We start from the raw sequence: 41148 nt of genomic DNA, 5'->3' as shown, positions 1-41148 counted from the left end.
CCAGAATCTGTGACTTCGACACTCCCAGATTCTCTCGGCTGGGAGCGCTTTGGCGTCGTTATGCAGGTGCAACTCCTGAGTTAAAGGGAGCCAGTATCAAACGAATGCGCTGAGTCCGGTGATGGCGCGGCCCACCACCAGGGTATTGATCTCGTTGGTGCCCTCGTAGGAGTAGATGGCCTCGGTGTCGGCAAAGTGCTTGGCCACGCCGTTCTCCAGCAGAATGCCGTTGCCGCCGAAGGTCTCGCGGGCCAGCGCCACCGTCTCGCGGCAACGGGCGGCCGTGAACACCTTGGCCAGCGCCGCGTGCTCGTCGTTCATGTCCCCGCCGTCGGCCATGTGGCTCAGGCGCAGGCACAGGGCGAACATGCTCGTCACGTTGCCCAGCATGTGCACGAGATGGTTCTGGATCAGCTGGAACTCGCCGATGCGTTTGCCAAACTGCTCGCGCTGCTGGCTGTAGGTCACGGCCAGTTCATAGGCTCCCATCGCGCAGCCCACACCCTGCCACGCCACGCCCGCCCGCGTGATCTTGAGCACCTCGGCGGTGGTGCGCCAGCCCTGGACGTTCTGCAGGCGGTCGCTGTCGGGCACGCGGCAGTCCTCCAGGGTGATCAGGCCGTTCTCCACGATGCGCAGCGCCGTCTTGCCCTCGATCTTCTCGACGCGGTAGCCCGGCGTTCCGGCGCGCACGATGAAGCCGCGCACCTCCTGGGTGTCCACATCCCGCGCCCAGATGACGGTGAAATCAGAGAAGGTGGAGTTGCCGATCCACTTTTTCTGGCCGCGCAGGGTCCAGCCGTCGCCGTCGCGCTTGCAGGTGGTGCGCATGCCCTGGCTAACCTGCGACCCGCCCTCGGGTTCGGTCAGGCCAAAAGCGCCGATGGCCTCCAGATCGAGCATCTTCGGCAGCCACTCGGCCTTCTGGGCGTCGTCACCTCCGAGCGCGATGCTGGCGAAGGCCAGACCCGCATGCACCCCGAAAAACACGGCGGTGCTCACGTCCACCTTGCAGGCCTCCAGCGTGACCAGTCCTTCCATGATGGTGGCATTGGGCTTGCGGCTGCCGTCCTCATTCCAGATGCGCCGCAGCAGGTCAAGCTTGCGCAGCTCGGGAATGATCTGCTTCGGGAACTCGTCTCGGTTCCAGTACTCGTTCATGATCGGGGCGACATGTTCGTGCATGAACTGACGGGTCAGCCCGGCGACCTCACGCTCCTCGCCGGTCAGGGTGTCCATCTGGCCATAGAAGTCGCCGTTGGCCGCCGGAAGCTGTTTTTCCTGACCCTCCTCATCCTGGGTGAGCAGGCGCGAGAGCTGCTTGATCTGGCCGTCGCTCATGCGTGAGGCGGCGTTCAGCAGCGCGGGCAGGTCCACCTTCTGACTCAGGCGGCCCAGGGCGTCCATATCGATCTGCGCGAGCAGGGCCATCGGATTGGGGGCAGATTTGGTCATGCCCCGTTGTACCGTGCACCCGGGCCCACACACAGGGGCGCAGCGCCCAGGACCGCATTTACCGATCCTTTAAGGCGTTAGCATACCCGCATGACCGCCTCCGCCCTGCGCCCCACCCGTCCGCTGGCCAGCAAGCCCGCCGGGTACGCGGAGCTGGCGCGCTATTCCAGCCTGGCGCGGCTGTGGAGCCTGCTGGGGGGCGCGGCGCGCTCGGGCCGCAGCGTCAGCACGGTGCGCGGCGATTCTCCGGAAGTCTGCCGCCGCCGGATCAGCGGCTACACCCTGCCGCAGGCCGCCATCTTCCTGGACAGCGCGCGGCTGCTTAGGCACCTGGAGGAAGGCTTCGAGGCGCATCCCGCGTTGCTGGCCCTGCTGGGCGGGGACTCCATGCCGCTGCGCACCGAACTCAACGCCCACTTCGAGCTGCGCGCCGACTTCGTGGTTGCCCTGACCGCCCGCCGCGACCTGATCGCCCGCCCCGAGTTCCGCTTCATGCCCATCGTGCAGGGATTGAGCAGCCTGCCCGACGGCCTGCCGCTGGACGCCCGTCGGTTGGGCCGCGACGAGTTGCATCTGCTGCTGCAGCGGGCCTGCGGCCTCGCCTGAGGGACAGCCCGGCAGCACCGCCGCCTCTCAGGAGGCCCTCAGCCGTCGCTGGGGGTACGCTTCTTGGGCTTGCTCGCGGCGAACTTGGCAAGGCGGGCAAGCAGCACCGGCGGAGTGCCGGTAAGCAGATCGCGTGAGACGGGGCGGCGGCGGGCAAAGTCGTCCACACGGTCAAAAATCGTATCGAACACGTCCATGGGCATGTCCAGGGCCGGAGTCAGGCGCACGGTGCGCTTGCTGCTCAGACTGAGGTTGGCGATCACGCCCGAGGCGTGCAATTCGCGCAGGGCGAGCAGCGCGGTGGCTTCAAAAACCAGTTCCTTGAGCACGCCGGGCAGCGGCACCCCCAGCATGGGCTGGAACTGCATCGCCAGCAGCAGGCCCTGACCGCGCACGCCTTCCAGCAGGCGCGGAAAGCGGCGCTGGGTCTCGCGCAGCCGGTGCAGGCCGCGTTCCCCGAGTTCCAGGCTGCGGGCCGGAAAGTCGTTCTCGATCAGATACTCCAGGGACTTCAGGCCCACCGCCATCGCCAGCGCGCCGCCGCCGAAGGTGTTGCTGTGCCGTTTGCTGCTCAGGCCACCCAGCATCTTCTTGTAGATGTCGTGGCGGGCAATCGTTGCGCCCACCGCCGTCATGCCGCCGCCCAGCGGCTTGGCGAGGGTGATGATGTCGGGGTCCAGGCCCTGCGCCGCCGATTCGAACCAGTGCCCGGTGCGCCCCAGCCCGGTCTGGATCTCGTCGGCAATGACCACGATGCCGTGCTGGCGGCAGTACTCGCCCAGGCCGCTGAGAAAGCCCGGCGGGGGAATGTTCACGCCACCCTCGCCCTGGATGGGCTCGACGATCACGCAGGTGATCTTGTCGGGACCGACCCGCCGCACCAGCGCCCGGAAGGCGTCGAGATCGCCGTAGGGAACAGTCAGTGCGCCGGGAACCAGCGGACGGAAGATGTCCTGGTATTCGGGATTGGGCGTGAGACTCAGGCTGCCCAGCGTCTTGCCGTGGTACCCGCTGCCAAAGGAGATCTGAAATTTGGACCCCGGCCGGAACGCCTTGGCAAACTTCAGCGCTCCCTCGACCGCCTCGGTGCCGCTGGAGCAGAAGAAGACCTGCGAGTCGGCGTGGCTGGGCAGCTCGCGTGCCAGCAGGCGCACCAGATTGGCCTCCAGCGCTGCACGCCACGGGCTGCTGGACTGCTGGGGCAGGGCCATGGCGCGGTTCTTCTCCAGGAATTCGCGCAGAAACCCGGTCAGGGCCGGCGGCATCTCACCGAAGGGAGTCGCGGCGTAGCCGCTGGCATTGATGCGCCGCACGCCGGCCTCGTCTTCCAGTTCCCACGGCGTGACCCGCGAGAACGGCCCGGCCACCCCCAGCAGATCCAGGCCATACAGCAGTTCCGCGTTGCCATGCTCCAGTTCCAGCCGGCGCACCTCGGAGGCGCTCAGGCGGTCGTGCAACACATCGTCGGTGGAAATAAAGCCGGGTGGGAGAACAGACATGCCCGTCAGTCTAGGGGGTCGCCGGGAAAGGACGCATGGTCCGCGTCCTCATGTCTGGCCGTTCTGGGTTCCTTCCGCGAGCAGCGCGGGCACTCCCCCCGGATACGCGGAGGCCTCCAGTCCGTCCGCCTGCAGATACCGCGCGGCCAGCCTCGAGCGCACGCCGCGCTCGCACACCACGACCAGCGGCCCCAGATCCGGCGTCAGGCCATGTTCGCCGTTCTCGATCTGGTCCAGAGTCACGGCGCGGACCGGCAGTGGAGTCATGGCCGCGAGGGGCAGGGCCGAGCGCAGGTCGGCGGGACGCAGGTCAATCACGGTGACACCGTCGGGCAGAGACATGGGCGCAGCATAGTGGTCGCCGCACTCCGGGAGGTCCCCGGAAGGTCATCTGCGGGGCACAATTGCCGCAGAAGACTCGGGTATGCTGCGGCCTATGGAAGAAGTCACCCCGCAGGAAGGTCAGCGCCGCGTGCAGCAGGGCGCGCTGCTCGTGGATGTCCGCGAGCAGAACGAATACGACGAGGTGCACGCTCAGGATGCGCAGCTGCTGCCCCTCAGCGAACTCGAAGCCCGTTACACCGAACTGCCCCAGGACCGCGATCTGGTGCTGATCTGCCGCAGCGGCGCCCGCAGCGCCCGCGCCGCCGAGTACCTGATGAACAACGGGTATGGCCGCGTCGCCAACCTCACGGGCGGCACGCTGGCCTGGGTCGAAAATGGCCTGCCCACCGAGGGAGGAAACCAGTAATGGACACCGAAACGACCAACGCCAGCGCTGTACCGGCCGCCGCGGGGCTGCCCGACGAGGCGCAGGTGCTCGAGGCCCTGAAGATCGTCAAGGACCCCGAGATTCCGGTCAACGTCGTGGACCTGGGCCTGATCTACGGAGTGGACGTGCAGGAAGGCGGGCTGGTGGACATCACCATGACCCTGACCAGCGTGGGCTGCCCGGTGCAGGACCTGATCCGCGCCGACGCCGAGATGGCCGTGGGCCGGCTGGACGGTGTGACCGACGTGAACGTGGAGTTCGTGTGGACGCCGCCGTGGGGACCGGACAAGATGACCGAGGACGGCAAGCGCCAGATGCGGATGTTCGGCTTTAACGTCTGAGCTGAGCCAGGAGATGCATCCACAACAGCGGCGACCCGTGTAAGGTCGCCGCTGTTCCATGAAGACTCTGCCGGAACTCAGTCGCTGCTGCGGGCAATGCTCAGGATGTTCAGGAACTGTGCCAGCGCCATCGCAAACCCGGCCACGTAGGTCAGGGCGGCGGCGGTCAGCACATTCTTTGCGCCGCTGTGGCCCTCGGCCGTGCCGTTCAGGCCGCGCGTGTCCAGGTAAGCCAGGGCCCGGCGGCTCGCGTCGAACTCCACCGGCAGGGTCACCAGATGGAAGATCAGGGCGCCGCCGAACAGGATCACGCCCAGCCACAGCAGGCCCGAGAGCTTCAGGAGGAAACCGGCCAGCAGCAGCCACGGAGCCAGGTTCATGCCCAGGCTCAGTGGCACGGCCATCTTGCTGCGCAGCACCAGCGCCGGCATATGCGCCTTGTCCTGCAGGGCGTGGCCGACCTCGTGGGCCGCGACCGCCATGGCGCCGACGCTGGGCACGCCGAACACGCTCTCGGACAGGTTCACGGTCTTCTTGAGAGGGTCGTAGTGGTCGGTGAGGTTGCCCGGCACGGCCTGGACCGGCACGTCGCGCAGGCCGTTCTCGTCGAGCATCATGCGTGCGACGTCCGCACCGGTCAGGCCGCGGGCATTGCGCACCCGGCCCCACTTCTTGTAGGTGCTACTCAGGTACGCCTGAATAATCATCGAGGCGACGAAGACCAGCAGAATCAGGAGGGTATAAGGGCCAAGAAACATAGGTGTCGCTCCTCCGGGGAGTGGCACGGCCCGCTGTGGGAATCACGGAGAAGGCGGGGCCGGGAAAAAGGCGGCGTCTTCCAGGGTCAGGGGGGTCTGCGCCCGATGGCCCATGCCATCAGGCCGGAAGTTACCTGTCCATATCTTAGCGCACCACACTCAGATTTTATGAGAGACAGGGACGGCAGACTTCAGGTGGGACGCCGGAAAGCCTCAGTGCTTACGGTAAAGCCCCAATGCTTACGGTGCCGTCCGCCGGGCCGCCGTTACCCGGAAGGTCAGGGCGGTGCGCTCCTCCCCCTGGCCCTCAAGCTTCACGAACTCAGGCTGCGCGAACAGGTCCAGGGCGTCGTCCTGCAGATAACCGCGGGCGATGGCCAGCGCCTTGACCGTCTGGTTGACGGCGGCGGGACCGATGGCCTGAATGTTGACCTGCCCCTGAGAGCGCAGCAGCGCCGCGATGGCTCCGGCGATGGCGTTGGGACGGGACGTGGCAGAGACGCGCAGGGTTTCCAAGACTCGACTTTCCTCCAGCAAGAACGCTTGCCCGGCCAGTGTAGGGTGCCGCCGCGGCGCGCACAATTCCCTGATGGGGGCAGGCCGGGCCGGAGGATCAGCGGAGCCTCCGCCTTTGGGAGGACGCCCGGGCCCCGCCTGCGCCGCTAGGGTCGGGCCACCCGACTGGAGGTTGCAACTGTGGAAGACATGCTTGTCCCCCTCTTTTTCCTTGGCAGCGTGGTGGCCTTTCCGCTGCTGCGGCGGCAGATGATCCACCGGCACCGGATGGAACTCCTGCGGGAGCAGGCGGCCCGCGACCCGGTGGACCGCGCTGCCCTCTCCGGCCCGCTTCCCGAACCCGCCGCCGAACTGGCCCTGCGTCTGCCCGAACCGCACCGGCTGTACGCCCTGGCGCTGCTGTGCCGCCTTCAGGATGCGCTGGCGGGGGAACACGCCGCCCCCCTGGATGTCCGCAACCGGTTTCTGGTCACCCAGGCCCGCCACGACTACCTGCCTGCCACGCTGCGCGCCTACCTGGACCTCACGCCCGCGGCCCGCGCCCGTATAGCAGCGCGGGGCCAGTCCGCCGAGGCCCTGCTGCGCGAACAGCTTGAACAGATCAGCGCCGGAGTGAGCGACGCGCTGCGGCTGGACCACACCGCTGCCGACCGGCTGCTGACGCAGGGGCACTTTCTTCAGGACCGTTTTTTTCAGGAACGCTTCGAGCAGCAGAGCGCCGTCTCCGGGCAGACCCCGGGCGGGTAACGGAACCCCGCAGATCAGGGCAGAGATCAACTGGGAAGACTGAATTTCAGAGTATTTCCCTACTCCGCTTCAGCGTCCAGGGCCTCGACATGTACGCCCAGCAGATGCGCCAGTTCGGGCAGCTGAACCGGCTCGACGGTCACGCCGGTCAGCTCGCGCACCCCCACCCGCACGCCCTGCAGACGCGAGCCACGCCAGTCGGCACCCTCCAGACCCGCACCGCGGAAATCGGTCCGGCCCAGGGCACACCGCCGGAACACCGCGCCGGGCAATCGTGCGTCCGTGAACAGCGCCTCGGTCAGGTCGCTGTCCTCCAGCCACAGGTGCGCGGCGTCCACCTCCGGCCACAGCGACAGCGGAGCCAGCGCCCGCGTCAGGCGAACGTGCCGCAGCACCGCGCCGGGCAGATGCAGGCCCAGCAGACGGCAATCCGTGACCTGAACGCGCTCCAGCGCCCCTTCGGTCCACTGCGCGCCGCTGAGATCACAGCGCTCGAAGCGCACGTCCTTTAACCGGAAAAGCTGCCAGTCCACTCCGCTCAGGTCAACCTCCCGGAACACCGCGCCCTCAAAGGACACGGTCCGCAGCTGGCCCGCACCCAGCGACCCACCTTCGATCACCACCCCCCGGTACACCGACTCGTCTTCCAGCTCGGCAGGCAGGACCGGCCGCAGGCCACCCCGCGGAAATCTGGGCGGGCGGGGCGGCCTGGGAAGCTGAACCTGCGGCGTCACAGCGTCAGGATTTCATGTCCTTTGGGCGTCACGACCAGCGTGTGTTCGAACTGGGCGCTGGGCGTCCTGTCGGCGGTGATAACGGTCCAGCCGTCGGCGAGCAGCCGGGTCTCGGGGCGGCCCAGGTTGATCATCGGCTCGATGGTAAACACCATACCCGGCTGCAACTTCAAGCCGGTGTAGCGCACGCCGTGGTGGTAGATGGTGGGTTCCTCGTGCAGCCGCTTGCCGATGCCGTGGCCGGTGTACTCACGCACCACGCCGTAGCCCCGGCCCTCGGCGAGCGTCTGGATGGCGTGGCCGATGTCCCCGGTCCGCGCTCCGGGCCGCACCACGTCCAGCCCGGCCTGCAGCGCCTCGCGGGTGGTGTCCACCAGCCCCTGCACCTCGGGGCTGACCGTGCCCACGGTGTAGGTGTAGCACGCGTCTCCGTACACGCCGTTCATCAGCACGCCGATGTCCACACCGATGATGTCCCCGTCCTCCAGCGCCCGCTCGCCGGGAATTCCGTGGCAGATCACCTCATTCACGCTCGCACAGATGGTGGCCGGAAAGGGGTTGTTCTTGGGACCATAGCCCAGGTACGCGGGGGTGGCTCCGGCCTTGCGGATGTGCTCCTCGGCGATGCGGTCAAGTTCGGCCAGGGTCACGCCGGGCTTGACGTAGGGGTCCAGCACACGGAACGTTTCGGCGACCAGCGCCCCCGCGCGGCGCATGGCCTCGATCTCGCGGGCAGATTTCAGGGCAACGCGGCTCATAACATATGAGGCTAGCACGCCTCCACCGCCCCCCGGACTGCTCGTTCCCGTGCTCCACCGCCTCTGCAACGTGGTCCCCGTTGGCCGTCCAGACGCTACGCTGACCCGCATGAGGAAACAGCCGTGAAGGTGGTCATCAGCGTGGACATGGAGGGCGTGTGCGGGGTGGCGTCGTGGGTGCAGGTCAGCCCGCCGGAATTCGGAGGACTGGTGAACGGCACCGAGTACCAGACGGCCCGCGAGCGCATGACGCTGGAGGCCGCCGCCGCCGCCGAGGGCGCGCTGATGGGCGGCGCCACAGATGTGCTCATCAACGACAGCCACGACACCATGCGCAACCTGATTCCCGAACTGCTGCCGCAGGCGGTGCGCTTTACCAGCGGCAACGACAAGCCGCTGAGCATGGTGCAGGGCGTGCAGGAGGACGGCGTGGGCGCGCTGCTGTTCGTGGGCTACCACGCCCGTGCCGGCAGCCCCCGCGGACCGCTGGCCCACACCTGGAACGGCTTTATCCGCAACGTGCGCGTGGGGGGCATCGATACCGGCGAGTACGGCCTGAATGCGCTGCTCGCCGGACACTACGGCGTGCCGGTGGTGTTTGCCAGCGGGGACGACGTGGCCATGGCCGAGATCCGCGCCGAACTGGGCGACGGCGTAACCACGGTGGCCGTCAAGGAAGGCCTGAGCACCTACGCCGCCGTTCACCTGCACCCCGCCGAGGCGCAGCGACGCATCCGCGATGGAGCCGAACAGGCCGTGCGCGCCGCCCGGAACGCCCAGCCGTACACCACCCGCTGGCCCGCGCCGTGTCAGCTGTCCTTTGACCATCAGGCGCGTGCCGACGCCTGCGCGCGCATCCCGGACATCACGCGGGTGGACGCGGTCACGGTGGGCTGGAGCAGCGACACCGCCTACCACCTGTTCCAGACCTTCCGCATGCTCGCAACGGTGGCCGGGGTCCGGCTCAATGGCTGAGGCTTCTCATCCATCCGGACGCTGGACAGGTAGCCTGAAGGACATGACCCCACGCGCCCTGCTGATCGCCGCCGCCATCGCCCTGCCCTGCACCGCCTCGGCCGCGACCACCTGGGCCGGAGTGGACGCCACGACTCGGGGCTACGGCCTGCACGCGGGCCTCTCGGTGTTTCAGGTGCCGGTGCTGGGGACGCTGGGGGTTGAGGCGACCGCAGAGCGGGCATGGCGCAAGGACAACCCCAGCCGCTTTGCGGCGGGCGTGACCCTGCGCGACCTGAACCTGCCCCTGACCCGCATCGATGCCTTTGCCAGCGCGGGCGCAGAGTACGCGGGCCGCTTTGGCGTCTATACCGAGGGCGGACTGCGGGGACCGCTGCTGGGACCGTCCGGGTGGCGGGCCTTCGTGCGCGGCAGCACCGCCTCGGGCTTTGGAGCGGGCGTGGGCCTGGAACTGCGCTTCTGAAGCGGAGCTAAGCCGCGCTCAGGACAGGGAGGCGCGAAGCTGCTGCACCGTGGCGCGCCATCCCGCCGCGTCCTCTCCGTCTTCCCACAACTCGGGCAGTTCGCTGTCGGGGCCCAGGACGCGGGCGAGCGCTTCCTGCGCTCCCTCCCGCAGCGGAGCCAGAATGGACGGCTCCGCCGCCTCCACCCAGGCCCGCAGCGCGGCGTCGGTGAGGGCGGCTGTGGCTCCATTCAGCGCGGCGTCCAGCACGCCGGCAGCGGCCACCGCCCGCCAGCCCTCCTCGGCGGCCAGAAAATCGGTGTCGGGATCCAGGGCCACATCGAAGGCCTCGGCCAGCGCCACCTCGCCGTCCTGCACGACCTCCTGCGCGAAGGCCGCGCCCACCTCATTCTCAAACGGACCGGTTCCCCAGATCTTCATGACGGCAGGCTAGCGTGTCCGCCTGCTGAGGGGGACTATCAAACGTTCCCCCGTTCCCCACCCGCCTGAATGCTCAGGTGCCCCGCCGCTTGACACCCTTGACCGGGGCGTGGGTCCACGGGTCATCCGGCCACGGGTGCCGGGGATAGCGGCCCCGCAGGTCCTTGCGCACCTCGAAATACGAGGAGTTCCAGAACGAGCGCAGGTCCTGGGTAATCTGCACGGGCCGGCCGGCCGGCGACAGCAGGTGCAGCAGCACGGGCGTGCGCCCCCCGTTCACCGCCGGCGTGTCGGCCAGCCCGAAGAGCTCCTGCAGCTTTACGGCCAGGATCGGCGGCGAACCGTCGGCGCGGTATTCCAGCCGGATGCGGCTGCCGGTAGGAACGGTCAGGTGGGTGGGGGCCAGATCATCGAGGTGCTGCGGCAGCGGCCAAGGCAACTGAGCCTGCAGGGCGGGCAGCAGGTCAAGCCGTCCCAGGTCCTCGCGCGTGCGGGCCGTGCCCAGGCGGGGCCCGAGCCACTCCTCCAGCGTGTCCAGCAGCGCGGCGTCCGAGAGGTCCGGCCAGCCGTCCCCAGTCCGCCAGTGACGCAAAGCCTCCACCCGCGCCCGCAGGGCCGCTGCCGCCGGCGAGAAGGTCAGCAGGTGCAGGCCCTCGCCGCGGATGGCTCCGGCCAGGGCCTGTGCCCGCGCCCCGGCGGAACTGTCACGCAGGGGCCGCGTCTCCAGCACCAGGGCCCCCACCCGCCGCTCCCTCTGGGCCAGCAGGGTCCCGCTGCGGGTCTCCCAGCGCACGCTCTCGAGCCACACCGCACGGTCCTCCAGCACGGCAGGGTCCAGTGGCGCAGCCAGGTAGATGCGGCCCTCGGCTCCCTGACCGGTGGGCCGGGCGTCCAGGTGCGCCACCGCCAGCGTCCGCAGGCCTGCCAGCGCGTCGCCTTCCGGCAGGATCACCCCCTGCCCCCCCGCCAGCAGAAAGCGCCCCCGGACGCCCCCGGCTTGCAGTTCACGCGCCAGCGCCACCCGCTCGGGATAGGCCCGGGCGATCAAGGCGCCCACGCCGAAGGGGTCGGGGGGCTCGTTCTCGGGGCGCACTTTCAGCAGGCTGCGCCACTGCCGCGACAGGCGCTCCACCCGCTCCAGCACGGCCACGTCTCCCCGGGCACGCTCGCCGCGCCGCCACGCCCGCAAAGCCTCCACCCGTTCACTCAGGTCCGCGCCGGAACCGGGCGGCAACGGATCGCGTTCCTCCAGCAGCGCGGCCAGGTCGGCGGCCAGTGGCCCCAGTCCGCGCGCATCCCCGCCCGTCAGCAGGTGAGCCAGCCGGGGATGCGTGGGAAATTCAAGCAGACGCTGGCCCTCCGGCGTGACGCGGCCGGCCTCATCCACCGCCTCCAGTTCCCGCAGCACCCGGCGCGCGGTTTCCACGCGCGGCGCGGGCGGCGCGTCCAGCCACGCCAGCGCCGCCGGGTCGGGCGCTCCCCAGGCGGCGAGTTCCAGCGTCAGGGGGGCCAGATCGGCCTCCAGCACTTCCGGCGCGCGGGCGGGCGGCAGCAGTGGGTGGGTGCGCTCGGACCACAGGCGGTAGGCGACCCCGGGCGCGGTGCGGCCCGCCCGTCCGGCCCGCTGCGCGGCGCTGTCCCGCGTGACCCGGCCCGTCACCATCCGGCTCAGTCCGGTGGCCGGGTCAAAGGCCTGGGTGCGGCTCTGCCCGCTGTCCACGACCACCCGCACCCCGTCAATGGTGAGGGAGGTCTCGGCGATGCTGGTGGCCAGGACCACCTTGCGCCGTCCACCCGGATCGGGAAGAAGGGCGCGGCGTTGCTCCCCGACCCCCAGGTCGCCGTACAGGGGCAGCACCGCAGCCTCCACGTCTGCCAGAGCTGCCGCCGCCGCGCGAATCTCGCGCACCCCGGGCAAGAAGGCCAGGACATCGCCCTCGTCGTCGGCCAGGGCCTGCCGGACTTTGCGGGCCACCAGATCCTCCACGCGGCCCACCGGATCCGTGGGCAGGTAGCGCACCTCGACCGGATAGGCCCGGCCCATGCTCTCCACCAGCGGCGCTCCCAGCCGGGCGGGCAGGTCCGGGTCCAGGGTCGCGCTCATGATCAGCACCCGCAGGTCGCCGCGCAGTGCTCCCTGCACCTCGCGCAGCAGGGCCAGCGCGAGGTCCGCGTTCAGGGAACGCTCGTGGAACTCGTCCAGAATGACCAGCCCCACACCCGCCAGTTCGGGGTCACGCTGCAGGCGGCGGGTCAGGATGCCCTCGGTGACCACCTCCAGCCGGGTGCGCGCCGAGACCCGCGACTCGAAGCGCACGCGGTAGCCCACCGTCTCCCCCACCGCCTGTCCCAGCCCCTCGGCCAGCCGCGCCGCCACCGCGCGCGCCGCCACCCGCCGGGGCTGCAGCATGACCACGCTCTGCCCCGCCAGCCAGCCCTCGTTCAGCAGGGCCAGGGGCAGGGCCGTACTCTTGCCCGCGCCTGGAGGAGCCTGGACCACCACGAGTGGGTGGGCCGCCAGCGCCGCCTTCACCTCCGGAAGGACGGCGGCGATGGGAAGGTCAGGAAGAACCGAAGACACGGAGGAATGGTAGCAACCGAAACGGGACTCCCACCGGGGGCCGGGCGGTCACGTCAGGTTCAGCACTCCGCGCAGATCCTCCAGCAGCGCGTCCGGCGTCTCGCCGGTCAGTGAATGTCCGGTGGGCAGGTACGCGGCCCGCAGCCCCACAGCCTGTGCTCCCCACACGTCGTTGCGGGGCGAGTCCCCCACGAACCACGCTTCGTCGGCCGTCACTCCGAGGCGGGCCAGGGCAAGGTGGTAGATGGCCGGGTCCGGCTTGCTCAGACCCACACCGCGGCTGATCACCACATCCTCCACCAGAGGGGTCAGCCCACAGCCTTCCAGGCACGCGGTCTGCGCCGCCACCCAGCCGTTCGTGACGACCCCGGTCCGCACTCCCCGGGACCTCAGCTCCCGCAGGACATCATGGGCGTGGGGCATGACGACCGGAGCGCCCAGAAAGGTGGCCGAGAAGTCGTCCAGCAGAGCCTCTGCCCGGTGCGGCAACTTGAACTCCTGCACCAGCCGGGGCAGCACCTCCCGCTTGGGCCGGTACCCGAAGTCATCCAGTTCCAGAAAGCGGGCGGCGTAACCGGCGGGCAGATCGAAACGGGCCGTATGCTCCCGCAGCCACTGCTGGGCAGTGGCGTTGCGGTCGTGCAGGGTGCCGTCCAGATCGAAGAGGACCGCTTTCAGCTGCCTCCCGCCTGTGGGGCCTCATCGGGCGATTTGTGGAAGGCCGCGCCGCGCGCCCGCACGTCCTCGTGGATCAGGGTGGTGTTCAGGCTCACGGCGGCGGTCATGCCGCTGGCGGCGGCGCTCGTCACGTACTGCGGCGCGCCGGTCATGTCCCCGGCGGCCCAGATCCCGGCCACCGAGGTCATGCCGTGTTCGTTGACCACCACGCGCCCCCCCGCGTTCAGCTCACAGCTCAGAGCGGCGGGCAGCCCGCTGTTCTGAACCTGGCCAGGATTCAGGAACACGGCGTCCAGATCCAATGTGCGGCCACCCCGGAAATGAACCGTCACGCCTTCCTCGCCGCTGACGCGCGCGATGGACCCGGTATGCAGCGGCACGCCAACCCGCACGAGATCGCGGCGCTGTTCGTCGGTCAGTTCATCGGGGCCGTTCGTGAGCAGGGCCACGTCCTCAGCCCAGGCCCGCACGTTCAGGGCCAGGTGATGCCCCCCCTGATGGCGACCAAGCACGCCCAGACGAGCGTCCCGGTTGGGCCAGCCGTCGCAGTACGGACAGTGGTGAACGCTCACGCCCCAGCGTTCGCGCAGGCCCGGAATATGCGGCAACACGTCGCGCACACCGCTGGCAAACAGCAGCCGCCGCGCCCGCACCCAGCCGCCCGCCCCGTCATACCGCAGGGCGAAGGCGTGTGCGCCCCCGTCCTCCCCCAGCACGCGGGCCTCACGGGCCGGGGAGTGCACCACCGTCACGTCGTAGGGACGCAGGTCGCGCAGGCCCAGGGTCTTGAGGTCCGTGGGCGCGCAGCCGTCGCGGGTAAAGACGTTGTGGGCCGCCGCCGCACGGGCATTGCGCGGCGGGCCGCCGTCGAGCAGCAGCACGCGCCGCTCTGCGCCGCCCAGCGTCAGGGCTGCCGTGAGTCCAGCCGGACCCGCCCCCACGACGACGGCGTCGTACGCGCGGGGGTCGCCGCGCCCGCTCATGCCGGGGGACCCGGACGAACGCTGACATCGGTCAGCGTGGCGTCGCGCGGAGCATTCAACACGAAGGCGATGGTGGCGGCCACGGTCTGCGGGTCAATAAACGCTCCGGGCGTGTACTCGGCTCCCTCCTGACCGCGCACCTTGCGCTGCATCTCGGTTGCGGTGCGGCCCGGATACACCGAGGTCACGCGCACGCCATTCCCGGCCTCCTCCTCGCGCAGAACATCGGCCAGCGCCCGCAGCGCAAACTTGCTCGCGGCGTAACTGCCCCAGCCGGCATTTGCCCGCAGGCCCGCGCCGCTGTTCACGAAGACCAGCGTGCCGCGTTCCTGCCGCAGCGTGGGCAGCAGCAGCCGGGTCAGCTCGGCGGGCGCGACCGTGTTGACGGCCAGGGTGTGGGTCCAGACCGCATGGGCCTGCTCCCCCACCGCGCCCAGGTCCACCACCCCGGCGTTGTGGACGACGTTGGTCACGCGGTCCAGCCCCGCCAGCGCGTCCGCGAAGGTCTCGGGGCGGGTCAGGTCCAGCGTCAGCGGGCGGCCTCCGACCTCGGCGCACAGGGCATCGAGCTTCTCCCCGCCGCGTCCGCTCAGGATCAGGTCATGGGTCGCGGCCAGCGTGCGGGCCAGGGCGCTGCCAATCCCCCCCGCCGCTCCGGTGATCAGGGTGACGGGACGGGAGGCGGCGGGGTCAGAAGAAACGGGGCGGTCTGGACTCATGCAGGCGAGGCTAGCGCGTCAGCGTGGTCCGGAAATATCGCTCCCCAACCGCTGTGGCATTGATGATCTCTTCATCTGTTCGGCCCGTGCCATGCCGCACCATCACCAAGTTGTCCTCTTGGTCGTCATGGCGGGCAATCACGGCGGTTGCGGTTCCCCACGCCTCCTTGAACGGTCTGTCCCAGCCCAGCAGAGAGGCATGGGTGGGGTAACACCACGAATCTGCCGACCCCGGAAGGCGAGGAGATCACGCTTTATACTTATGCCGGCAGCGTGGACAGCATAGAAAACCGCCGGAATCCTCTCCTCCGGCGGTGGCAAAAGCGTCGTTACTTAACTGTGATCCGCACCGGTGTGGCGGGCACCTTGACGAGCAGATCATTGGCAAAGCCGGTCAACCAGCTCTCCACCATGTAGTCGCCCGCTGGCAGGTCCAGCGTGCGGGTAAAGGTGACGTTGCCCCGGGCAGGCGCGGTCTTGGTCTCCAGATCCTGCGCACACAGCTTCGGCGCGGCGCCCGACACCGGATAGATCACCTCCCGGGTCCCCACCTGCAGCACGCGCACCTGCGGGGCGGTCACGCAGTTCTGATCGTTGTCGCGCCGCACTCTGAAGGTGATCGCCGATGCGCTGCTGTTGCGGACCGTGAAGGTCAGGCCCACCGGTCCGGTCACGGTGCGCGGCACGAACAGGTTGGCGCTGACCTCGGGCAGGGCGACGGCGGCGGGCGTGGGCACGGAGGGCGCAGTGGTGGACACCGGCGGCTCCGAGGCGGGTGGGGACGGCAGCGGCGCCGTCATGAGCGGAATCTCGGGCAGCGAGGTGTCCTGCGCGGTGGCCAGGACGGGCAGGGTCATCAGGACAGACACGAGCAGAACACGTGGATTCATGTTCCGTAGCTTAACGACCCTGCTTGACGCGTGTCTGAAGCGCTAAGGCTCCCGCAATGCCGCTCCCACCTGACCCGCCGCCTGCGCCGCATAGAAGTCCGCGATCCCGGCCGCGATGGCCGCCGCAAAACGCTCACGGCCTGCCGCGCTGTGCAGGGTCCGCAGGTTGCCCGCGTCGGTCAGGTAGGCCGTTTCTACAAGCACGCTGATCTGGCCGCTCGGGCGGGTCAGGGCCAGGTCAGCGCCGGCCTTGAGGCCCGCTCCCGGTCCCAGCTCGGGCAGGCGGGCGCGCAGCTGGCCCAGGATGGTTCCGGCCAGCGCCGCCGCCTGCGGGTGAGTGAAGTACACCTCCGGCCCCCGGATTCCGCGTGGGTCCCGGCCGTCGGGCAGGGCGTTGGCGTGAATGGACACCAGCAGGTCCGACCGGCTGTTCTCGGCGCTCTGGCCGCGCTCGTACAGGCCCAGGGTCACGTCCCCGGTGCGGGTCAGGTTCACCGTGGCTCCCTGCGCCCGCAGCAGCTCGGCGGTCCGCAGCGCGATGGGCAGGACCAGATTCTTCTCGGGCACGCGCAGGCTGCCGGCCCCGCCGTTCTGGGTACCCCCATGTCCAGGGTCCAGGGTTATGGTGCGGCCCTCCAGCGGGCGGGCCGGATTCAGGGCGGGTGGACGGCGCACCGTCAGCAGCAGGTCGGGGCCGTCATAGCCCGCACGGAAACCCCAGGCCTGCGCTGCCGTCAGGTTCAGCACCACGCGCGTGATTCCCAGGCCCACGGGCCGCACCTCCACACTTTCCAGCAACGGATCGCTGCTTGCCGGCACGTCCAGCGGCTGGGCCAGCGGGCCGTACAACGTGAGGGTCAGCCGCCTTCCCTCCTGTTCCTGCACCAGCCCGAAGGGCAGCCGTGCTCCGTCCAGGGGCAGGCGCACGCGCAGTTCACCCTGGGGAGCGGACCCGGCGGGCGATGAAGCGGGCGGCTCGGCCGGGAGGGTTGCCACCGCGCCCGGATCGGCAGGCACTGACGCAGAGCCACCAGAGCCCGTCGGGGCCACGCCGTTCAGCGTGATCACCCCGCCCGCCACCGGCGCCACGCTTCCAGGTGTCACGCTTCCCGGCAACATGGTCAGCTGCTCCGCCGTGATCAGGGCGCCCACGCCGGGGGCCAGCCGAGCGCGCACGTCCTCACCGACACGGCCCACCAGCGTGAAGGCCATGCCGTCGCGCGGGTAGAGCAGTGGAGCGCCGTCCAGGGTCGTGACCCGCACGCTGGACGGGTTCAGGGCCTGACCCGGCACGCTGCCCATCTTCTGCGTGGCCACGCGCGGGCCGCCGCCCACGCTCAGGCGTCCGGGGGCCACGGCGCCCACGGTCTTGCCGTCGCGCCCGGTCAGGCTGAAGGTCACCGCCGCGTTCTGCAGCGCATCGGCAGGAGAAACCACCGCCACAGCGCGGTAGGTTCCGGCCGGTCCCTCACGCATGGTCAGGGGGGAACCGGCGCCGATGCGGTAGGTGGCGCGGCCCCCCGGAGATCCCTGAAAGCCCAGATCCACGCGGCGCTCGGCGGGCGAGTCCCCGGCAGGGTCCCACCATTCGCGCCCCTCACCGGGCAACAGGCCCTCGCGCTGGATGGCGGTGGGAAGGGCCGGTAAAGCCCGCGTCACCGTGCGGACCACCCGCACAGTGGCCGCCCCCGACTTCCCGGCGGCGCGGGCAATAAGCCGCAGGTCATTGGCACCGGGATTCAGCGGCCACCACTCCATGAACAGACCGTCCGGGCCCACCTTCACGCCGCGCCCGTTTACCGTCAGGGACGCGCCGGGAGTCACGCTGCCTTCCAGGATCACATGGTCATGGGCAACCTGCTGGCCGGGTGCGGGGTAGGCGACGAACACGTCCGGCGTGGCGGGCGGGGCGGCGCGGACCAGACCAGCGGCACACAGCACGGCGAGGGCGAGGCGGACACGGCCAGAACGCATACCGCAAGATGTAGCACGCCTGCACGCCGCCGGGCGTATGCTGCCTCCATCCATGACTGATCCCCTCGTTTCCGCTTACGAGGCGCGCGAGCCGGAGTACGCGGCCCTGCGTGACGCTGCCCTGGCCCACACCACCCGGCTGACCGCCGAGGCCGGCCTCAAGATCCACCACATCACGGGCCGCCTGAAAAAACCCGCCAGTCTGGCCGACAAGCTGCGGCGCAAACCCGGCCGCTACCGTACGCTGCAGGACGTGACCGATCTGGTTGCCGTGCGCGTGATCACGTACTTTGAATCGGACGTGGCGGCCGTGTCACGGCTGCTGGAAGAACACCACGAGATCAACTGGGACCACTCGGTCGACAAGAGCATGATGCACGACCCCGACCGCTTCGGGTACATGGGCGTGCACTACGTGGTGAAGGTGCCCCCGGAGGTCCCCAGCTTCGCCGGGCACGTCCACGATCCGCCCCAGCACTACGAAATCCAGATTCGCTCGATTCTGCAGCATGCCTGGGCCGAGATCGAGCATGACCTGGGCTACAAGAGCCGTGAGGCGGTCCCCCGGGAAGTGCAGCGCCGTTTTTACCGGCTGGCCGGCCTGCTGGAAATTGCCGACGAGGAATTCATGAGCCTGCACCGCCTGTCTCGCGACTACGCCGCGACCCTGCCCGAGCGCGTGCGCAGTGAGCCCGACAGCGTGTTTATCGATGCCCAGAGCATCCACCATCTGCTGGGGGTCTCGCCGGTACGCGACCTGGACGAGGCGGTGGCGGCCGCGCTGGGCGTTCCGCTGCTCACCCGCTGGCCGGACCCCGAACGGCCCCAGCGCATCGCCACGCTGCTGCACTATGTGGGCGTGCATTCGGTGGGTGGCCTGCTGGGCGAACTGCGGCGCAACCGTGCCGACATCCTGAACTTTGCCGCCCGCCTGATGCCGCGCCTGCCCGAGGCATGGCTGCCTGCCGGCGGCGCCCGTCCCGGCACCGTGCTGGTCAACCACGCCCTGTACCGTGCCTGTGCCAACCCCAGCCTGGACCCACGGGAGATCATCACGGCGCTGGACATGTCGGGCGTCCTGAGCACGGCGCGGCTCGTGGACTCGGTGCTGGAAACCTATGCCGAGGTTACGGGAGCAGTGACCGCCGACCCGCGCCATTCCTGAGCTGCAGGTGCGCGGCAGACAGGGTGGCAGGGAGGAGAAAGGCCGCCGGTCATCCCCCTCTTGCGCCGAGTGCAAACATGGTGTACTCTTTTCATTCGTGCGCCGTCCGGGAAGTGCCCGGCGGTCGGAAGGTGCCCCCACTTTCAATAACCACTACGTGCTGCGTGAGATCGAAAGCATTTGCTGGTCACTGGGGTCTTGTACTTTCCCGAAAGGACTACAAATGAATTTTGATCAACTGATTGCGCCCGAACTCGCGGCGCGTCTCGCCGAACGCGGTATCACCGAAGCCAGCCCCATTCAGGAAGCCAGCCTGCCCCAGACCCTGGAGGGCCGCGACCTGATTGGCCGCGCCCGCACCGGGACCGGCAAGACCCTGGCCTTCGCGCTGCCCATCATCAGCAAGCTGGAAGGCAGCCGCGAGCGTGGCCGCCTGCCGCGCGCCATCGTGATTACCCCCACCCGCGAACTCGCCAAGCAGGTGGCCGACGAGTTCTCCAAGAGCGGCGTCAACCTCACCACCGTGACCGTGTACGGCGGCTCGGCCTACGCTCCGCAGGAAAATGCGCTGCGCCGCGGCGTGGACGTGATCGTGGGAACGCCCGGCCGTCTGATCGACCACCTGGAGCGCGGCAACATCGACCTGAGCGCCGTGGAATTCGCGGTGCTTGACGAAGCCGACGAGATGCTCAGCGTGGGCTTTGCCGAGGCCATCGAGACCATTCTGGAGCACGCTCCCCCCACCCGCCAGACCCTGCTGTTCAGCGCGACCATCAGCGCGGAAGTCCGGCGCCTGAGCCAGAAGTACATGACCGACCCCGTTCTCGTGGACATGGTCGGTGCGGGCAAGAGCCAGGCCGCCCAGACCGTCGAGCACCTCAAGGTGCGCGTGGGCCGCAGCCGCACCCGCGTGCTCGCCGACCTGCTCACCGTGTACAACCCCGAGAAGGCCATCGTCTTTACCCGCACCAAGCGCGAGGCCGATGAACTGGCCAACGAACTGATTCACCGCGGCCTGGAAGCCGAGGCGCTGCACGGCGACCTGGCCCAGAGCCAGCGTGAACGTGCGCTGGGCTCGTTCCGCAGCGGACGCGCCGGCGTGCTTGTCGCCACCGACGTGGCGGCCCGTGGCCTGGACATTCCCGAGGTGGACCTCGTGGTGCAGTACCACCTGCCCCAGGACCCCGACAGCTACATTCACCGTTCGGGCCGCACCGGCCGCGCCGGCCGGACCGGTACCGCCATCATCATGTACGGCGACCGCGAGAACCGCGAGATGTCGGGCCTGGAGCGCATCACCGGCGTCCGCTTTATCGAGCGCACCATTCCCACGCCCGCCGAGGTGGCCGCCGCGAGCGCCCGCGCCGGAGCCGACATGATCCGCAAGGTCGACCCCACGGTGGCCGCCAGCTTCCAGGATCAGGCCGAGAAGCTGTTCAGCGAACTGGGCCTGGAAGCCCTGGCCCGTGCGCTGGCCAAGATCAGCGGCGTGACCGAGCCGGCCAAGGCCGCCAGCCTGCTCAGCGGTGAGGAAGGTCTGACCACCATCATCCTGCACGGCGAGCGCATGAGCGTGCCGCGTACCGTGGCCGTTCTGGCCCGCAACGGCGATGTGGACACCCGCCGCCTGGGCAAGGTACGCCAGTGGCGCGGCGGAACCGTGGCCGACGTGCCCAGCGAGTTCGTGGCCAAGCTGCTGGCCGCCAACCCCCTGGAAGGCGACATCCAGATTGAGGTTGCCCAGGAATTGCCCGAGCTGTTCGAGGCCCCGACCCGCGAGCGCCGGGACGGCGGCTACCAGGGCGGAGGCCGGGGCCGCAGCGGCCGCGATGAGGGCGGGTACCGTGGTCAGGGCGGCGGCTACAACAACCGCGGCGGCAACCAGGGTGGCAACCGCGGCGGACAGGGCGGCGGACAGGGCCGCTGGAGCCGTGACCGCAACGAGGGCGGCAACAGCCAGCCCCGCCGTGAGGACTTCGCCGACCGCGAGTTCGTGGGCAACCGCTAAACGCCACTGAAGTTCAGGAGCCCCCGCCGTGAGGTGGGGGCTTTTTTGTGTGCGGAGACCTTGTGTGCTGTGGCGTCCTCCCTCTTTCCGGGGTCTGTCCGCGGCCGCTCCTATCTAGCCCACCCGGCTCCGGCTCCGCACAAACCCGTATGGTGGAGTCATGCGTGCGAACATCGTGGTCGTACTTCTTGGCACCGGGGGTTACTGGGGCTGAGCAGCAAGGCCACGCCGCACACCCCCCGCCCCAGCAGAGGCGGGGGGTTTTTTTACAGGAACACCGCAGGAACAGGAGGAATCATGGGGCAAACGGACGGGCAGGACCTGAACAGGGGCGAGATGACCGGCGCAAAGGCGCTGTGGGCCACGCTGGCAAACCACGGCATTTCCACCGTGTTCGGCTATCCGGGCGGGGCGATCATGCCGGTGTATGACGCCCTGACCTTCTATCCGGAAGTGCGGCACGTGCTTGCGCGGCACGAGCAGGGCGCGATCCATGCCGCCGAGGGCTGGGCCAAGGCCACCGGAGAGATCGGCGTGTGCATGGCGACCTCCGGCCCCGGCGCGACCAACCTGGTGACCGGACTGGCCGACGCCATGCTCGACAGCGTGCCCCTGCTGGCCATCACCGGCAACGTGGCCCGCCACCTGATGGGCACCGACGCGTTTCAGGAAGCCGACATCACCGGGATCACGCTGCCCGTGACCAAGCACAACTACGTGGTCCGCGAGGTTGAGGACCTGCCGCGCATCATTGCCGAGGCCATCCGCATCGCGCGCTCGGGTCGGCCCGGCCCGGTCCTCGTGGACATTCCCAAAGACATTCAGCTTGCTGCCTATGAGGGCGAGATTCCCGCGCCGCAGGCCCGCCCGGAGATTCCCGCGCCCTCGGACGAGTCCATCGAACGGGCGCTGGAACTGCTGCGGGGCGCAAAGAAACCCGTGATCATGGCGGGAGGCGGCTCACTGGACGCCAGCACCGAGATCACCGCTCTGGCCCGGGCATGGGACATCCCGGTCATCACCACCCTGATGGGACTCGGGACCTTTCCTTCCAGCGACCCCCTGTGGCTGGGCATGCCGGGCATGCACGGCAGCGTGGCGGCCAACCGCGCCATCAGCGAGGCGGACGTGCTGCTGGGCATCGGCCTGCGCTTCGATGACCGCGTGACCGGTCGGGTCAACGGTTTTGCACCCAATGCGGCGATCATTCACGTCGAACTCGACGCGGCCGAGATTGGCAAGATCATCCGGACCCATGTGCCTGTACGCGGCGACGCGAAGGTGGCGGCCGCCAGACTCGCCGAGGGCGCCGTGAAGGGCGTCTGGCCCGAGTGGACCGCCCAGATTACCGAGTGGAAGGCCCGCAACGAGACGCCCGAGCACTGGGGCGCCGGATACGCGGTGGCCGCCGTGGTGGACCGCCTGACTCCCGACGATATTCTCAGCAGCGATGTGGGACAGCACCAGATGCTCGCCGCGCAGCTCGCCCGCTTCGAGCGGCCCCGGCGCTGGCTGAACTCCGGCGGGCTGGGCACCATGGGCTTTGGCTTTCCAGCCGCCATCGGAGCGGGGATGGCCGAGCCGGGCGTGCGCAGCGTGGTTATTGCCGGCGACGGCGGCTTTCAGATGACGGCTCAGGAACTCGCGACCCTCAAGATGTACGACATCCGCAACGTCAAGATCTGCATCATCAACAACTCCTACCTGGGCATGGTTCGCCAGTGGCAGGAGATGTTCCACGAAAAACGGTACTCGGAGGTATGGCTGGGAGACTCCAACCCCGACTTCCTCAAGCTCGCCGACGCCTACGATGTGCCCGGCTACCGGGCCAGCAGCGCCGAGGAACTGCCCGGCGCCATCGATGCGTGGCTGAACGATCCGAAATCCGCCCTGCTGGAAGTGGTGGTGCCCCACGAGCATGGGGTCTTCCCGATGGTTCCGGCAGGCGCGGCCCTGTTCGAGATGATCGAGTCCGATCCCCGCCGGGCCGCCGAGCTGAAGTCCCAGCTGGCCGAGGCTCCGATGAACACCGCCCAGCCCGAGGAAACCGCCGAGGAGGCCCGCAAAGCATGAGCGACCCGATTCCCCACGATCAACTGCTGTCCATCCTGGTCCGCGACGAGCCGCGGGTGCTGACCCGCATCACGGCGCTGTTCGGGCGGCGCGGCTACAACATCAAGAGCCTCAGCGTGGGCAACACCGAACATCCCGGCGTCTCGCGCATGACCATCGTGGTTCATGGCGACCGGGGCGTGGTCGAACAGGCCATCCGTCAGCTGGAAAAGCTACATGATGTGGTCAAGATCATCGACCACAGCCTGGAGAAATATGTGGACCGCGAACTGGTCCTCGTCAAGGTGGCCATCACGCCCGAAAGCCGGGTCGAGGTCCGGCAGATTGCCGAGGACTTCCGCAGCCGGATCGTGGATGTGGGCCGCCACGCCCTGACCTTCGAGGTCACCGGCGATGAGGGCAAGCTCACGGCCTTCATCGAGCAGATGCGCCCTTTTGGCATTCTGGAGACCATGCGCACAGGCCGCATCGCCCTGACGCGCGGCAGCAACGCCGACATCGCCTCGCACGTCTACCATTCGGGCGAAACGCAGACGCTTGAACCGGTGGTCCAGGGGGTGGAGGCCCGGGAGGAACGGGCCCGCCGGGTACCGAACATCTTCTGACTCCGACCGGGATGACTGTGGCCGGGGCTCAGGCCCCCGGGACATGGGACTCCGCCGACCACACCCTTTCCCGGGAAAAGCCTGCAAACCAACCACCCAGATTTCCACCACACAAACACAGCGCCCCGGTGGAGGCGCTGTGTTTGTGCTGCGCGACAGCTCCATCACCGTCCCTCAGCGTGCGCCAGCGTCAAAGGTGGCGCTCAAGGTATGCCGTGTTCGCTGCCACCTCCGCCGGAGCGAACGTGCCAAATCCCGCACGTTCCAGCAGCGCCAGCGAGCGGGCGTTGTCGGCGTCGGGTCTGGCCCACAGGCGCACGAAGCCCGCCTCGCGCGCCGCGTCCAGCATGGCAAGGAGTGCAGACGTCATGATGCCGCGGTGTGCGCCGCCGAGCCAGTAGCCCACCTCACCCGCCTCCCGCTCGGGTGACTTCACGTCCAGCGCGCCCGCCACCCGTTGTTCCGGGTCGAGCAGCAGAAACACGAAATGAGTGCCGTTCCGCCAGCCCGCCGCGGCCCAAGTCAGGAAGTCCTCGCCCTCCCCGACCGCGTAGGGGCGGCCCTGCCGACGCGCGCGGAACAGGCGGTCGTACACGAGCGGTTCATTGCACACGGCGGCCACCTCAACGGCGCGCTGATGCGTGAGGGGCAGTTCATCGGCGCGCAGGAGCGTATAGGACTGTCCGGTCAGCGGGTGGGACAGCTGGACGGAAAGGGTGCAGGAAAAGACGGGCAGGAACGGGGTGGTCATCGGGCGCTTTCCTGGGGTGGTGACATGTATATCCGAACGGTGACAATGTAGACCTGGGCTGTACAAATCTACTGACTGAGGGTGCCGATGATGCTGAACATGGGCAGAAACATCCCCGCCACGATGGTCCCCACGATTCCCCCCAGGAAAACAATCATCAGCGGTTCAATGGCCGCCGTCATGCTGTCAACAGCTTCGTCGACCTCACGGTCGTAAAAGTCACCGACCTTGCCCAGCATCGAGTCGAGCGAGCCGGTTTCCTCGCCGATGGCGATCATGCTGACCACCATTGCCGGAAACACCTTGCTGGTTGCCAGACTCGAACTCATCTGCTCCCCCACCATCACGACATTCTTGGCATTCTCAATGGTGTCTTCAACGATGGCGTTGTCTGCCGTTCCCTTGGTGATCTCCAGGGCCTCAATGATGTTCACGCCGCTGCTGATGAGCAGGCCAAAGGTCCGGGCGAAGGAGGAGATAGCACTCTTCCTGGCCAGATTACCGAACACGGGCAACTTAAGCTTTATATCGTCGATGATGAGGCGGCCCTTGGGCAACTTGTACAGCCAGCGATATACAAAGCTCAGAACAGCAACAAAAACCACGATAAGCAAGCTGGAATGCTGCAAAAACTCCGAGGTTGCCATCAGAACTTTGGTAATGGTAGGCAACGGGGCATTCAGCTGTGTCAGGATATTCGCAAATTGAGGCACAATGGTTGTCAGCAGGAAATAGGTGATCAGGATGGCAAAGACGAGCACCACCACAGGGTAGGTCAGGGCACTCTTGATCTTGCCACGCAGGGCCAGCTCCTTTTCCTGAAAGCCCGCAATGCGCTCCAGCACCGAGTCCAGCGTGCCGCTGGTTTCCCCGGCGCGCACCAGGTTGATGTACAGCCGGTTGAAGACCTTGGGATACTTGGCGATGGCCTCACTCAGGGGAGTCCCCGCCTCGATGTCGGTCCGCAGCGCCCGCACGATCACCTGAAACCCCTTGTGCTCAATCTGGCCCTGAAGAATCGCCAGCGACTGCACCAGCGGTACCCCGGCATTGATCAGCGTGGCGAGCTGCTTGCTGAACACCGAAACCTGTTTGAGGTTGGGCGGCCGGTCTCCCAGAAAGGGAATCTTGACGTCGGCGTTCAGGCCCGATTTGGGGGCCTTGATCTCGACGATCATCAGGTTCTTGGCGCGCAGCGTGTCGCGGACCTGGGCCGCCGTCTCGGCCTCCATCTGGGATTTCAGCACCTTGCCGGAGCGGTCACGCACGCGGTATTCGAAGACGGGCATATGCGCCGGAGTATAGTGACGGCGCTCTTGCGCTGGCCTTACAGTCCTCCGCCTGCTCTGACCCCGTATCTTTGCATCGCGTATGTCTTTTTCTCCTGTTCCCGAACCCGGATCACCGGCCCTGGACGCGGCGGTGGCCACCCTGCGCGGCGGCGGCGTGGTGGCCTACCCCAGCGAGACGGTGTGGGGACTGGCCGCCCACCCGGAGGTCCCGCAGGCCATCCGGCGGCTGTACACCCTCAAAGGTCGGGCCGCCGACAAGGCGGTGCAGGTGTCGTGCCAGGACGCGGCGGTGGCCCTGACGCTGGCACAACCATCAGCGGCGTTAGAAGCCCTCTCGGCGCTGTGGCCCGGCCCGCTGACGCTGGTCACCCCGGCCCACCCCGGCGTGCCCGACGCACTCGCTCCCGGCGGATTGATCGGTCTGCGGGTGCCCGCCCATCCCCTGGCGCTGGCGCTGCTGCGTGCGGCGGGCGGCGTGCTCGTCACCACCAGCTGCAACCCCAGCGGCCAGCCCCCGGCCCTGAGTGAGGCCCAGGCCACACAGATGAAGCTGGCTGACCTCGTGTTGCCGTCCGGGGAGGAGCACAGTGGCGGGCAGGCCAGCACCGTCGTTCAGCTGCCCGAACTCCACATCCTGCGGACAGGTGGAGTGGGGGAAGCCCTTTTGCGGGCAACGCTGAAAGCGGCCGGCGTGGACACACACCCATGAACGGCCCCGCCGCTCCCGGAACCCCGGCGCTGATTGGCGCCGCGCTGCTCGCCGCCGGACGGCCGGTCATGGCGCGAGAGATCGCCTCCGTCCTGGGGGTGACCGAGCAGACGGCGCAGAAGGAACTCGAACAGTTTGGCCGCCGTCTGGAAGCGGCCGGGCTGGGCTTTGAGATGGAGGCGGTTGCGGGAGGGTACCGCCTGATCGTGCCGCCCACCCTGGCCGCCCGGCTGGCTCCGCTGCTCTCGCCGCCCGCCCTGCCTGCTCTCAGCAGCGCCGCGCTGGAGGTGCTGGCCGTGATCGCCTACCGGCAACCGGTGACCCGCGCCGAGATCGAGGCCATGCGCGGCGGCAGTGCGGGAACCGTGGTCACTCTGCAGGAACGCGAACTGGTCAAGGTGCTGGGCCGCTCGGACAGCGTGGGGGGACCACTGCTGTACGGCACCACCGAACGCTTTCTGCTGGAGTTCGGCCTGGGCAGCCTGGACGACCTGCCCCCCCTGCAGGACGCCGGTTTTTCACACCTGCTGCGCAGCTGAGCCGCCCCCGCAGTGGGGGCGACGGCGCGGCGGGGGGGGATGGGGGGGTCCCCGACAAAACCACAAGGCGGAACAGAAGACCAACCGCTAGACTCTGTCGTCGGCGCATTTGCAGCCCCCCAGACCCCATGACCAAATCCACCGCCAGCCTCGAGCACTTTGATTTCCTGGAACTGCTGTATCTGCTCAGCGGTCAGGGACGCAGCGGCGCGCTGTGGGTCTACCGCCCGGACGGACGCTTTCAGGCCTGGCTGGAAGCGGGAGATGTGGTTCACCTGCAATTCGGCGAGGACGGCGGCGCGGCGGCCCTGACCCGGCTGCTGCTCGACCCGTGCGGCCGTTTTCACTTTGACGAGGGACTGACGCATCCCACCCCTGGACCGCGCCGGAACATTGACGAGCTGGCCCTGGAGGCCCTGGACGCCATGCCCGTTCAGATCCTTCCCTTCAACGGCCCGGCACGCATCACTTCGCCCGAACGCGTGGCGGCGATGCGCTGGAGTCTGAAGGAGCAGGACATCCTGCGCCAGATCGAGGCCCACCGCCCGGTGGAGGAACTGGCGCAGGACCCGGATGCCAGCCGGCTGCTGCTCAAGCTGCACCGGATCAACCTGATTGCTCCCCGGCGCTCCCGGGTGGCCCGCCTGACCGTGACGGTCACGCGCGAAGTCCGCGGCGTGGTCGTGGTGGATGAGGTGATCTTCCGGCGCTGGCAGGAAGATCTGGCCCGCCAGCCCCAGCATGTTGCGGTCAAGGCCGCCACCGAACAGGTCTATACCCTGCCGGTGAAACCCGCATCCAGCGTCGTTCACGCCCTGCTCGTGCCCACCGAAGTGATGATGCGCACGGGCCTGCGTGCCGGAGACAGCGTGCTGGTGCGGCCGGCGTAACGTCCGGGTCCCGCCGTTCAGGCCCTTGCGACGCCCCACACCCAGCCAGACGGCAACCTCCCAGCGCCACAAACTGCTTTACACTGACGCGGTATGTCGTCCGTGCCCACCGCTGCTTCCCAGTCCGCCACCGCCATCGTCCGGGCGGTGCGCGCCGGCGAAACCACACCGGCCGCCGCCCTGCAGGACGCCCTGGCCCGCGCCGAGGCGGCCCGGGGCCTGAACGCGCTGATCAGCATCAATGAGCATGCCGGTGAACACGCCGAGGCCGTGCAGGCCCGCCTGAAGGCAGGTGAGGCCCTGCCGCTGGCGGGCCTGCCGGTGGTCATCAAGGACAACCTCAACCTCACCGGCACACGGACCACCTGTGCCAGCCGCATGCTGGAGCACTATGTCAGTCCGTACACCGCCACCGCCGTGCAGCGGCTGATCTCAGCGGGCGCAGTGGTGGTCGGCAAGGCCAACATGGACGAGTTTGCGATGGGCAGCTCCACCGAGAGCAGCGCCTTTGGCCCCACCCTCAATCCCTGGGACCTGGCGCGCGTGCCCGGCGGCACCAGCGGAGGCAGCGCGGCGGCGGTGGCCGCGGGCATCACGGCCGTCAGCCTGGGCAGCGACACCGGCGGCTCGGTGCGTCAGCCGGCGGCGCTGTGCGGCGTGTACGGCCTGAAACCCACCTATGGCCGGGTCAGCCGGTACGGATTGGTCGCCCACGCCAGCAGCCTGGACCAGATTGGCCCGCTGGCCCGCAGCGCCGCCGACCTGGCCCTGCTCATGAACGTGATCGCCGGACACGACCCACGCGACGCGACCAGCCTGGACGCGCCGCCCGCCTTTGCCGCCGGCACGCCCGACGACCTGCGCGGTCTGCGCGTGGGGGTGATCACCGAGAGTCTGGACGGCAACACGGCGGGCGTCAGCGCCGTCCTCGCCGGCACCCTGGACGCCCTGCGCGGCGCGGGAGCAACGGTGGGTGAAGTCAGCCTGCCCGCGCTGAAGCACGCCATCGCCGCGTATTACCTGATCTCCATGCCCGAGGCGAGCAGCAACCTCGCCCGCTACGACGGCATGGTCTACGGCGCACGTGGAGCGGGCGACGACGTGAGCAGCAGCATGATTCACGCCCGCGAAAGTGGGTTCGGACGGGAAGTGCAGCGCCGCATCATGATCGGCACCTACGCCCTGAGCAGCGGCTACTACGACGCCTACTACAGCAAGGCCACCCGGGTGCGCCGGTTGATCGCCGATGAATTTGGCGCCGCCTTTGGCGACTACGACGTGCTGGTCACGCCCACCAGTCCCTTCCCGGCCTTCCGGCGCGGCGAGAAGACCAGCGATCCGCTGGCCATGTACGCCGCCGACGTGGACACCGTGGCGGTCAACCTCGCGGGCCTGCCCGCCCTGAGCGTACCCGCAGGCTTTGAAGAGGTGGACGGGCGGCGGCTGCCCGTGGGAATTCAGTTCATCGCCCCCGCCCTGCACGACGAATTGCTGCTCAGGATCGCCGGTGGGCTGGAAGGCACCGGCCACGTGCGGGCCGAGGCGGCGCCTGGAGTGCTGGGATAACCTCCCAGGCCAGCGCTCCCTCAGGCAGGGGCCTGCGCCCGCCGAATTAGGACTTCTCCCCCTTGCGTGAGGCCAGAAAGCGCTGCTGGGTTTCCCAAGCCCGCCGCCCGGCCTCGCCGCCCGCGTCGTCCACCCCCGCGATCTCGCGCACCTGCTCCAGCGCCCGCGTCAGTTCGCCCAGGTCACGCTGGTCCTCGGCCTGGGCCTTCCAGGCATGGACCGTGTTGGGCAGGTAGTCCGTCAGGCCCTGCCGAGCGTCATAGGAGCGGCGGGTGTCGCCACTTTTCTTTGCCTCGGCGGCCACCGTCTCCAGGTGTTCCACCGTGGCAAACACCTGCCCGGCCACGGCGGGAGGCAGACCCCGGCACAGCGCCCGGATGTCAATCTCGGAGATGGTTTCGCCGCTGGAGTGGGCAGGCAGCGCAGGCACGGCTGCGGAATCGGGAACCTCCGGCGCAGCCTGGGGGATGGCCGGACCGGCACGGACCGTCAGCGCAGCGGCGGCCAGGGCCAGGGCGGCAATCAGCAGCACGAGCACCATGAGCAGGGCATTGCCAAAGATGCCCGCGAGCACAAACACAGGAATGACCAGCCCGGAACTGCGCCTGAACTCTGGCGCGGTGACCACGGCGGACAGGCCGCCCCGCACCTGCGCCGAAACAAAATACGCCGCCGCAAACAGCGCGACCAGCACCAGCAGGGTCACGCCCACCAGCGCGTTCCCAAAGATCAGGCCTGTCACGAACAGGGCGATCAGGAGGCCGCCGAACGCAGACAGGGGATCGCCGGCCCGCCGGGCACGGCGTTCGGCGCGGCGTTGTGCTCGGTCCAGGGGATCTCTCGCCATAGCTGGGGCAATTATGCGCCATGCCGGGAAGGTCGCCCCTTCCAGCGTGATTCCAGGGCGATCAGCCCCAGGCACCAGCACCAAGTACGCCAGACTCAGGCCCATAAACGCCGGCTCGTGGGCCATCAGCTTGCCGCACAGGTAGGGGCGGTCCGGAATGTAACCGAAGGCGGCTTTTGCCCGCAGCGGCTCCTTTCAGACATCAAAGTCCGCCACACGCACGGTGCCGGCAGTGGGGCGGCGGATGGTGGTGGTCTTCCCTGCCCCGTTGCTGCCCAGCAGCCCGGAGACCGTTCCCGGCGACACCGTGAAACTGAGGTCCTGTACCGCCTGATGGGCACCGTAACGTTTGCCATGGTGGGTGACCTCAATCATCTGGCCCCGATGATGGCCCAGAGCTTAGCCGGGTTCTGTCACAACAGAACGACGGCGCAGCTTCAGCCCACAGGTTCGGGCCCGCTGCCGCCGTCGCGGTAGCTCAGGTCGCCGGTCAGGCGGGTGACCAGCCGTTCCAGGGCCGCCTGCCGCGATCTCGCGTCGGTGGCGACAAGGACGGCAGTGAGCTCGTGCGCCACCTCTGGACTTCTGGCGGCGAGGTCGGCGGGCCAGCGTTCGCGCTTGACCTCCCACCAACCGTTGACGGCGTAGAGGACGTCCACGGCCTGGTTTGCCGCTGACAGTGCCAGCAGAGAATGTATGGGCTGATTCAGGACGCCCCGACCATCCATCACCTCTTCAATCAGGTGAAAACGCTGGGCTTCCGTCAACGGCCTGGGCGTCGGTCCAGCCGCATAGAGGGTGCGGGCCTCGTCTATCAACACGCCCAGCTCGGGATGCGGCAGGACAGGACGGCCCTGCGCAAACATCGTGATCGTCGCCGCGTCCTCCTCGGCAAACATCGCGCGGACCTTGTGGACAGGATTGTGAAAAACCTCCACCGGCACGCCGTCCACCGTGAAGTTGCTGCGCCAGCGCAAGCCGCCCGTGACCAGAGCGTGAAAGTCCAGGTCACTGTACGGCGTGGCCTCTCCCCGCGTGGCCGAACCGCACCACAACGCAGCGTAAACGCCCGGCGTGGCCGTGATGCGCTCCAGCGCGGCGGGCAGAGCAGCTTTCAGACGCGTCTGCGCCACTGTGGTGATCACTGCCTCACGCCCCTACCCTGTCTTCAGGCCCACCCGTTCGGTGTCGCCCGCCCAATCGGCGACCACGCCCTGCGTTTTCAGCCAGCCGCGCATGCTGTAGCGGGCGCGGGTCAGCCCCGAAAGGGTCTGGTGGGCCACTTCCACGGCCCGCTGCACCTCACGTGGAGTCACAAAGCCTGCCTCCCAGGCGGCCAGCAGCTCGTCGGTGTCAGCAATCTCTGCGCCCAGGCCATCGTGCAGCACGATATCCAGGTACAGGTCGCGCACCGTCCAGACCGCACCCTCCCGGCTGATCTGGGCCACGTCGATGTAGAAGTCGTGTTCTCGGTGGCCGTGAAAACTGTAGTGGCAGACCACCAGATTCAGGGCGGGCAGCAGATGCGCCTGCCAGTGGCGGATGCGCGGGTGGCCCACGAAATCGCGGGCCACAAAGAGGCCCGCAGGTGTTTCCCGGTACGTGTCGACGACGCGCCGCCCCGTATTGGTGTGATGACAGTTGTTTGCCGTGTCGTGCCGTTCCACCTTCACCGGATGCGCGTCAGCAAGCATGGGACAGCGTAACCGACCTCCTCAGAAACGGGCGCGGAGGAATCTAACATCCCGGTCAAGAATGGAGATTTAATGAAGTTACAGGATCGGCAGTGCGTCCAGCATCCCGAAGTCATGCGGCACGAACAGGCTGCCCTCGGTGGTGCCGCCGTCCGACAGACCCGCCAGAGCCGCGTCCAGCTCGGCACTGCTCAGGTCACCCGTCAGGAAGGCGCGGTGCAACCGCACGACTTGCCGGACCGTGTTCGGCGTCTCGTGAACAAATTCCAGGCGGAAGTCCTGCAGGCCGGCCCCCTGCCACTCCGGCAGGTGGGCGGCGGCAATCTGCGGGCGGCCCTCGAACACCGTGTTGCGGCAGCCCACGTCGGCCATGACCGGGTGCGTGCGCCCGCGTTCGTCGCGCAGGGCGACGCGGTGCGATTCGCAGGGGTGACCGCAGTTGGTGTAGTCGGTGCCGTCGGACAGGAAGCGGCAGAACACGCAGTGCTCGGTATGGAAGACCGGCAGGTGGCCGTAGGCGACCACTTCCAGCAGCTCGGGGCCGACCAGAGAGGCCAGCTCAGTGATCTGCCGGGCATTCAGGTCGTGGGTGGGGGTCAGGCGCGTCAGTCCCAGCTCCAGCAGCGCGCGGGCCGTCAGGACGTTGGCGGCGTTCAGCGAGAAATCGCCGGTGAGTTCCGCCGCGCCCGCTCCCTGCAGTCCCTCGAGCAGGCCGCCGCTGCGGACCAGAATGCCCGCCTCCAGCGACAGCAGGAATTTCTGCAGATTCTGCTCGGTGGGCTTGAGGATGCGCGGGCTGGCGACCCGCACCGGCACACCCGCTGCCCGCACCCGCTCCACGCTGGGCTTGAGGCCATACAGTTCCAGATAATCCAGCGTGATGGAATCGGGCGCCTCTTCCAGGGCGGCGTCCAGCTGCTCAGGCGTGCGGACAAGAACATGCAACCGGGCTGCGGAGCGGGGCGCTGGGGCAACGGTCCCCGTGGTCTGCGCGGCCAGCACCTCATCCAGACGCGCGGCGGTCCGCCGCTCTGGAGCCTGACCGCGCAGGTCCGTCAGGGCCTCGACCGCCTCGCGGCGCAGGGCATTCAGGGCGCTGACCGGCAGGAAGCCCGCCCCCTGCAGATCGGCGCTCAGCTCCGACAGGTGGTAGCCCGTGCCGCCCAGCTTGCCCAGTTGCTCGCGCAGGCCCGACTCATCCAGGGCGCGGTTGCGGGCGGGCGAAAGGGGCTCGGGCAGCGTGGCGGTGGCGTGGTGGCCCGCCTCATCGGTCAGGGTCAGCGCAGGGGGCTGGCCGACATGCCCCAGGAAGTGGGCCTGAACGGGCCGGGTATAGACCGCGTCGTTCGCCTCGACCAGGGGCCGGACGCGGGCAGCCAGGGTGGGATCGTGGGTGCGCCACACCGGGTCGCCGATCCGGACGCGGGCACCATCCACCGAGCCGCGCCCGAAGCGCAGTTCATACACGGCGCCCGCACGGACCTCCTCCACCGGCTGTCCGTTGTGCCACAGACCGTACAGAAAGCCCCCCTCCTCCCGGCCCTCCGGGGTGCGCCAGTTGGCGGGATCGAAGACCAGACCGTCACCGGGCCGGACCGGCTCCGAGAGATCCACGAGCACGCCGCGTTCGGTCACGCCGCGCACGGTGCCCACCCGCACGCCCCGGTGCCGCGGCGCCCGCCCGCGCACCACGGTCTGGTGGTTGGTGCCCGCCATGAAGTGCGGGGCCAGCCCCCGCGAGTACACCTGCTCCAGATCGCGCTCCTGCTGCGGCGTGATGCCCAGCGGAAGGCCGGCCCAGGCCTCATCCACCGCCTGACGGTAGGCGGCGGTGGTCAGGGCCACGAACTCGGCGTCCTTGTAGCGGCCCTCGATCTTCAGGCAGTTCACGCCGATGCGCACAAGGTCGGGCACCTGATGCAGCGCGTACAGGTCGCCGGGCGACAGCAGGTAGCGGGCGTCGCCCAGATCCCGCGTCTCGCCGTCTACCAGCAGGTCATAGGGCAGACGGCACGCCTGGGCGCACTGGCCCCGGTTGGCGCTGCGTCCACCCCAGGCTTCGGAGGAGAAGCACTGACCGCTGTAGCTCACGCACAGGGCGCCGTGGACGAAGGTTTCAAGCTCCACATCGGTCTGGTTGGCAATCCGCTCAATGTCGCGCAGGGACAGCTCGCGCCCCAGCACCACCCGGCTCGCCCCGAAGCGGCGGGCGTGTTCGGCTCCCTCGGCCGAGGTGATGCTCATCTGGGTAGAGCCGTGAATGGGCAGGTCCGGGCAGATCTCGTGGGCCAGGCGGGCAACCCCGTGGTCCTGCACGATCAGGGCGTCCACCCCGGCCTCGGCCAGCGCGATCAGTTGCCGCTCGGCGTCGCGCAGTTCGCGGTCAAAGACAAGCACGTTGAAGGTCACGAAGCCCTGCACCCCGCGCCGGTGCAGGCCGGCCATGATCTCGGGCAGCGCCTCGGCCTCAAAACCCACCTTGGCACGGGCGTGAAAGCCGGCTCCGTCCTGACGGCCCGCTCCCCGCGCCGGGTTGACGCCGAAGAACACAGCGTCGGCTCCGGCCTCCACCGCTGCCTTCAGCTGGGGAAAGCCTCCCACCGGACTCATTACTTCGGGCTTGACACGGGGACGCGACATAACAGGGCAGTGTAACAGGAGCGCTGACCGCCCAATACAGGCACCGTCGCCATTTCCCTGGCCACGCACCCTTCCGTCCGGCACCGGGGAACCGCCTGACCGGCTGTGACCGGGCGGCGCTGGACCTCCTCAGCACCGGGAACCGCCGTTGAGTACGATGAACTGGGTTGGCCTCGCCGCGCCGCGGTGGCTCCACGACCCCTCCGCTTCATGAATACTCCCTGGCCGGGCGGCAATCCGAACGGCCACGCCCCACGGCAGACTGTGCGCCAGCGTGCCCATGTCGCCCACCGTTACGCTCCGCTTTTCGCTGCGCCCACTCCAAGGAGTTTGAACATGCTGCCCGATTCCGAATCCGCGCCGTCCACGCCCCATGACCCCGAGTCTCCGCAGGCCCAGACACCGGACCAGGGTCCCACCGACGCAGAAGTGCTGGACATCCTGCAGTCTGCGTTCGAGGCCGCCCGCAATGGAGACGCCGCCTTTCTGGCGCAGTGGCTGGAGCGCGGCCTGCCCCCGAACCTGCAGAACACGCGCGGCGATACGCTGCTGATGCTCGCCGCCTACCACAGCCACACCGGCGCCGTCCGCACGCTGCTCGACCACGGCGCCGATCCGAACATTCTGAACGACCAGGGCCAGACCCCGCTGATGGGCGCGGTGTTCCGGGGCGACCAAACCACCGCCGAACTGCTGGTGGAGCGCGGCGCCGGTCTGGACGTCGCCGCGCCGGGTGGACGCACCGCCCTGATGATGGCCGCCATGTTCGGCCGCACCGAGATGCTCGACTGGCTGATCGAGCTGGGAGCCGATCTCCACGTGCGTGACGCGGGCGGGGCCACGGCCGCCGACGCGGCGCGGGTGATGGGCGCAGCGGACACGGCGGCGCGGCTGGACGCTCTGCTTGCCCAGTCCCCCGCACCCGCATTCCGCCCCACCAAAGAGGACTGACCCAGAACCGGAACCGCCCCTCAGCGCACGTCGCTGCGCCGCAGCCCGAAGGCCACCCCCAGCACTACCAGCGCCAGCGCCAGGGTGGCCACCCCCCAGACCGCGCCGCCGCTGACGGCGAAGGCGGTGGCGCTCAGGCCCGCCTGAAACAGCAGGGCCAGAAGCGTGTTCAGCACCGGGGCACGGTGCCCGCGCTGAAAGGCGTCGGCGCGGCGGGTGGGCAGAGGTTGCCACAGCACCATCAGGGCCGTGCCGCCGGTGCCCAGCAGCAGCAGCGGCACCAGAACGAACGTGTGGAGGATGCTCAGCGCACCCTGCCAGGTCAGTACCGCCAGAATCAGCGCCCCCACCAGGGCAGTGGGCAAAACGGCGGCCAGCCACTTGTCGCGCCGCAGGGCCGCCGGGCGGCGCGGGGCGCTGAGCAGCAGATCCGGCGCGTCCTCGGCATTCAGGGTGAGGTGGGCCAGGGCTGCCGCGAGGCTGGCCGTGAGCAGCACCACCCCCGTTCCGCCCGCCGCACGCAGTCCTCCCACCCGGGTGACCGAGAACAACAGGGGGACCAGGTAAACCAGCTGCAACAGCGTGCGCGACAGCAGTTCTGAATCCCGCCCGATCAGCCGCCATTCCTTGAGCAGCGTGGCGCGCGGCCCTGAGGCAAAGTGCAGCCCGGTGTCTGCAGCGGCTGGCCGTGGCCGGCGGCCTCCCGGCGGAGCGGCGAGTTCCTGAATGCCGTACGTAAACTGCCGGGTCAATACCAGAACAGAACCGCCAAAGACCGTGACCGACAGGCCCAAAAGCGCCAGCGTCGGCCACGGCTCCAGCCAGGCGGCGCGGGCCGCAAACCACAGCAGGCCCTCTGGACCCGGCCAGTTTCCCCGACCCGGCACAACACTTGCGAACACCGTTTGCAGGAAGCTGGCCCTGTCCCCACCGAGGCTTCCCCACTGGATGGCCAGGAACAGCCCCGCTCCGAACAGGGCCCCGAAGACCGAGGACACCGTGCGGGTGCGCCGCACTCCCAGAACACGCACCAGTCCCAGGGTCAGCCACAGGCCGGCACTGGCAGCCAGCAGGGCGGCGCAGACCCACCACAACGGCAGGCCCAGCCCACCGCGCCACACCCCCAGCACCAGCAGCAACAGCAGCGCCGGCACGACGAACAGCGCCGAGGCGAGGGCCGCCGACACGGCCACCCCCAGCGCCCGGGAGGTCAGCACGACGCGCGCTGGAAGCGGTGAGTGCAGCAGCAGGTCCAGATCGCCGCGTGTGAACAGGGCGCTCAGCGCCGCCCGCACCGCCGCCGAGAGCATCAACATCAGCAGGACGGTCTGGGCCAGCAACACCGGCCCCAGCGCCGCGTCCGGCAACGGGCCGTTCAGCGACAGCCTGGAGAGAACCGGGCGCAGGACAACGAAGCCACCCACCATCCCCAGAACCACCACCACGAAGACCATGAAAAGCCACCGCCGCTGCCCGCTGCTCAGGCTGCGCCACTGCCACAGCAGCTGCTTTTTCAGAAGCCACGCGAGGCTGCCGGGCCGGGAGGCCAGGGACCAGCGGGCAGCCGACGCCTCCTCCGGCGTTCTCACGGCCTCACGCGGGCCTGTCCGGTCTTCACCCACCCGCCCGAACTTCCTCATCCAGCGCCTCGGCCGGCGGTGCGTCCAGCCCGGTCAGGGCCAGAAAGGCGTCCTCCAGGGTCTGCGTCCCGGTGCGCGCCAGCAGCTCTTCCAGGGTTCCTTCGGTCACCAGACGACCCTCCGCAATGATGCCGATGCGCCCGGCCATCCGCTCGGCCACCTCCAGAATGTGGGTGGTCAGCACCACTGCGCCGCCGCCCGCCACGTATTCCTGCAGAGCGTCTTTGACCTGACGCGAGGCCGCCGCGTCCAGCCCGGTCAGCGGCTCGTCCAGCAGCATCAGGCGTGGCCGGTGGATCAGCGCTCCGGCCAGCGCCAGTTTCTGTTTCATTCCGCGTGAAAAACCTTCGGTGCGCTGCGTGCGGTGGTCCCACAGATTCAGCCACCGCAACAGCCGCTCGGCTTCGGGCGCAGCCTCGGCAGCGCTCAGGCCCCACAGCCCCGCCACAAACTCCAGATACTCCGGCGCACTGAGCTTGCCGTACAGCAGCGGATCATCGGGCAAGTAGGCCAGAACCTGTTTGGCCGCCGCCCCGTTGCGCTGCACGCTGTGTCCGTAGATCAGGGCCTCGCCGCCGTCGGGCCGGGTCAGGCCCGCCACGATGCGGATGGTGGTGGTCTTCCCCGCTCCGTTGGGGCCGAGCAGCGCGTACAGTTCGCCGGGACAGACCGTGAGGCTCAGGCCCGCCACCGCCGGCTGGCCCCCAAAAGCCTTGTAGACCTCCCACAGTTCCAGAGCGGCGACGGCTTGGGGAGCGGGGTCGGTCATGTCCTCTTATATACGCCGCCGGAAGGACCGGGGTTGCCCGCCGGGGCCGCGATGGGCCCGGGCGACGACCGGAGGGGCACCCCAGACGCTAGCCTGCCTCCATGATCAGGGTGCTGTTTGTGGGAGATGTATTTGGCCAGCCGGGCCGCCGGGTGCTGTCGGCGCAGTTGCCTCAGCTGAGAAAGACGGCGGATTTCGTGATTGTGAATATGGAAAACGCTGCCGGCGGCTTCGGGCTGCACCGTGACGCCGCCGACGCCGCGCTGCGGGCCGGAGCCGACTGCATGACGCTGGGCAACCACGCATGGCATCACCGCGACATCTACAAGCTGCTGCTTGACGAGGTGAACTATCCCATCGTGCGTCCCCTGAACTACGCTGATCCGGGCACGCCGGGTCTGGGGTGGCGCACCTTTGAGGTCAGAAACGCCCAGGGCAAGCCCGAGCGCCTCACGGTGGTCAATGTGCTGGGCCGGGTCTTCATGGAAGCGGTGTCCAATCCCTTCCGGGCCATGGACGAGCTGCTGGAACGCGACGACCTGGGCAGCGTCTTTGTGGACATGCACGCCGAGGCCACCAGCGAGAAGGCCGGACTGGCGTGGCACCTCGACGGACGGGTGGCCGCCGTGATCGGCACGCACACCCACGTGCCCACCGCCGATACCCGCATTCTGCCCGGCGGCACGGCCTTTCAGTCGGATGTGGGGTTTACCGGCCCACACGACAGCATCATCGGTTCGGACCCCGAGGGACCCATTCAGCGGTTCGTGACCGAGCGTCCGCACCGCTACGCCGTCGCCGAGGGCCGCGCCGAGCTGAACGCCGTGTATGTCCAGATAGAGTGGGGCCGCGCCGAGGCCATCGAACGGTACCGTTACGTAGAAGAGACCGAGGGCGTCGGAGGCATGGGCCGCTGACCCCACCGCACCTCCCGCCGATCCGTCACACCTTCTCGTGAAGACAATCAGGGGCAAACCATGGGCATAAGAAGCGACGTCAACCTGCTGGGCCGCACGCTGGGGCAGGTTTTGAAGGAGCAGGAAGGCGAGGCGTTTTTCGACCTGGTGGAGCGCACACGGGCGCTGGTGCGCGAGGTGCGCGCCGGAGGCAACGACACCGAGCTGCGCGCCATGCTCAGCGGGCTGTCGGGCGAGGACGCGGGCAACCTGGCGCGGGCCTTCACCTGGTATTTCCAGCTGGTCAATCTGGCCGAGGAGTACGAGCGGGTGCGTGTTCTGAGCAGCGCAGAGGGCGTGCGCCCGCAGAGTCTGGAGGGCGCACTGACCGAGCTGAAGGCGCAGGGCCTGAACGCCGCCGAGGCCGAGGTCCTGATCGCGCGGCTGGACCTGGGGCTGACCTTCACCGCCCACCCCACCGAGATGCGGCGGCGCACCATCCGCCAGCACTTGGAAGCGGTGGCGCGCGACCTGCCCACGCTGGAAGACGAGGCCGCGCAGGAACGGGTCGCGGCGCATGTGGAGGCGATGTGGTCTACGCCCGAGCTGCGGCACCTCAAACCCACGGTGCTCGACGAGGTCAAGGGCGGCCTGAATTACATCACCGCGATCTCGGCGGCGCTGCCCACGCTGCAGCGCGACCTCAGCCGGGCCTTCGTGCGGGTCTACGGTCAGGAGTCCGACGCCCGGCTGCCGCTGAGCTTTTCCTCGTGGATGGGCGGTGACCGCGACGGCAACCCCTTCGTGACGCCCGAGGCCACCCGCGAGACGCTCGCCCTGCACCGCGCGCGGGCACGCGAACTGCTGCTCTCGGAACTGCGGCAGGCGTATGCCGACCTCAGCCAGGAGGAGCAGGGCCACGAGCCGTACCGCCACGAACTGCGCGAGCTGCACAACGCCGTGCGTGACGGCCTGCAGGTGGAGCTGCTGCCCCGCCTGCAGGCCCTGGACACCCGGCTGCGCGAGGACGGCCAGCACCGCAGCGCCGACCAATTGCTCACGCCGCTGCTGACGCTGGTGCGGGTCTTCGGGCAGCATCTGGTGAGCCTGGACGTCCGCGAGCACTCGGGCCAGACCGGGGCGGCGGTCGCGGCGCTGCTCGCGGCGGCGGGCGTGGAGGCCGACTACCTGTCCCTGCCCGAACATGCCCGTCAGGAACTGCTCTCGGGCGAACTGCGCTCGCGCCGCCCGCTGTGGCCAGCCGGAGAGGCGCTGACTCCCGAACTGGAAACCGTGATCGGTCCCATCCGCGAGGTCCGGGACGCCGTGGCGCAGGTGGGACCTCGCGCCTTCGGGCGCTACGTCATCAGCATGGCCGAGAGCGTCAGCGACGTGCTCGAGCCGCTGCTGCTGGCCCGCGAGGTGGGACTGCGGGTGCTGCCGGTGCCGCTGTTCGAGACGCTGGACGACTTGGAACGTGCTCCTCAGGTGGTATGGGAACTGCTCGGTCTGCCCGCGTACCGCGCCATCCTGGGAGAGGACGTGCAGGAAATCATGCTGGGCTACTCCGACAGCAACAAGGACGCCGGCTTCCTGGCCGCCAACTGGGCGCTGCACGAGGCCCAGCGCAAGATCAGCGACGTGTGCCGCCGTGCGGGCGTCCGCTGGCGCTTTTTCCACGGGCGCGGCACGAGCATCGGGCGCGGGGGCGGACCGGCCTCGCGGGCCATCCTGGGGCAGCCCGCCGGAACGATTGACGCGGGACTGCGCATCACCGAGCAGGGCGAGGCGCTGGCCGACAAGTACAGCCATCCGGTGCTCGCGCGGCGCAATCTGGAACAGGCGCTGTACGGCCTGCTGCTCTCTGCGGCGCGTCCGGCTCCACCCCTGAGCGAGGAATGGACGGGCGCCATGGACCGCGCCGCAAAGGCCAGCGCCGCCGCCTACCGCGCCCTGGTCCACGACGAGGGCTTTTTGCCCTTCTTCGAGGCGGCCACGCCCATCCACGAGATCTCCCGCCTGAACATCGCCTCGCGCCCCGTTCGGCGGCCCGGCGCACCCACCCTGAATAACCTGCGCGCCATTCCGTGGGTGATGAGCTGGACCCAGATCCGCTCTAACCTGCCCGGCTGGTACGGACTGCGCGAGGGCCTGCAGAGCATCGGGCCGGAGGCGGCGCGGCAGATGTACACCGACTGGCCGTTTTTCCGCACGGTGCTCGACAACGCGCAGATGAGCCTTGCC

General features: G+C 68.8%; 40 protein-coding genes (1 of these 40 only partly in view). 17 read left to right on the top strand and 23 right to left on the bottom strand.

All coding sequences use genetic code 11. The features are described 5' to 3' along the window. Nucleotides 1–96: 96 nt before the first annotated feature. Nucleotides 97–1455 carry an acyl-CoA dehydrogenase family protein gene (locus IEY21_RS08780; protein WP_188903455.1) on the bottom strand — a complete coding sequence of 453 codons (1359 nt, stop codon included), beginning with the start codon at nt 1453–1455 and terminating at the stop codon, nt 97–99. Between the two features lie 90 nt (nt 1456–1545). Here IEY21_RS08780 and IEY21_RS08775 point away from each other — a divergent pair, with 90 nt between their 5' ends. Then, nucleotides 1546–2061: a hypothetical protein gene (locus tag IEY21_RS08775; protein WP_188903453.1), complete on the top strand. Its 516-nt coding sequence runs from the start codon at nt 1546–1548 to the stop codon at nt 2059–2061. A gap of 38 nt (nt 2062–2099) precedes the next feature. Here IEY21_RS08775 and IEY21_RS08770 read toward each other — a convergent pair whose 3' ends face one another. Together IEY21_RS08770 and IEY21_RS08765 are read right to left on the bottom strand one after the other, a co-directional pair. Next, a complete protein-coding gene (locus tag IEY21_RS08770; RefSeq protein WP_188903450.1) occupies nt 2100–3560 on the bottom strand; it encodes an aspartate aminotransferase family protein in 1461 nt (486 codons plus the stop codon). Nucleotides 3561–3608: 48 nt separating this feature from the next. Beyond that, a complete protein-coding gene (locus IEY21_RS08765) occupies nt 3609–3902 on the bottom strand; it encodes a rhodanese-like domain-containing protein (RefSeq protein WP_188903448.1) in 294 nt (97 codons plus the stop codon). Between the two features lie 94 nt (nt 3903–3996). Here IEY21_RS08765 and IEY21_RS08760 point away from each other — a divergent pair, with 94 nt between their 5' ends. Together IEY21_RS08760 and IEY21_RS08755 are read left to right on the top strand one after the other, a co-directional pair. Further along, a complete protein-coding gene (locus tag IEY21_RS08760) occupies nt 3997–4311 on the top strand; it encodes a rhodanese-like domain-containing protein (protein WP_229752989.1) in 315 nt (104 codons plus the stop codon). Continuing rightward, nucleotides 4311–4673, top strand: a complete 363-nt coding sequence (locus IEY21_RS08755) for a metal-sulfur cluster assembly factor (RefSeq protein ID WP_188903445.1) — start codon at nt 4311–4313, stop codon at nt 4671–4673. The genes IEY21_RS08760 and IEY21_RS08755 overlap by 1 nt, the downstream gene beginning before the upstream one ends. Before the next feature lie 77 nt (nt 4674–4750). Here IEY21_RS08755 and IEY21_RS08750 read toward each other — a convergent pair whose 3' ends face one another. Both IEY21_RS08750 and IEY21_RS08745 read right to left on the bottom strand, forming a co-directional pair. Next, complete coding sequence (locus IEY21_RS08750) at nt 4751–5431, bottom strand: zinc metallopeptidase (RefSeq protein ID WP_188903443.1); 681 nt, start codon at nt 5429–5431, stop codon at nt 4751–4753. A gap of 240 nt (nt 5432–5671) precedes the next feature. Continuing rightward, nucleotides 5672–5947 carry a stage V sporulation protein S gene (locus tag IEY21_RS08745; protein ID WP_188903441.1) on the bottom strand — a complete coding sequence of 92 codons (276 nt, stop codon included), beginning with the start codon at nt 5945–5947 and terminating at the stop codon, nt 5672–5674. Between the two features lie 189 nt (nt 5948–6136). Between IEY21_RS08745 and IEY21_RS08740 the strand changes: the two genes are divergently transcribed. Then, nucleotides 6137–6694 (top strand): hypothetical protein, encoded by a 558-nt coding sequence (locus IEY21_RS08740; protein WP_229752988.1) that lies wholly within the window; start codon nt 6137–6139, stop codon nt 6692–6694. 59 nt (nt 6695–6753) lie between these two features. Here the strand turns inward: IEY21_RS08740 and IEY21_RS08735 are convergent, their stop codons facing one another. Then, the gene (locus tag IEY21_RS08735) at nt 6754–7428 is read right to left on the bottom strand and encodes a pentapeptide repeat-containing protein (protein WP_188903437.1); all 675 of its coding nucleotides are present in this window, start codon (nt 7426–7428) and stop codon (nt 6754–6756) included. Next, entirely contained in the window at nt 7425–8186 is a 762-nt protein-coding gene (gene map / locus IEY21_RS08730) for a type I methionyl aminopeptidase (protein WP_188903435.1), read from the bottom strand. Before map ends, IEY21_RS08735 begins: the two co-directional genes overlap by 4 nt. A gap of 123 nt (nt 8187–8309) precedes the next feature. Here map and IEY21_RS08725 point away from each other — a divergent pair, with 123 nt between their 5' ends. Further along, nucleotides 8310–9161: a M55 family metallopeptidase gene (locus tag IEY21_RS08725; protein ID WP_188903433.1), complete on the top strand. Its 852-nt coding sequence runs from the start codon at nt 8310–8312 to the stop codon at nt 9159–9161. A gap of 43 nt (nt 9162–9204) precedes the next feature. Next, the gene (locus IEY21_RS08720) at nt 9205–9624 is read left to right on the top strand and encodes a hypothetical protein (RefSeq protein WP_188903431.1); all 420 of its coding nucleotides are present in this window, start codon (nt 9205–9207) and stop codon (nt 9622–9624) included. An 18-nt stretch (nt 9625–9642) separates the two neighbouring features. On the opposite strand, the gene IEY21_RS08715 is transcribed toward IEY21_RS08720, so the two are convergent. The 7 genes from IEY21_RS08715 to IEY21_RS08685 all read right to left on the bottom strand — a co-directional run bounded on the left by IEY21_RS08715 (nt 9643) and on the right by IEY21_RS08685 (nt 17869). Next, nucleotides 9643–10044 carry a DUF4259 domain-containing protein gene (locus IEY21_RS08715; RefSeq protein ID WP_188903429.1) on the bottom strand — a complete coding sequence of 134 codons (402 nt, stop codon included), beginning with the start codon at nt 10042–10044 and terminating at the stop codon, nt 9643–9645. 73 nt (nt 10045–10117) lie between these two features. Next, the gene (hrpB, locus tag IEY21_RS08710) at nt 10118–12625 is read right to left on the bottom strand and encodes an ATP-dependent helicase HrpB (RefSeq protein WP_188903427.1); all 2508 of its coding nucleotides are present in this window, start codon (nt 12623–12625) and stop codon (nt 10118–10120) included. A gap of 48 nt (nt 12626–12673) precedes the next feature. Next, entirely contained in the window at nt 12674–13303 is a 630-nt protein-coding gene (locus IEY21_RS08705; protein ID WP_188903488.1) for an HAD family hydrolase, read from the bottom strand. After that, nucleotides 13300–14286: an NAD(P)/FAD-dependent oxidoreductase gene (locus IEY21_RS08700; protein ID WP_188903426.1), complete on the bottom strand. Its 987-nt coding sequence runs from the start codon at nt 14284–14286 to the stop codon at nt 13300–13302. The genes IEY21_RS08705 and IEY21_RS08700 overlap by 4 nt, the downstream gene beginning before the upstream one ends. Further along, the gene (locus IEY21_RS08695) at nt 14283–15005 is read right to left on the bottom strand and encodes an SDR family oxidoreductase (protein ID WP_188903424.1); all 723 of its coding nucleotides are present in this window, start codon (nt 15003–15005) and stop codon (nt 14283–14285) included. Before IEY21_RS08695 ends, IEY21_RS08700 begins: the two co-directional genes overlap by 4 nt. A gap of 329 nt (nt 15006–15334) precedes the next feature. Then, entirely contained in the window at nt 15335–15895 is a 561-nt protein-coding gene (locus tag IEY21_RS08690) for a hypothetical protein (protein WP_188903422.1), read from the bottom strand. 42 nt (nt 15896–15937) lie between these two features. Further along, nucleotides 15938–17869, bottom strand: coding sequence for an N-acetylmuramoyl-L-alanine amidase (locus IEY21_RS08685; protein ID WP_188903420.1), 1932 nt, complete (start codon nt 17867–17869; stop codon nt 15938–15940). Between the two features lie 52 nt (nt 17870–17921). On the opposite strand from IEY21_RS08685, the gene IEY21_RS08680 reads away from it, so the two are divergent. From IEY21_RS08680 to ilvN, 4 genes are all read left to right on the top strand, one after another. Next, nucleotides 17922–19034, top strand: a complete 1113-nt coding sequence (locus tag IEY21_RS08680; RefSeq protein ID WP_188903418.1) for a GTP pyrophosphokinase — start codon at nt 17922–17924, stop codon at nt 19032–19034. Nucleotides 19035–19257: 223 nt separating this feature from the next. After that, a complete protein-coding gene (locus IEY21_RS08675; protein WP_188903415.1) occupies nt 19258–21042 on the top strand; it encodes a DEAD/DEAH box helicase in 1785 nt (594 codons plus the stop codon). Nucleotides 21043–21339: 297 nt separating this feature from the next. Continuing rightward, nucleotides 21340–23115, top strand: coding sequence for a biosynthetic-type acetolactate synthase large subunit (ilvB, locus tag IEY21_RS08670; protein ID WP_229752987.1), 1776 nt, complete (start codon nt 21340–21342; stop codon nt 23113–23115). Continuing rightward, nucleotides 23112–23720, top strand: a complete 609-nt coding sequence (gene ilvN, locus IEY21_RS08665; protein WP_188903413.1) for an acetolactate synthase small subunit — start codon at nt 23112–23114, stop codon at nt 23718–23720. The genes ilvB and ilvN overlap by 4 nt, the downstream gene beginning before the upstream one ends. A gap of 190 nt (nt 23721–23910) precedes the next feature. Here the strand turns inward: ilvN and IEY21_RS08660 are convergent, their stop codons facing one another. Then, entirely contained in the window at nt 23911–24471 is a 561-nt protein-coding gene (locus IEY21_RS08660) for a GNAT family N-acetyltransferase (protein ID WP_188903411.1), read from the bottom strand. Between the two features lie 68 nt (nt 24472–24539). After that, nucleotides 24540–25760: a type IV pilus assembly protein PilC gene (gene pilC / locus IEY21_RS08655; protein WP_188903409.1), complete on the bottom strand. Its 1221-nt coding sequence runs from the start codon at nt 25758–25760 to the stop codon at nt 24540–24542. 82 nt (nt 25761–25842) lie between these two features. On the opposite strand from pilC, the gene IEY21_RS08650 reads away from it, so the two are divergent. The 4 genes from IEY21_RS08650 to gatA all read left to right on the top strand — a co-directional run bounded on the left by IEY21_RS08650 (nt 25843) and on the right by gatA (nt 29467). Continuing rightward, entirely contained in the window at nt 25843–26472 is a 630-nt protein-coding gene (locus IEY21_RS08650; RefSeq protein ID WP_188903407.1) for an L-threonylcarbamoyladenylate synthase, read from the top strand. Then, nucleotides 26469–27011, top strand: coding sequence for an SMC-Scp complex subunit ScpB (scpB, locus tag IEY21_RS08645; protein ID WP_188903405.1), 543 nt, complete (start codon nt 26469–26471; stop codon nt 27009–27011). Before IEY21_RS08650 ends, scpB begins: the two co-directional genes overlap by 4 nt. 128 nt (nt 27012–27139) lie before the next feature. Beyond that, nucleotides 27140–27901: a DUF4388 domain-containing protein gene (locus IEY21_RS08640; RefSeq protein WP_188903403.1), complete on the top strand. Its 762-nt coding sequence runs from the start codon at nt 27140–27142 to the stop codon at nt 27899–27901. Between the two features lie 93 nt (nt 27902–27994). Beyond that, complete coding sequence (gatA, locus tag IEY21_RS08635) at nt 27995–29467, top strand: Asp-tRNA(Asn)/Glu-tRNA(Gln) amidotransferase subunit GatA (protein ID WP_188903401.1); 1473 nt, start codon at nt 27995–27997, stop codon at nt 29465–29467. 46 nt (nt 29468–29513) lie between these two features. Here gatA and IEY21_RS08630 read toward each other — a convergent pair whose 3' ends face one another. The 5 genes from IEY21_RS08630 to IEY21_RS08610 form a co-directional block, all read right to left on the bottom strand. Further along, on the bottom strand, nt 29514–30314 hold the full coding sequence (locus IEY21_RS08630) for a hypothetical protein (protein ID WP_188903400.1): 801 nt from the start codon (nt 30312–30314) through the stop codon (nt 29514–29516). Between the two features lie 195 nt (nt 30315–30509). Continuing rightward, a complete protein-coding gene (locus tag IEY21_RS08625; protein ID WP_188903398.1) occupies nt 30510–30689 on the bottom strand; it encodes an ATP-binding cassette domain-containing protein in 180 nt (59 codons plus the stop codon). A gap of 62 nt (nt 30690–30751) precedes the next feature. Beyond that, the gene (locus tag IEY21_RS16825; protein WP_229752986.1) at nt 30752–31459 is read right to left on the bottom strand and encodes a hypothetical protein; all 708 of its coding nucleotides are present in this window, start codon (nt 31457–31459) and stop codon (nt 30752–30754) included. A 12-nt stretch (nt 31460–31471) separates the two neighbouring features. After that, a complete protein-coding gene (locus IEY21_RS08615; RefSeq protein WP_188903396.1) occupies nt 31472–32008 on the bottom strand; it encodes a DUF402 domain-containing protein in 537 nt (178 codons plus the stop codon). Between the two features lie 78 nt (nt 32009–32086). Further along, nucleotides 32087–34648 (bottom strand): U32 family peptidase, encoded by a 2562-nt coding sequence (locus IEY21_RS08610; RefSeq protein WP_188903394.1) that lies wholly within the window; start codon nt 34646–34648, stop codon nt 32087–32089. A 336-nt stretch (nt 34649–34984) separates the two neighbouring features. Here IEY21_RS08610 and IEY21_RS08605 point away from each other — a divergent pair, with 336 nt between their 5' ends. Next, nucleotides 34985–35599 carry an ankyrin repeat domain-containing protein gene (locus tag IEY21_RS08605; protein ID WP_188903392.1) on the top strand — a complete coding sequence of 205 codons (615 nt, stop codon included), beginning with the start codon at nt 34985–34987 and terminating at the stop codon, nt 35597–35599. Between the two features lie 20 nt (nt 35600–35619). On the opposite strand, the gene IEY21_RS08600 is transcribed toward IEY21_RS08605, so the two are convergent. Next, nucleotides 35620–37188, bottom strand: a complete 1569-nt coding sequence (locus IEY21_RS08600) for a hypothetical protein (RefSeq protein ID WP_229752985.1) — start codon at nt 37186–37188, stop codon at nt 35620–35622. Between the two features lie 25 nt (nt 37189–37213). Continuing rightward, nucleotides 37214–38008: an ABC transporter ATP-binding protein gene (locus IEY21_RS08595; RefSeq protein ID WP_188903390.1), complete on the bottom strand. Its 795-nt coding sequence runs from the start codon at nt 38006–38008 to the stop codon at nt 37214–37216. Between the two features lie 101 nt (nt 38009–38109). On the opposite strand from IEY21_RS08595, the gene IEY21_RS08590 reads away from it, so the two are divergent. Further along, on the top strand, nt 38110–38925 hold the full coding sequence (locus IEY21_RS08590; protein ID WP_188903388.1) for a TIGR00282 family metallophosphoesterase: 816 nt from the start codon (nt 38110–38112) through the stop codon (nt 38923–38925). A gap of 60 nt (nt 38926–38985) precedes the next feature. Then, on the top strand, nt 38986–41148 hold the 5' portion of the coding sequence (locus IEY21_RS08585; protein ID WP_188903386.1) for a phosphoenolpyruvate carboxylase. 312 nt of this gene lie beyond the right edge of the window; the window shows 2163 of its 2475 coding nt (coding positions 1–2163); it begins with the start codon at nt 38986–38988; its stop codon lies beyond the right edge, outside the window.

Origin of the sequence: Deinococcus aerophilus (genome assembly GCF_014647075.1) — a bacterium.
In the GTDB taxonomy this organism is placed as follows: domain Bacteria; phylum Deinococcota; class Deinococci; order Deinococcales; family Deinococcaceae; genus Deinococcus; species Deinococcus aerophilus.
The sequence above is the reverse complement of the archived record's forward strand: the minus strand, read 5'-3'. Positions and strand labels throughout refer to the sequence as shown.

Excerpts from the sequence above, each read along its gene's own strand:
- IEY21_RS08780 (WP_188903455.1), bottom strand. The coding sequence starts at position 1,455 with ATGACCAAATCTGCCCCCAATCCGATGGCCCTGCTCGCGCAGATCGAT.
- IEY21_RS08775 (WP_188903453.1), top strand. The coding sequence starts at position 1,546 with ATGACCGCCTCCGCCCTGCGCCCCACCCGTCCGCTGGCCAGCAAGCCC.
- IEY21_RS08770 (WP_188903450.1), bottom strand. The coding sequence starts at position 3,560 with ATGTCTGTTCTCCCACCCGGCTTTATTTCCACCGACGATGTGTTGCAC.
- IEY21_RS08765 (WP_188903448.1), bottom strand. The coding sequence starts at position 3,902 with ATGTCTCTGCCCGACGGTGTCACCGTGATTGACCTGCGTCCCGCCGAC.
- IEY21_RS08760 (WP_229752989.1), top strand. The coding sequence starts at position 3,997 with ATGGAAGAAGTCACCCCGCAGGAAGGTCAGCGCCGCGTGCAGCAGGGC.
- IEY21_RS08755 (WP_188903445.1), top strand. The coding sequence starts at position 4,311 with ATGGACACCGAAACGACCAACGCCAGCGCTGTACCGGCCGCCGCGGGG.
- IEY21_RS08750 (WP_188903443.1), bottom strand. The coding sequence starts at position 5,431 with ATGTTTCTTGGCCCTTATACCCTCCTGATTCTGCTGGTCTTCGTCGCC.
- IEY21_RS08740 (WP_229752988.1), top strand. The coding sequence starts at position 6,137 with ATGCTTGTCCCCCTCTTTTTCCTTGGCAGCGTGGTGGCCTTTCCGCTG.
- map (WP_188903435.1), bottom strand. The coding sequence starts at position 8,186 with ATGAGCCGCGTTGCCCTGAAATCTGCCCGCGAGATCGAGGCCATGCGC.
- IEY21_RS08720 (WP_188903431.1), top strand. The coding sequence starts at position 9,205 with ATGACCCCACGCGCCCTGCTGATCGCCGCCGCCATCGCCCTGCCCTGC.
- IEY21_RS08715 (WP_188903429.1), bottom strand. The coding sequence starts at position 10,044 with ATGAAGATCTGGGGAACCGGTCCGTTTGAGAATGAGGTGGGCGCGGCC.
- IEY21_RS08700 (WP_188903426.1), bottom strand. The coding sequence starts at position 14,286 with ATGAGCGGGCGCGGCGACCCCCGCGCGTACGACGCCGTCGTCGTGGGG.
- IEY21_RS08695 (WP_188903424.1), bottom strand. The coding sequence starts at position 15,005 with ATGAGTCCAGACCGCCCCGTTTCTTCTGACCCCGCCGCCTCCCGTCCC.
- IEY21_RS08690 (WP_188903422.1), bottom strand. The coding sequence starts at position 15,895 with ATGAATCCACGTGTTCTGCTCGTGTCTGTCCTGATGACCCTGCCCGTC.
- IEY21_RS08685 (WP_188903420.1), bottom strand. The coding sequence starts at position 17,869 with ATGCGTTCTGGCCGTGTCCGCCTCGCCCTCGCCGTGCTGTGTGCCGCT.
- IEY21_RS08680 (WP_188903418.1), top strand. The coding sequence starts at position 17,922 with ATGACTGATCCCCTCGTTTCCGCTTACGAGGCGCGCGAGCCGGAGTAC.
- IEY21_RS08675 (WP_188903415.1), top strand. The coding sequence starts at position 19,258 with ATGAATTTTGATCAACTGATTGCGCCCGAACTCGCGGCGCGTCTCGCC.
- ilvB (WP_229752987.1), top strand. The coding sequence starts at position 21,340 with ATGGGGCAAACGGACGGGCAGGACCTGAACAGGGGCGAGATGACCGGC.
- ilvN (WP_188903413.1), top strand. The coding sequence starts at position 23,112 with ATGAGCGACCCGATTCCCCACGATCAACTGCTGTCCATCCTGGTCCGC.
- IEY21_RS08660 (WP_188903411.1), bottom strand. The coding sequence starts at position 24,471 with ATGACCACCCCGTTCCTGCCCGTCTTTTCCTGCACCCTTTCCGTCCAG.
- pilC (WP_188903409.1), bottom strand. The coding sequence starts at position 25,760 with ATGCCCGTCTTCGAATACCGCGTGCGTGACCGCTCCGGCAAGGTGCTG.
- IEY21_RS08650 (WP_188903407.1), top strand. The coding sequence starts at position 25,843 with ATGTCTTTTTCTCCTGTTCCCGAACCCGGATCACCGGCCCTGGACGCG.
- scpB (WP_188903405.1), top strand. The coding sequence starts at position 26,469 with ATGAACGGCCCCGCCGCTCCCGGAACCCCGGCGCTGATTGGCGCCGCG.
- IEY21_RS08640 (WP_188903403.1), top strand. The coding sequence starts at position 27,140 with ATGACCAAATCCACCGCCAGCCTCGAGCACTTTGATTTCCTGGAACTG.
- gatA (WP_188903401.1), top strand. The coding sequence starts at position 27,995 with ATGTCGTCCGTGCCCACCGCTGCTTCCCAGTCCGCCACCGCCATCGTC.
- IEY21_RS08630 (WP_188903400.1), bottom strand. The coding sequence starts at position 30,314 with ATGGCGAGAGATCCCCTGGACCGAGCACAACGCCGCGCCGAACGCCGT.
- IEY21_RS08625 (WP_188903398.1), bottom strand. The coding sequence starts at position 30,689 with ATGATTGAGGTCACCCACCATGGCAAACGTTACGGTGCCCATCAGGCG.
- IEY21_RS08615 (WP_188903396.1), bottom strand. The coding sequence starts at position 32,008 with ATGCTTGCTGACGCGCATCCGGTGAAGGTGGAACGGCACGACACGGCA.
- IEY21_RS08610 (WP_188903394.1), bottom strand. The coding sequence starts at position 34,648 with ATGTCGCGTCCCCGTGTCAAGCCCGAAGTAATGAGTCCGGTGGGAGGC.
- IEY21_RS08605 (WP_188903392.1), top strand. The coding sequence starts at position 34,985 with ATGCTGCCCGATTCCGAATCCGCGCCGTCCACGCCCCATGACCCCGAG.
- IEY21_RS08595 (WP_188903390.1), bottom strand. The coding sequence starts at position 38,008 with ATGACCGACCCCGCTCCCCAAGCCGTCGCCGCTCTGGAACTGTGGGAG.
- IEY21_RS08590 (WP_188903388.1), top strand. The coding sequence starts at position 38,110 with ATGATCAGGGTGCTGTTTGTGGGAGATGTATTTGGCCAGCCGGGCCGC.